The organism is Streptomyces sp. SID5464 (assembly GCF_009862985.1).
GTDB lineage: Bacteria > Actinomycetota > Actinomycetes > Streptomycetales > Streptomycetaceae > Streptomyces > Streptomyces chartreusis_D.
The window spans coordinates 57537-113978 of record NZ_WWIQ01000003.1 but is presented as its reverse complement, the minus strand read 5'-3'; the positions used below and the strand labels follow the sequence as shown (position 1 = coordinate 113978).

Annotated in this window: 50 protein-coding genes and 1 pseudogene (2 of these 51 running past the window's edge); 34 read left to right on the top strand and 17 right to left on the bottom strand. The window is 72.2% G+C overall.

The genetic code is table 11. The features are described 5' to 3' along the window. A protein-coding gene (locus GTY47_RS02720; RefSeq protein ID WP_010038181.1) for a helix-turn-helix transcriptional regulator crosses the window boundary here: on the bottom strand, positions 1 to 208 show its 5' portion. The gene continues 707 nt to the left of window position 1, outside the view; 208 of the gene's 915 nt are visible here — the first part of the coding sequence; its start codon is at positions 206 to 208; its stop codon lies off the left edge, out of view. 122 nt (positions 209 to 330) lie between these two features. Beyond that, a complete protein-coding gene (locus GTY47_RS02715) occupies positions 331 to 561 on the bottom strand; it encodes a DUF397 domain-containing protein (protein ID WP_029181057.1) in 231 nt (76 codons plus the stop codon). A gap of 313 nt (positions 562 to 874) precedes the next feature. Between GTY47_RS02715 and GTY47_RS02710 the strand changes: the two genes are divergently transcribed. The 6 genes from GTY47_RS02710 to GTY47_RS02685 all read left to right on the top strand — a co-directional run bounded on the left by GTY47_RS02710 (position 875) and on the right by GTY47_RS02685 (position 7990). Further along, complete coding sequence (locus GTY47_RS02710; RefSeq protein ID WP_237556394.1) at positions 875 to 1333, top strand: ATP-binding protein; 459 nt, start codon at positions 875 to 877, stop codon at positions 1331 to 1333. 28 nt (positions 1334 to 1361) lie between these two features. After that, positions 1362 to 1907 (top strand): hypothetical protein, encoded by a 546-nt coding sequence (locus GTY47_RS02705; RefSeq protein WP_010038169.1) that lies wholly within the window; start codon positions 1362 to 1364, stop codon positions 1905 to 1907. Between the two features lie 105 nt (positions 1908 to 2012). Continuing rightward, positions 2013 to 4751, top strand: a complete 2739-nt coding sequence (locus tag GTY47_RS02700; protein ID WP_102514934.1) for a SpoIIE family protein phosphatase/ATP-binding protein — start codon at positions 2013 to 2015, stop codon at positions 4749 to 4751. A 128-nt stretch (positions 4752 to 4879) separates the two neighbouring features. Further along, positions 4880 to 6244, top strand: coding sequence for an FAD-dependent oxidoreductase (locus tag GTY47_RS02695; RefSeq protein WP_010038166.1), 1365 nt, complete (start codon positions 4880 to 4882; stop codon positions 6242 to 6244). 142 nt (positions 6245 to 6386) lie between these two features. After that, complete coding sequence (locus GTY47_RS02690; protein WP_010038163.1) at positions 6387 to 6881, top strand: lamin tail domain-containing protein; 495 nt, start codon at positions 6387 to 6389, stop codon at positions 6879 to 6881. A 98-nt stretch (positions 6882 to 6979) separates the two neighbouring features. After that, positions 6980 to 7990 (top strand): alpha/beta hydrolase, encoded by a 1011-nt coding sequence (locus GTY47_RS02685; RefSeq protein ID WP_010038161.1) that lies wholly within the window; start codon positions 6980 to 6982, stop codon positions 7988 to 7990. A 36-nt stretch (positions 7991 to 8026) separates the two neighbouring features. On the opposite strand, the gene GTY47_RS02680 is transcribed toward GTY47_RS02685, so the two are convergent. The 4 genes from GTY47_RS02680 to GTY47_RS02665 form a co-directional block, all read right to left on the bottom strand. Next, positions 8027 to 8401: a hypothetical protein gene (locus tag GTY47_RS02680; protein ID WP_010038159.1), complete on the bottom strand. Its 375-nt coding sequence runs from the start codon at positions 8399 to 8401 to the stop codon at positions 8027 to 8029. Positions 8402 to 8471: 70 nt separating this feature from the next. Then, positions 8472 to 8993 carry a roadblock/LC7 domain-containing protein gene (locus tag GTY47_RS02675; RefSeq protein WP_010038158.1) on the bottom strand — a complete coding sequence of 174 codons (522 nt, stop codon included), beginning with the start codon at positions 8991 to 8993 and terminating at the stop codon, positions 8472 to 8474. A 38-nt stretch (positions 8994 to 9031) separates the two neighbouring features. Continuing rightward, entirely contained in the window at positions 9032 to 9853 is an 822-nt protein-coding gene (locus tag GTY47_RS02670; protein WP_010038155.1) for a hypothetical protein, read from the bottom strand. Further along, complete coding sequence (locus GTY47_RS02665; RefSeq protein WP_010038154.1) at positions 9850 to 10254, bottom strand: hypothetical protein; 405 nt, start codon at positions 10252 to 10254, stop codon at positions 9850 to 9852. Before GTY47_RS02665 ends, GTY47_RS02670 begins: the two co-directional genes overlap by 4 nt. Before the next feature lie 248 nt (positions 10255 to 10502). On the opposite strand from GTY47_RS02665, the pseudogene GTY47_RS41795 reads away from it, so the two are divergent. From GTY47_RS41795 to GTY47_RS02630, 7 genes and pseudogenes are all read left to right on the top strand, one after another. Next, a pseudogene (locus tag GTY47_RS41795) lies at positions 10503 to 10667 on the top strand (TetR/AcrR family transcriptional regulator); the annotation flags it as partial. Positions 10668 to 10735: 68 nt separating this feature from the next. Further along, positions 10736 to 10927 (top strand): helix-turn-helix transcriptional regulator, encoded by a 192-nt coding sequence (locus tag GTY47_RS02655; protein ID WP_010038151.1) that lies wholly within the window; start codon positions 10736 to 10738, stop codon positions 10925 to 10927. A gap of 82 nt (positions 10928 to 11009) precedes the next feature. Further along, positions 11010 to 12287 (top strand): aminotransferase class I/II-fold pyridoxal phosphate-dependent enzyme, encoded by a 1278-nt coding sequence (locus tag GTY47_RS02650; protein WP_010038149.1) that lies wholly within the window; start codon positions 11010 to 11012, stop codon positions 12285 to 12287. 489 nt (positions 12288 to 12776) lie between these two features. Continuing rightward, positions 12777 to 13934: a hypothetical protein gene (locus GTY47_RS02645; protein ID WP_102514933.1), complete on the top strand. Its 1158-nt coding sequence runs from the start codon at positions 12777 to 12779 to the stop codon at positions 13932 to 13934. A gap of 106 nt (positions 13935 to 14040) precedes the next feature. Beyond that, positions 14041 to 14571, top strand: a complete 531-nt coding sequence (locus GTY47_RS02640) for a 2Fe-2S iron-sulfur cluster-binding protein (protein ID WP_010038147.1) — start codon at positions 14041 to 14043, stop codon at positions 14569 to 14571. Beyond that, positions 14568 to 15572, top strand: a complete 1005-nt coding sequence (locus GTY47_RS02635; RefSeq protein WP_010038146.1) for a xanthine dehydrogenase family protein subunit M — start codon at positions 14568 to 14570, stop codon at positions 15570 to 15572. The genes GTY47_RS02640 and GTY47_RS02635 overlap by 4 nt, the downstream gene beginning before the upstream one ends. After that, positions 15569 to 17725: a xanthine dehydrogenase family protein molybdopterin-binding subunit gene (locus tag GTY47_RS02630; protein WP_010038144.1), complete on the top strand. Its 2157-nt coding sequence runs from the start codon at positions 15569 to 15571 to the stop codon at positions 17723 to 17725. The genes GTY47_RS02635 and GTY47_RS02630 overlap by 4 nt, the downstream gene beginning before the upstream one ends. Before the next feature lie 3 nt (positions 17726 to 17728). On the opposite strand, the gene GTY47_RS02625 is transcribed toward GTY47_RS02630, so the two are convergent. Next, on the bottom strand, positions 17729 to 19498 hold the full coding sequence (locus GTY47_RS02625) for a hypothetical protein (RefSeq protein WP_010038142.1): 1770 nt from the start codon (positions 19496 to 19498) through the stop codon (positions 17729 to 17731). Positions 19499 to 19756: 258 nt separating this feature from the next. On the opposite strand from GTY47_RS02625, the gene GTY47_RS02620 reads away from it, so the two are divergent. The 3 genes from GTY47_RS02620 (at position 19757) to tgmB (ending at position 21388) form a co-directional block, all read left to right on the top strand. Then, entirely contained in the window at positions 19757 to 20065 is a 309-nt protein-coding gene (locus GTY47_RS02620; protein ID WP_010038139.1) for a YkvA family protein, read from the top strand. Positions 20066 to 20196: 131 nt separating this feature from the next. Next, entirely contained in the window at positions 20197 to 20388 is a 192-nt protein-coding gene (gene tgmA, locus GTY47_RS02615; protein WP_010038137.1) for a putative ATP-grasp-modified RiPP, read from the top strand. 16 nt (positions 20389 to 20404) lie between these two features. Beyond that, positions 20405 to 21388: an ATP-grasp ribosomal peptide maturase gene (tgmB, locus tag GTY47_RS02610; RefSeq protein ID WP_010038135.1), complete on the top strand. Its 984-nt coding sequence runs from the start codon at positions 20405 to 20407 to the stop codon at positions 21386 to 21388. A 31-nt stretch (positions 21389 to 21419) separates the two neighbouring features. On the opposite strand, the gene GTY47_RS02605 is transcribed toward tgmB, so the two are convergent. Then, positions 21420 to 21623 (bottom strand): hypothetical protein, encoded by a 204-nt coding sequence (locus GTY47_RS02605; RefSeq protein WP_010038131.1) that lies wholly within the window; start codon positions 21621 to 21623, stop codon positions 21420 to 21422. An 868-nt stretch (positions 21624 to 22491) separates the two neighbouring features. On the opposite strand from GTY47_RS02605, the gene GTY47_RS02600 reads away from it, so the two are divergent. Further along, a complete protein-coding gene (locus tag GTY47_RS02600) occupies positions 22492 to 22686 on the top strand; it encodes a hypothetical protein (RefSeq protein WP_010038129.1) in 195 nt (64 codons plus the stop codon). 222 nt (positions 22687 to 22908) lie between these two features. On the opposite strand, the gene GTY47_RS02595 is transcribed toward GTY47_RS02600, so the two are convergent. Then, the gene (locus GTY47_RS02595) at positions 22909 to 23382 is read right to left on the bottom strand and encodes a membrane protein (RefSeq protein WP_010038126.1); all 474 of its coding nucleotides are present in this window, start codon (positions 23380 to 23382) and stop codon (positions 22909 to 22911) included. Positions 23383 to 23570: 188 nt separating this feature from the next. Here GTY47_RS02595 and GTY47_RS02590 point away from each other — a divergent pair, with 188 nt between their 5' ends. Then, positions 23571 to 24659: a helix-turn-helix domain-containing protein gene (locus tag GTY47_RS02590; protein WP_202457742.1), complete on the top strand. Its 1089-nt coding sequence runs from the start codon at positions 23571 to 23573 to the stop codon at positions 24657 to 24659. Here GTY47_RS02590 and GTY47_RS02585 read toward each other — a convergent pair. Both GTY47_RS02585 and GTY47_RS02580 read right to left on the bottom strand, forming a co-directional pair. Then, positions 24595 to 24846 (bottom strand): DUF5133 domain-containing protein, encoded by a 252-nt coding sequence (locus tag GTY47_RS02585; protein WP_010038122.1) that lies wholly within the window; start codon positions 24844 to 24846, stop codon positions 24595 to 24597. The two genes, GTY47_RS02590 and GTY47_RS02585, sit on opposite strands and share 65 nt — an antisense overlap. A gap of 234 nt (positions 24847 to 25080) precedes the next feature. Beyond that, positions 25081 to 25938: an aldo/keto reductase gene (locus GTY47_RS02580; RefSeq protein WP_010038121.1), complete on the bottom strand. Its 858-nt coding sequence runs from the start codon at positions 25936 to 25938 to the stop codon at positions 25081 to 25083. 324 nt (positions 25939 to 26262) lie between these two features. Between GTY47_RS02580 and GTY47_RS02575 the strand changes: the two genes are divergently transcribed. The 6 genes from GTY47_RS02575 (at position 26263) to GTY47_RS02550 (ending at position 36845) form a co-directional block, all read left to right on the top strand. After that, positions 26263 to 27792: an acyl-CoA carboxylase subunit beta gene (locus GTY47_RS02575; protein WP_010038119.1), complete on the top strand. Its 1530-nt coding sequence runs from the start codon at positions 26263 to 26265 to the stop codon at positions 27790 to 27792. 169 nt (positions 27793 to 27961) lie between these two features. Further along, positions 27962 to 29722 (top strand): fatty acyl-AMP ligase, encoded by a 1761-nt coding sequence (locus GTY47_RS02570; RefSeq protein WP_010038117.1) that lies wholly within the window; start codon positions 27962 to 27964, stop codon positions 29720 to 29722. Further along, on the top strand, positions 29719 to 33744 hold the full coding sequence (locus tag GTY47_RS02565; protein ID WP_010038115.1) for a type I polyketide synthase: 4026 nt from the start codon (positions 29719 to 29721) through the stop codon (positions 33742 to 33744). The genes GTY47_RS02570 and GTY47_RS02565 overlap by 4 nt, the downstream gene beginning before the upstream one ends. Before the next feature lie 21 nt (positions 33745 to 33765). Then, complete coding sequence (locus GTY47_RS02560) at positions 33766 to 34722, top strand: alpha/beta hydrolase family protein (protein WP_010038113.1); 957 nt, start codon at positions 33766 to 33768, stop codon at positions 34720 to 34722. A 122-nt stretch (positions 34723 to 34844) separates the two neighbouring features. Then, positions 34845 to 36065, top strand: coding sequence for a PucR family transcriptional regulator (locus GTY47_RS02555; protein WP_010038111.1), 1221 nt, complete (start codon positions 34845 to 34847; stop codon positions 36063 to 36065). Positions 36066 to 36203: 138 nt separating this feature from the next. Continuing rightward, a complete protein-coding gene (locus tag GTY47_RS02550; RefSeq protein ID WP_010038108.1) occupies positions 36204 to 36845 on the top strand; it encodes a cutinase family protein in 642 nt (213 codons plus the stop codon). A gap of 67 nt (positions 36846 to 36912) precedes the next feature. Here the strand turns inward: GTY47_RS02550 and GTY47_RS02545 are convergent, their stop codons facing one another. Beyond that, the gene (locus tag GTY47_RS02545; RefSeq protein WP_231911203.1) at positions 36913 to 38634 is read right to left on the bottom strand and encodes a hypothetical protein; all 1722 of its coding nucleotides are present in this window, start codon (positions 38632 to 38634) and stop codon (positions 36913 to 36915) included. A 201-nt stretch (positions 38635 to 38835) separates the two neighbouring features. Here GTY47_RS02545 and GTY47_RS02540 point away from each other — a divergent pair, with 201 nt between their 5' ends. Beyond that, entirely contained in the window at positions 38836 to 39066 is a 231-nt protein-coding gene (locus tag GTY47_RS02540; RefSeq protein ID WP_029181052.1) for a hypothetical protein, read from the top strand. 50 nt (positions 39067 to 39116) lie between these two features. Here GTY47_RS02540 and GTY47_RS02535 read toward each other — a convergent pair whose 3' ends face one another. Next, the gene (locus GTY47_RS02535; RefSeq protein ID WP_010038102.1) at positions 39117 to 39971 is read right to left on the bottom strand and encodes an aldo/keto reductase; all 855 of its coding nucleotides are present in this window, start codon (positions 39969 to 39971) and stop codon (positions 39117 to 39119) included. Between the two features lie 176 nt (positions 39972 to 40147). Here GTY47_RS02535 and GTY47_RS02530 point away from each other — a divergent pair, with 176 nt between their 5' ends. Together GTY47_RS02530 and GTY47_RS02525 are read left to right on the top strand one after the other, a co-directional pair. Further along, positions 40148 to 40561: a VOC family protein gene (locus GTY47_RS02530; RefSeq protein ID WP_010038101.1), complete on the top strand. Its 414-nt coding sequence runs from the start codon at positions 40148 to 40150 to the stop codon at positions 40559 to 40561. A 234-nt stretch (positions 40562 to 40795) separates the two neighbouring features. Next, positions 40796 to 41797, top strand: a complete 1002-nt coding sequence (locus GTY47_RS02525) for a substrate-binding domain-containing protein (protein WP_010038099.1) — start codon at positions 40796 to 40798, stop codon at positions 41795 to 41797. Positions 41798 to 41808: 11 nt separating this feature from the next. Here the strand turns inward: GTY47_RS02525 and GTY47_RS02520 are convergent, their stop codons facing one another. Further along, positions 41809 to 42810: a LacI family DNA-binding transcriptional regulator gene (locus GTY47_RS02520; protein WP_010038097.1), complete on the bottom strand. Its 1002-nt coding sequence runs from the start codon at positions 42808 to 42810 to the stop codon at positions 41809 to 41811. Positions 42811 to 43031: 221 nt separating this feature from the next. Here GTY47_RS02520 and GTY47_RS02515 point away from each other — a divergent pair, with 221 nt between their 5' ends. From GTY47_RS02515 to GTY47_RS02500, 4 genes are read left to right on the top strand one after another with little or no spacing between them, the layout of a single operon-like run. Next, positions 43032 to 43982, top strand: coding sequence for a TIM barrel protein (locus GTY47_RS02515; RefSeq protein ID WP_010038093.1), 951 nt, complete (start codon positions 43032 to 43034; stop codon positions 43980 to 43982). A 9-nt stretch (positions 43983 to 43991) separates the two neighbouring features. After that, a complete protein-coding gene (locus GTY47_RS02510; protein WP_010038091.1) occupies positions 43992 to 45434 on the top strand; it encodes a sugar porter family MFS transporter in 1443 nt (480 codons plus the stop codon). A gap of 28 nt (positions 45435 to 45462) precedes the next feature. Beyond that, positions 45463 to 46482: a Gfo/Idh/MocA family oxidoreductase gene (locus GTY47_RS02505; protein WP_010038085.1), complete on the top strand. Its 1020-nt coding sequence runs from the start codon at positions 45463 to 45465 to the stop codon at positions 46480 to 46482. Continuing rightward, entirely contained in the window at positions 46479 to 47348 is an 870-nt protein-coding gene (locus tag GTY47_RS02500) for a sugar phosphate isomerase/epimerase (protein WP_010038082.1), read from the top strand. The genes GTY47_RS02505 and GTY47_RS02500 overlap by 4 nt, the downstream gene beginning before the upstream one ends. 69 nt (positions 47349 to 47417) lie before the next feature. Here GTY47_RS02500 and helR read toward each other — a convergent pair whose 3' ends face one another. Both helR and GTY47_RS02490 read right to left on the bottom strand, forming a co-directional pair. Then, the gene (gene helR / locus GTY47_RS02495; RefSeq protein WP_010038080.1) at positions 47418 to 49577 is read right to left on the bottom strand and encodes an RNA polymerase recycling motor ATPase HelR; all 2160 of its coding nucleotides are present in this window, start codon (positions 49575 to 49577) and stop codon (positions 47418 to 47420) included. 186 nt (positions 49578 to 49763) lie between these two features. Further along, on the bottom strand, positions 49764 to 51224 hold the full coding sequence (locus GTY47_RS02490; RefSeq protein WP_010038079.1) for an aldehyde dehydrogenase family protein: 1461 nt from the start codon (positions 51222 to 51224) through the stop codon (positions 49764 to 49766). Positions 51225 to 51393: 169 nt separating this feature from the next. Here GTY47_RS02490 and GTY47_RS02485 point away from each other — a divergent pair, with 169 nt between their 5' ends. Then, a complete protein-coding gene (locus GTY47_RS02485; protein WP_010038078.1) occupies positions 51394 to 53811 on the top strand; it encodes a SpoIIE family protein phosphatase in 2418 nt (805 codons plus the stop codon). A gap of 115 nt (positions 53812 to 53926) precedes the next feature. Beyond that, the gene (locus GTY47_RS02480; protein WP_010038076.1) at positions 53927 to 54811 is read left to right on the top strand and encodes a Gfo/Idh/MocA family oxidoreductase; all 885 of its coding nucleotides are present in this window, start codon (positions 53927 to 53929) and stop codon (positions 54809 to 54811) included. A 20-nt stretch (positions 54812 to 54831) separates the two neighbouring features. Here the strand turns inward: GTY47_RS02480 and GTY47_RS02475 are convergent, their stop codons facing one another. Beyond that, positions 54832 to 55719 (bottom strand): GNAT family N-acetyltransferase, encoded by an 888-nt coding sequence (locus GTY47_RS02475; RefSeq protein ID WP_029181051.1) that lies wholly within the window; start codon positions 55717 to 55719, stop codon positions 54832 to 54834. A gap of 245 nt (positions 55720 to 55964) precedes the next feature. Between GTY47_RS02475 and GTY47_RS02470 the strand changes: the two genes are divergently transcribed. Next, positions 55965 to 56442, top strand: the beginning of a protein-coding gene (locus GTY47_RS02470) for a beta-1,3-glucanase family protein (RefSeq protein ID WP_010038072.1). It continues 698 nt past the right edge of the window; the window shows 478 of its 1176 coding nt (coding positions 1-478); it begins with the start codon at positions 55965 to 55967; its stop codon lies beyond the right edge, outside the window.

Sequence of the window (56442 nt, the reverse complement as noted above, 5' to 3'; positions counted from 1 at the left end):
GCGGGCGGCGGCCCTTGCCGGACTCGATGCGGGACAGCTTCGCGGCACTGAAGCCGACAGCGCGCGCCGCCTGGTCCTGGGCGAGCCCGGCGTCCTCACGGAAGCCTGCCAGCTGCACACCGACCAGCATCTTCAGCAGAGTCGGCGCCGGCTCGGGCCTGTCCAGGTAGGGTTCCAGACGGGAGATGCGATGCGACGCGGCGGACATCCTGACTCCCAGCAGACCGGCACAAGGGCGATTTACACTATCGCACTCTGCCGGGCGTGCTCGCATCCCTCGGAGCAGCCGCACAGAAGTGGCGAGTTGGGCTCCACTTCACCAGGCCGGCCTCACAGCAGGTGGTCGAACTCGCCGTCCTTCGCTCCGGCCAGGAAAGCCGCCACCTCCGCCGCGGTGTAGACGAGCGCGGGCCCATCGGGGTCACGGGAGTTGCGCATCGCGATCCCCCCGTCGACGAGAGCGGCGACCTCGACGCAGTTGCCCTCGGCGTTGCTGCGGCGGCTCTTGATCCAGCAGGCCTCCAACGAGCTTGCCTGCACTCCGTTCTGCACTGGTGGCACCGCGGTCTCCTTGCTGTTCTCGTTCACGTCCCGGCTTGCGTACCCAACACGGCTCGTTTTTCACGCAATTTCGCGTGCAATTGCACGCGGACGCCGTCAGCGTGGATAATAGCCGCGGCGTCAACCCCTTTGTCGGCGCCGCGTTCTGACCTCGCATCGGGGAGATGCCGTGTCATCAGCTGCGCACCACGTGCTCCGGCCGCCCAGCGGGGCTGCGGCACACGCAGGCGCACCCGCCACGAGCACCGGGTTCCCGCCCGGCCCGCGCACGGTGACGCCGTACGAGGCGGCGCCGTACGTGACCCCGCCCCCGATGCCGGAGACGATGCCGCAGCCCTCCGGTGCCCTGTCCGCCTCGGCCGCCCTGCGCGTCGAGTGCAGCAGGGAGGGGTTCGCGCGCGCCCGGTCCTTCACCCGCGACACCCTGCACCTCTGGTCGCTCGACCACCGCTGCGACGACACGACGCTGGTCATCACCGAGCTCGCCGCCAACGCCGCGACACACGCGGCGCCGGGGGCGGCGGGTACGACCGGTATGCCGGCCGCTGCGGAGATCCGGCTCGGATTCCTCCTGGACCCCACGCACCTGCTGGTCACCGTCTCCGACCCCGACGACCACCCGCCCGTGTACGCCCCCACCGGCTCCGCCCTGGAGGAGCACGGCAGGGGCCTGTGCATCGTCGACGCCCTGTCCGAGGAGTGGGGCTGGACCCCCTGCCCTCCGGCGGGCAAGACGGTCTGGGCCAGGTTGTCGACCTGTCCCCCCATCTGACACGACTGCCGCGGAAAGGCCCCTCGCCATGCGCAGCGCTTCGACGGAACACCCGAGCAGCGAGCGCCCACAGCGCCCCGACGCCCCGTCCGGGGTCGCCAGGACCACGCCGCTCACCGCCCTGGACGGCGTGCCCTGGGGTGACATCCAGGACTCCACCGGTTCGGCGGCGGCCATTCCCCTCCTGCTCAACGGCATCGCCTGGGGTGACGCCGAGACCGCCCGCTCCGCACTCGCCGACCTGCGCCGGCGGATCTGTCAGTTCGGCTTCGTCGTGGAACAGGCGACGGCCGCCACGGTTCCCTTCCTGTGGGAGCTGGCGAAGCTGCCGCAGGTGACCTGCCGCGCCCAGATCATCCAGCTGCTCAAGAGCATCGCCGACGCCCGGCAGTGGGAGAGCACCGCCGCCGTCTACCCGAAGCTGCTGAACCGCCGGGAGAACCCGGTGGTGTGGGAGCGTGCGGCGCGGCAGGCGGTGCGGGCCCGGCGCGGTGAGCTCGGCCGGCTGATGGCGGACGAGGACACGGAGATCGCCCGGGCCACGAGCGAGCTCGCCCGCTCCCTGAGCACCTGAGGCCGCGAGCCGTCCTGAGGCTGCGGGGTGACGAAACGGTGAGGCCCCCTGTCACCATGGGTGACGCCCCTCGCCTCGCGCGGCCGGGCAGTGTAGACATGGCACATGGTCCGACTCTTGGGTCGATCCGGGACTCGATCGCCCCTGCGGCCCGGCGCTGCGCCGTCTGCCCGACGGCAGCGGCGGGAGGCGGGCCCGTCGCGGTGGCAGCCGGTGGCGGGGCTGCGGTCGGTGCTGGGCGGACGCAGTGTCGCCGGACAGGTGTTCCTGCTCGTCGTGGTGATCGTGCTGCTGCTGGTGGTGGCGGCCGTGGTGGCGCTGGTCCTGCAAGTGCGGCACGACACGACCCAGGAGGCGCGCAACCGTTCGCTCGCCGTCGCGGAGACCTTCGCCAACGCGCCGGGCACGGTCGAGGCGCTGGAGAGCCCCGACCCCACGGCGGTGCTCCAGCCGCGTGCCGAGGCCGCCCGTGAGCAGTCGAAGGTCGACTTCATCGTCGTCATGAACACCGACGGGATCCGCTACACCCATCCCAAGCCGGACCGCATCGGGAAGAAGTTCGTGGGGACGATCGCGCCGGCGCTGGCCGGGGAGTCGTTCACCGAGGAGATCGAGGGCACCATCGGTCCGCTGGTCCAGGCCGTGGTGCCGGTGAAGAATCCGGACGGCCGGGTCGTGGGGCTGGTCTCGGCGGGCATCACGACGAAGAACGTCGGCGGTACCGCGGACCGTCAGCTGCCGCTCGTGCTGTCCGCCGCCGCGGCGGCGCTGGCCCTGGCGACGGCGGGTGCCGCGCTGGTGAGCCGGCGGCTGCTGCGCCAGACGCACGGGCTCGGGCCGCACGAGATGACCCGGATGTACGAGCACCACGACGCCGTGCTGCACGCCGTCCGCGAGGGCGTGCTCATCGTCGACGACGGGGGCACCCTGCTGCTCGCCAACGACGAGGCGCACCGGCTGCTCGGACTGCCCGCCGACGCCGAGGGACGGCACGTGCTCAGCCTGGGGCTCGACCCCGGCACCGCCGAGCTGCTGGCCTCCGGGCGCGTCGCCACGGACGAAGTGCATCTCGTCGGGGACCGGCTGCTCGCCGTGAACCAGCGCACCACGGACCGTGCGGGCGTCCCGCCCGGCAGCGTCGCCACGCTCCGCGACTCCACCGAGCTGCGTGCCCTGTCCGGCCGGGCCGAGGCCGCGCGGGAACGGCTCAACATGCTGTACGACGCCGGGGTGGGCATCGGGACGAGCCTGGACGTGACCCGTACGGCCGAGGAGCTTGCCGAGCTGGCGGTTCCCCGGTTCGCCGACTTCGCCACCGTGGACCTGTTCGACGCGGTGCTGGGCGGCGGGCAGCCGGACGCGGCGGCCGCGCTCAGCCGGGTGGCGCTCAGCGGGGTCCGCAAGGACGCCCCGCTCTACCCCGTCGGCGAGCGGATCAGGTTCGTCGAGTCCTCCCCGCAGGGCCGCAGCCTCGACACCGGCCGGCCCGTCCTGGAACCCCGGCTGAGCGAGGCCCCCGGCTGGCAGGCGCAGGACCTCGAGCGCTCCGCGCAGATCGTGGAGTACGGCATCCACTCCCTGATCACCGTGCCGCTGCGGGCCGGTTCCCTGGTGCTCGGCGTGGTCAGCTTCTGGCGCTTCGAGAAGCCGGAGCCCTTCGACACGGACGAGCTGGCCCTGGCGGAGGAGCTGGTCGCGCGGGCCGCCGTCTCCATCGACAACGCGCGCCGCTACACCCGCGAGCACAGCATGGCGGTGACGCTCCAGCGCAGCCTGCTCCCCCGGAACCTGCCCGAACAGGACGCCCTGGAGATCGCCTACCGTTATCTGCCCGCGCAGGCCGGGGTGGGCGGCGACTGGTTCGACGTGCTGCCGTTGTCGGGGGCCCGCGTCGCGCTCGTGGTCGGGGACGTCGTCGGCCACGGGCTGCACGCCGCGGCCACCATGGGACGGCTGCGCACCGCGGTGCACAACTTCTCCGCCCTCGACCTCCCGCCCGACGAACTCATCGCCCTGCTGGACGAGCTGGTCGGCCGCATCGACCAGGACGAGACGGAGGAGGAGGGCAGCGCCCCCGTCACCGGCGCGACCTGTCTGTACGCCGTGTACGACCCGGTCTCCCGGCGCTGTACCGTCGCACGGGCCGGGCATCCCCCGCCGGCGCTGATTCATCCCGACGGCAGTGTCGAGTTCCCCGACGTGCCCGCCGGCCCCCCGCTCGGGCTCGGCGGCCTGCCCTTCGAGACGGCGGAGCTGGAGCTGGCGGAGGGCAGTCGGCTCGTCCTCTACACCGACGGGCTGGTCGAGGACCGGGAGCGGGACATCGACGTCGGGCTGGACATGCTGCGCGAGGCGCTGGGCCGGTCCGGCCGGTCACCGGAGGACACCTGCCGGACCGTCCTGGACTCGCAGCTCACGGCTCGCTCCAGCGACGACATCGCGCTGATCGTCGCGCGCACCCGGGCCCTCGCCGCCGACCAGGTCGCCGAGTGGCCGGTGCCGGCCGATCCGGCGGCCGTGGGCGAGGTACGGGCGGCGGTCACCCGGCAGCTGGCCCGGTGGGGACTGGACGAGCTGACGTTCACCACGGAGCTGATCCTGAGCGAGCTGGTCACCAACGCGCTCCGGTACGGGGGCGGCCCCATCCACGTCCGGGTGCTGCGCGACCGCAACCTGATCTGCGAAGTGTCCGACAGCAGCAGCACGTCGCCGCGTCTGCGGTACGCGACGATGACGGACGAGGGCGGGCGAGGGCTGTTCCTGGTCGCGCAGCTCGCCGAGCGCTGGGGGACGCGCTATCTGCCCGCCGGGAAGGTGATCTGGGCGGAGCAGCCGCTGCCATAAGCAGCCACGAGGGGTGCTCATAAGGTCGCCTTATGAGCTCATAGACCGGACCCGCGTACCAACTTAGGCATGCCTCAGTTTAGGCTTCACGGCGAGATCGCTTGTCGCCGCTCGAAGGGAACCTGACCATGCCCCGCCCCCTGCGGGTAGCCATCGTCGGATCCGGCCCCGCCGGGATCTACGCCGCCGACGCCCTGCTCAAGTCCGAGGTGGCCGCCGAACCCGGCGTGTCCATCGACATCTTCGAGCGCATGCCGGCGCCGTTCGGACTGATCCGGTACGGCGTCGCCCCCGACCACCCGCGGATCAAGGGCATCATCACCGCCCTGCACCAGGTCCTCGACAAGCCGCAGATCCGGCTCTTCGGCAACGTGGACTACGGCACCGACATCAGCCTGGACGACCTGCGGGCGTTCTACGACGGCGTGATCTTCGCCACCGGCGCGATGGCCGACCGGGCGCTGTCCCTCCCGGGCATCGACCTCGACGGCTCGTACGGTGCAGCGGACTTCGTGTCCTGGTACGACGGCCACCCGGACGTGCCGCGCACCTGGCCGCTGGAGGCGGAGAAGGTCGCCGTGCTCGGCGTCGGCAACGTCGCGCTCGACATCGCACGCGTCCTGGCCAAGACGGCGGACGAGCTGCTCCCGACGGAGATCCCGCCGAACGTCTACGAGGGACTCAAGGGCAACCGGGCCAAGGAGATCCACGTGTTCGGCCGCCGCGGCCCGGCCCAGGCGAAGTTCAGCCCGATGGAGTTGCGGGAGCTGGACCACTCCCCCAACATCGAGGTCATCGTCGACCCCGAGGACATCGACTACGACGAGGGCTCGATCGCGACCCGGCGCGGCAACAAGCAGGCAGACATGGTCGCCAAGACCCTGGAGAACTGGGCCATCCGCGACGTCGGCGACCGGCCCCACAAGCTCTTCCTGCACTTCTTCGAGTCGCCGGTGGAGATCCTGGGCGAGGACGGCAAGGTCGTCGGGCTGCGCACCGAGCGCACGGAACTCGACGGCACCGGCAACGTCAAGGGCGTCGGCACGTTCAAGACCTGGGACGTCGGCGCGGTCTACCGCGCCGTCGGCTACCTGTCCGACAAACTCCCCAAGCTGCCCTGGGACCTCGACTCCGGCACCGTCCCCGACGAGGGCGGCCGGGTCATGCAGGAGACCGGCGAGCACCTTCAGTCCACGTACGTCACCGGCTGGATCCGGCGCGGCCCCGTCGGCCTCATCGGCCACACCAAGGGCGACGCGAACGAGACGGTGGCGAACCTGCTGGACGACTACGCGAACGGCCGGCTGCACACGCCCGCCTCCCCCGCCCTCGAGGCCGTGGACGCGTTCCTCGCCGAGCGGAACGTCCGCTTCACCACCTGGGACGGCTGGTACAAGCTGGACGCCGCGGAGAAGGCGCTGGGCGCGCCCGAGGGTCGCGAGCGCGTGAAGATCGTCGAGCGTGAGGACATGCTGCGGGCCAGCGGCGCCTGACGTCTCCACACCCCGTGGGCGGGTCCGGTGGCAATGCCACCGGACCCGCCCTTATGCGTGCTTGAACCGTGTACGATCCGGATGCTTCACCGAACCATCACATCGCCTTCACCAGAGGGCCATGCAAGGGGGACGAACGTCCATGCGTATACGCCTTGTCGCCACCACGGCTGTCGCCGCCGGGGCCCTGACCGCCCTGACGGCGGTTCCGGCCCAGGCCGCCGAGTACAACTCCGCGCTGAAGATCCGCGGGATCCAGTACGACGCTCCCGGGAGGGACTCCAACCGCTGCTCGGGCGGGAACACCGACGAGGAGTACCTGACCATCAAGAACTACTCGCGGTCGACGACGGTGAACCTCAAGGGGTACGTCGTGAAGGACGCCGCGGGGAACAGGTTCACCTTCACCGCGAGCCACACGCTTCAGCCGGGTGACTACGTGAAGCTGCGCGGCGGCAACGGGGCCGACTCCGACGCCAAGAACGTCGTGTACCGCGACAACTGCAACTTCATGTGGAACAACGACAAGGACACGATCTACGTGTACAAGCCGTCCGGCAGCCGCGCCGACGTGCACTCGTACACCAAGAGCGGCTCCGACAAGGACGGCAACGGGTACATCACGTTCCACGGCTGAGCCTTTTGCCGAACCGGCAACAGGCGTCGTGTGCGTCGCGGCGGGCGCTGCATGATCGATGGACCGAGCGCCCCTTTCTTCGGAACGCGGGAGGATCCATGCCGCAGACGTCCGCCGTCGACCCCACACATCGCCTGGTCCCTTCACCGGCCGGCCGCCTTCACCTCGTCGAGCAGGGTGACGGGCCGCTGGTCCTGCTCCTGCACGGATTCCCCGAGTCCTGGTACGCCTGGCGCCACCAGCTGCCCGCCCTGGCCGCCGCGGGCTACCGCGCGGTGGCCGTCGACGTGCGCGGCTACGGGCGCTCGTCCCGGCCCGCGGAGGTGGACGCGTACCGGATGCTCGAACTGGTGGCCGACAACGTCGCCGTCGTGGAGGCGCTGGGCGAGCGGTCCGCGGTGCTCGTCGGGCACGACTGGGGGGCGACCATCGCCGCGACGTCGGCGCTGGTCCGGCCGGACGTGTTCCGCGCGGTCGCGCTGCTGAGCGTCCCTTACACGCCGCCCGGCGGGCCCAGGCCCAGCGAGGTCTTCGCGCGGATGGGCGGCGAGGAGGAGTTCTACGTCTCGTACTTCCAGGAACCCGGCCGGGCCGAGGCGGAGATCGAGCCCGACGTGCGCGGCTGGCTCGCGGGCTTCTACGCGGCCCTGTCCGCGGACACGATGCCCGGATCCGACCCGCATTTCGTGGCGCGCGGAGGCCGGTTGCGCGACCGCTTCCCCGTGGACCGGCTGCCGCACTGGCTGAGCGAGGCCGATCTCGACGTCCTCGCCGGGGAGTTCGAACGCACGGGCATGACCGGCGCCCTGAACCGCTACCGGAACATGGACCGGGACTGGCAGGACCTGGCGGACTTCGCCGGCGCCCCCGTCACACAGCCGTCGCTGTTCATCGGCGGCGGCCTGGACGCGTCCACGACCTGGCTGGCCGACGCCATCGAGGCGTACCCGGCCACGCTGCCCGGACTGACGGCTTCCCACATCCTCGACGGCTGCGGCCACTTCCTCCAGCAGGAGCGTCCCGCCGAGATTAACCGGCTGCTGATCGAGTGGCTCCGGAACGTCTGCGGGCAGGTGTACCCCTCGAACGCGGGGCCCTCCGCGACGTGATCCGTGACGGAGGGCTCCCGTTCGGGGTTGCGGGGTTCAGACCTCCAGGTCCGTTTCTATCCGGCGGAGCTGGTGGCGGGCCATCGCCAGGTTCGCGCGGCTCGCGTCGAGCACGAGGTACAGGAACAGTCCGCTGCCGCCGCGCCCCTTGAGCAGGCGGATGAGGTGGTACTGGGAGTTCAAGGTGATCAGGATGTCCTCGATCTCCTCCTTCAGGCCCAGGAGTTCCATGGTGCGCAGCTTGGCCCGTACGACATCGGTGTTGCCGGCGGCGGCGACTTCCAGGTTGAAGTCCTTGCTGCCACCGAGGGTGCCGAGCGCCATGCCGCTGGTGTAGTCGACGAGTGCCACGGCCGTCGCCCCGTCGATGGAGCTCAGGCATTCCTTCAGTGCGGTCTCCGTGTTGGCCATGCGGGCGGTTCCTTTCGTTCGGTGTTGCTCAGTGGGTCGGATGGTTCGTGGTTCTGGTGGTTCGGGTGGCTCAGCTGCCGGTCTGCGGGCGCGGCTGATGGGTGGGCCGCTGCGGGGTGCGTACCGGGAGGGTGCCGATGGGGCGGGCCGTGGCGGGGGGTGCCGCCGCGAGGTGTTCGGCTGGCGCGGGCCGGTCGGCGTGGCGGCCGGTGCCCGGGCCGACGTGCGTGGCCACCAGGTCCGCGATCCGGGCGCCGCCACGCCGGCCCTCCAGGTGGAGGCGGCCGACGTTGACGCGGTCCTCGGCGAGGAGCGTGAGGACGGCGGTCGCACCGGCCGCGTAGGTGGCGACGTAGCCTCCGGAGCCGCGCACCAGTAGTTCACGGAAGTCGCCGCGGGCCGCGGCGTCGGTCATGCGGTGGGCGACGCCGAGGGCGGCGGCGGTGAGCGCCGCGAGTCCCTCCGGTTCGGCGTCCGGGACGTCGTGGGCGAGGACGAGTCCGTCGACGGTGGCCGCGAGCGAACCGGTCAGGCGGGGGACTCGGGTGCGGAGCCGACGCAGTTCGTCGAGGACGTCGGTCTCGACGGCCATGAGCAGTCTCCTTTCGGCACGCTGTCGTCGCGCGCGGATCACAGTGCCTCCAAGGCGTGCAGGAGCCGTCGCAGCAGTGCGGTGTCGGGCTCGTCCGGTGCCGTGGGACGAGGGGCGGGGCCCGGCTCGGCGGACACGGGGGCGGGGGCGGGGGCGGGGGCAGAAGCTGGAGCAGGGGCGGGGACTTTGGGAACGACCAGCCCGGCGGCGGCCAAGCGGCGGAGTTCGACGAGGGTGTGGAAGGTGCGGCAGGCGAGGGCGGTGGCGATCTGGGCGGCCGTGCGGACACCGTCGACCTGGGCGAGGGTGCGGCTGCGGCGGGCAGGCAGGTCCGCCGGGCCGGTGCCGGGCACGCGGGCGAGCGGGGCGAGGTCGATCGCGGGTTCGGGCCATATGCGGTGCAGCAGTTCGCGGCGGCGTCTCGACTCGCGCAGGACGGTGTCCACCGGCACGGCACGGACCGCGCCCAGCCAGTGCGCGGCTCCGGGGCGGAAGCGGAGTGCCGGTCCGTCGTGGGCGAGGACGAAGTACGCCGCGTCGAAGAGGGCGCCCAGGTGGCACAGTTCGAGCGCGCCGGCGGCCAGGTGGCCGCTGTCCACCAGCTGACGGCCGACGCGACAACGGCGGCCCGCCTGGTCGATGGCCTCCCACCAGCCGTCCGGGGCGAGCGCGCCGCTGTGTGTGAGCAGATCGCCGATGTCGGCGGTGAGGGCGGATTCGACATGGACGACGTGTCCCGCGGCCAGGTAGACGATCCCCGCCTCGGTGGACAGGGCGCCGCTCGCGCCCTGTACGGCGAGGGTGCCGAGCAGGGCCGAGACCGGCTCGTCCGTGCGGGAGGTCCGGGACGGCGTGATCATCCGAGCACCAGTCTGTCCGCCATCTCGGCCAGCCGGATGCGGGCCAGGGCGAGGTTGCCGTCGCCGCGGTCGAGCCATAAGTGCAGGAACACGGTGCTGTCGAAGGTCGTGGTGACGAACCTGAGCAGGTGGTACGAGTCGCTGTTCGTGATGATCAGGTCCTGTACGGGTGGTTCCTTGCCGGACGCTCCGCCCGCGTCACCGCCGGCCGGGGCGAGCACGCCGCTCTCCGTGGCGAGGCGGGCGAGTTCGGCGGTCTCGGCGGCCGCCGCCTCCAGGTCACCGCCCGGAGCGTCACCCACCGCGCCGAGGGCGAGACCGCTGATCCAGTCGACCACCGCCGCCCCTCGCGCGCCGGGCAGCCGCATGGCCTCCAGCAGACTCTCGTCGATTCCGGGCACGCCGAATCCCCCCTCCCCTGCACGGCCGTTCCCGCGAACGTGAGCACGACACTACGGAACGTGCTCGGCCCAGGTGAAGGCTTTGGCATTTTCCAAGTGAATGTGCAGCGGAGCAGACAAGGTTGCATACGGGACCGATCCGAAGCGAGCAGGACCTGTCCTACGTGCGGGATGCGCAACCCGAGCTCGCGCGCGGCCGCCAGGAGAAGAACCGCCAGGGCCGCCGGATCAAGGCGGCCATCGACTCCATGGCGAGAGAAGGGCGCGCGGCCGGAAGCACGCGTGGCATCGCCGCCGAGCTGGAAGTGGCCCAGGCCACGGTGCACCACACCTTCGGCACCCAGGGTCTGATCGCGCAGGTCGAGCGAGCCGCACCGGTCGGCGCGGGGTTCGAGGGGACCGCGATCGCCGTGAAGCTCCCACTGCCGCCCAGCGCGCTGATCAGGTGCTGCGCAGCTCCGAGGAAATCAAGACGGCGATCGTGAAACTGCTCTCCCAGGGCTACGACGACAAGGTCGTCGCCAAGCGTCTGGGCATCTCCCTGCGCACCTTCCAGCCCCACCTCGCCGACATCATGCGCCGTATCGGGGCACGTAACCGGCTCCACGCGGGTTACCTGCTACGCGATCTCGACATCTCCCACGAGAAGGCCGTCGAGCAGCAAGAACGGTGAGCCGACCGGTTGTCGCTTGTTAGCGTCGGGCCGGGCGGCGGCACCACGGCGCCGCCCGACACCGCGTTGACCCAAGGACACCATGACAACCATTGCTCACCGTGACGCCGACGCCCTCGCCTTAGGCCTGGACGAGGCGCGTCGTGACTACGCCGACCTCAAGGACCGCGGTCTGCGGCTGGATCTGACGCGGGGCAAGCCCTCGCCCGAGCAGCTCGACCTGTCCGCTGAACTGCTCACGTTGCCCGACGGGCGCTACACGGCACTGGACGGCACCGACTGCCGCAACTACGGCGCCCCGAGCGACGGGCTGCGGGAGCTGCGGGACATCTTCGCGCCCGTCCTCCAAGTCCCCGTCGACCAGCTGCTGGCAGTCGGCAACTCGAGCCTCGAGCTCATGCACGACTGCATCGTGCACGCCCTCCTCGGCGACGTACCCGGGGCCGAAGGCCGCTGGGCCGACCAGCGGGTGGCGTTTCTGTGCCCGGTGCCCGGCTACGACCGGCACTTCGCCCTGTGCGCACGCTTCGGCATCGACATGATCCCCGTCCCGATGACCGACGGCGGACCGGACATGGCCGTCGTCGAGGACCTCGTGCGCTCCGACGCGCGGATCAAGGGCATCTGGTGCGTGCCCAAGTACAGCAACCCCGACGGCACCTGCTACAGCGACGAGACCGTGCGCCGGCTGTCCGCCATGGAGACGGCCGCACCGGACTTCAGGATCTTCTGGGACAACGCGTACGCGGTGCACCACCTCGACGGCGAAACGGAGGTCGGTGACATCCTCGCCGCGTGCCGCGAGGCCGGCCACCCGGACCGGGCGTTCGTGTTCGGCTCCACCTCGAAGATCACGATGGCCGGGGCGGGGGTCGCGTTCTTCGGCTCTTCACCCGCGAACGTCGCCTGGTGGCGTGCCAACTCGGGGAAGCGGACGATCGGCCCGGACAAGGTCAACCAACTCCGTCACGCGCTCTTCCTCAAGGACAACGACGGGCTGCGTGCTCATATGCGCCGTCACCGCGCGATCCTGGCGCCGAAGTTCGCGACCGTCGAGCGCGTCTTCAGCGAGCAGCTCGGCGACACCGGGCTCGCCACCTGGACGCGGCCGAAGGGCGGCTACTTCGTCGCGCTCAGGGTTCTCGACGGCTGTGCCCGTGAGGTGGTCCGCCTGGCCGCCGAGGCCGGCATCGCCGTCACCCCGGCCGGGGCCACACACCCCCACGGCGACGATCCGGACGACCGTGTGATCCGCATCGGCCCCACCTACCCGGCTCTCGAGGAGCTGGAGCAGATCGCCTACGGCATCACCGTGTGCGTGCGGCTCGCCGGCTACGAGAGGCTGACCGCCCAGCACTGATCATCGATCGGCATTCGACACCGAGCACGACAAGGCCGGGGCTGCCCCCGGCCTTGTTGCATTTGCGTTAACGGCGGTAACCCATCCGTCTCCATTGCCCGTTTCGCTGCATGGCGGGGTTGCGTCAGGCGCACCTGCGAAGATCGGCGGCCGCGACAAAGCGTCTTTCCGTTGGATGGACAGGATCGTGACGCCCCGGAGAAGCCTGACGGCAGGCGAACAGGACCCGCCCCGATGCGGATGGTGGGCGGGCCCTGCTCGTGCGGACCATTGTCGGGACCGGACACCGGTGGGGCCATGAGTGTGATCCGCCGGTTCGCGCGCGGCGCGCACACCCCGTGCGCGCCACGTGCCTCCGCGCACCCGGCGCTGCCCCCTGGCGCCGCCGGGCGCCGCCGGGCGCCGCCCCGTCTGTGACCCCGGGTTATGCCCGTCGGCCTGCGGCGACGATACTGGCAGGCGCACCTGCCCCCGTTCACAATTGGACCCATGCCGACCTCCCCCACCGTCCGCCCCATGACTCCCGCCACGGTGTGGCTGGCTCGCGGCCGCCATGCCGGAGGCGCCGCGGAAGACGTGCTCCGGCGCTCGCTCGAGCTGCGCAAGCGAAGTCGGGCCATCGACGACTTTCTCGAGTTGCCCCAGGCCGAAACCGAGGCCGGAACCGAAGCCGGGACCGGTGCCGGGACCGAGGCCGCCCCGGCCGAGCGAGCCTTCGAGGCCCGCTGGCGGGTGGAGGAGACGGTGACCGTGCGGGCCCGGATCGGCGTGACGCCCGGGCCGGACGGCGGGCAGGAGTGGATTCTGGTCGCCGAGGCCGAGCGGCCGTGGAACAACGACTGGCCGTCGCCGGCCGCGCTGTTCTGGCCGGAGGAGCCGGACGTCGCCTGGGACCGGGACGGCGCCGTGGAGCTGTCCCTGGGGAAGATCAACCCACTTCCCCAGGACGACAAGGACACGCGGCGCCTGTTCAGGAACGCGGTGCCCGGCGGGTGGCACATCCATGTGGTCGTCCACGAGGCGATGACCACGGACGAGCGGGGCCGGCTGCCGGTGGCACGGTGGCTGCCGGCGGGGCTGCGGCACCGTGTGGTGGAGCACCGGGCTGCCCCGCAGCAGCTGCGGGGGGTCAACTGGGCCCTGCGGGATGCGGGTGTGCAGGTGCCGCGCGGTGGTGCCGTGGTGCTGCCCGGCACCCCGGCGCCGGAGGGCTACGACGCCGAGGACTTCTCCGTCCGCGCGGTCTTCCTCGACGGCTCGGAGCCGGCCGGCCTCGTCGACGCGGTGACCAGGTACGCCGCGCTGCCGAGACCGCTGCCCGAGGGCGCCGAGGACGCCCTCACCGCGCTCCGGGAGGACTGGCACCTGCTGACCCTCCAGGAGGAGCTGGAGCGCCAGCGCGGTCTCGTGGCCATGTACGCCGAGGCACTCGAGGCCATGACGAAGTCACGTGACCTGTACCGGGAGGCGGCCGAACGCGCCCACGAGGCTCTGGCCGCCTACCAGGAGTCCGCCGCGGCCGCTCCGGTGCGTCAGCAGCCCTCCGACGCCTCCACGGCGTCTCCGCTGCACCAGCTCACGCGCACGTTCGAACGCCTCAAGAGCAGGTCCCAGCGTCCCGTGGCCCCGTCCCGGGACGAGCGCTAGCGGACATCCCCTGGGCTCTTCCGCACGGGGTGCACGTGTCAGTCGTGGTCTGGTGGATACGCGGTGCGTACGGCAGTACGGACCGTCCGGGAAGGTCCTCGACGACATGGGCAACGACCAGCACCACTCGGAGACGACGCTCCGCGTCAACGGCAAACCCCACACCCTCACCGTCGACCACCGGCGGGTCCTGCTGGACCTGCTGCGGGAGGATCTGGACCTCACGGGCGCCAAGAAGGGCTGCGACCACGGCCAGTGCGGCGCCTGCACGGTCCTGGTGGACGGGCGGCGCGTCAACAGCTGTCTGCTGTTCGCGGTCGCCCTGGACGGCTGTGAGATCACCACGATCGAGGGGCTGTCCGGCGACGGCGAGGAACCCCACCCCCTGCAACGGGCCTTCCTGGAGCGCGACGCCTTCCAGTGCGGCTACTGCACCCCGGGCCAGATCTGCTCCGCGGCCGGCATGCTCGCCGAGGCGGCGGCCGGCCATCCCTCGCACGTCACCGGCCCGCAGACGCCCTCGGGCGAGCCGGTGCCGCTGGACCGGGAGGAGATCAGGGAGCGGCTGAGCGGCAACCTGTGCCGGTGCGGTGCGTATCCGCGGATCGCCGAGGCCGTGGAGGACGTGATCCCGTGAAGGAGTTCGCCTACGTCCGCGCCCGGAGCGTCGAGGAGGCGACCTCCGCCTACGCCTCCCACGCCGGCGCCCGTTATCTCGGCGGCGGCACCAATCTCGTCGATCTGATGAAGCTCGGCGTCGAGCGGCCCGCCGCCCTCGTCGACGTCACCCGGCTGCCGCTGGACGCGGTGGAGGAGCTGCCGGACGGTGCACTGCGGATCGGGGCGCTGGTCCGCAACAGCGACCTCGCGGCCCACCCCCTCGTGCGCGACCGGTACCCGGCGCTGTCGCAGGCGGTGCTCGCGGGGGCGTCGGGGCAGCTGCGCAACGCGGCGACGACCGGCGGCAATCTGCTCCAGCGCACCCGGTGCCCGTACTTCCAGGACCTGTCGAAGCCGTGCAACAAGCGCGAGCCGGGCAGCGGCTGCGGCGCGCGGGAGGGCGTCCACCGTGATCACGCCGTGCTGGGCCACTCCGAGCACTGCATCGCCACGCATCCGTCGGACATGGCGGTGGCGCTGGCCGCTCTGGACGGGCGTGTCGAGCTGTACGGCCCCGAGGGCGCCCGGAGTGTCGCGGCGGCGGACTTCCACCGGCTGCCCGGGGACCGGCCGGAGCAGGACACCGAGATCCGGCCCGGCGAACTCGTCACCGGCGTGGTGCTGCCGGCCGCCACCGCAGGGCTGCCGTCGGCGTACCGCAAGGCCCGCGACCGGGCTTCGTACGCCTTCGCGCTCGCGTCCGTCGCGGCCGTGCTGCGGGTGTCGGACGGTGTGGTCGGCGACGTGGGGCTCGCGTTCGGGGCGCTGGCGCACCGGCCGTGGCGGGCCCGGCGGGCGGAGGAGGCGCTGCTGGGTGCGGCTCCGACCGCCGCCGCGTTCGAGCACGCCGTCGACCTGGAACTGTCCGCCGCGCAGCCGCTGCGCGACAACGCCTACAAGGTGCCGCTGGCCCGGGGGATCGCCCTGGACGTGCTGTCCCGGCTCGCGGACGCGGCGCTGACGAGGAGGGCTTCATGACCGGCAGCGTGGGAGCCCCTGCCGAGCGCCGGGAGGGCCTGGAGAAGGTCAGCGGCACCGCCCGCTACGCCGCCGAGTACCACTCCCCGGGCCGGGCCCAGGCGTGGCCCGTGCCGGCGGCTGTCGCCCGGGGCCGGGTGACCGGCGTCGACACGGCTGCCGCCCTGGCCGTGCCCGGTGTGCTCGCCGTCCTCACCCACGAGAACGCGCCGCGGCTCGTCGAGCCGGACGATCCCACGCTCGCCGTGTTCCAGGACCCCGGGGTTCCGCACCGCGGCTGGTTCGTGGCGCTGGTGGTGGCCGAGACCCTGGAGGCGGCGCGGGCCGGTGCCGCCGCGGTCCGCGTCGACTACGCCGTCGAGGATCACGATGTGACCCTCACCGCCTCGCACCCGGGTGTGTACGTCCCCGAGGAGGCCAACGCCGGTTATCCGGCCGTCCGCGAACAGGGCGATCCCGACGGGGCGTTCGGTTCGTCGGCCGCTCGGGTCGATGTCGCCTACTCTGTGCCGCCGTTGCACAACCACCCGATGGAGCCGCACGCCAGCACCGCCCGCTGGGACGACGACCGGCTCACCGTGCACACCTCCAGCCAGGGCTCCGGTGCCGTACGGGGCGTGCTCGCCGGGCTGTTCGGCATTCCCGAGGAGCGGATCGTCGTCACCGCCGAGCACGTCGGCGGCGGCTTCGGCTCCAAGGGCACACCACGGCCCGACGTGGTTCTCGCCGTGATGGCGGCACGGCAGACCGGGCGGGCGGTCACCGTGGCGCTGCCCCGCCGGTACCTGCCCGCCGTCGTGGGGCATCGTGCTCCCACCCTGCACCGGCTGCGGCTCGGCGCCGACGCGGACGGGCGCCTCACCTCCCTCGTGCACGAGGTCACGACGCACACCTCCCGGATCAAGGAGTTCGTGGAGCAGGCGGCGGTGCCGGCGCGGGTGATGTACGCGGCCCCCCACAGTCGTACGGAGCACCGGGTCGCGGCGCTGGACGTGCCCTCGCCGTCATGGATGCGGGCACCGGGCGAGGCTCCGGGCATGTACGCACTGGAGTCCGCGATGGACGAGCTGGCCGCCGAGCTGGGCATGGACCCGGTCGAACTGCGTGTCCGCAACGAGCCGGACGTCGAACCCGACAGCGGCAAGCCATTCAGCAGCAGGCACCTGGTGGAGTGTCTGCGCGAGGGCGCCCGCCGCTTCGGGTGGGCCGGGCGCGATCCCCGGCCGGCCGCCCGCCGGGAAGGGCCCCTGCTCCTGGGGACGGGGGTGGCGGCGGCGACGTATCCCGTCATGGTGTGGCCCGCCACGGCGACGGCCCGCGCGCTGCCCGACGGGACGTTCCTGGTGCGGGTCAACGCCACGGACATCGGTACGGGGGCCCGGACCGTGCTCGCGCAGATCGGCGCCGACGCCCTCGGCGTGCCGCTGGAGCGGGTGCGGATCGAGGTCGGCAGCACCGAACTCCCGTCGGCGCCGCTGGCCGGCGGCTCGTCCGGCACCGCCTCCTGCGGCTGGGCGGTCCACGAGGCCTGTGCCCGGCTGGTACGGCGGCTGGCCGAGCACCCGGGGCCGCTGCCCGAGCAGGGCCTCGACGCACGAGCCGACACCCGGGGGTCGGCGGACGCCGAGAGCGAGTGGGCGCGGCACGCCTTCGGGGCGCATTTCGCCGAGGTCGCCGTGGACACGGTCACCGGGGAGGTCAGGGTCGGCCGGCTGCTGGGGGTGTACGCCGCGGGGCGCATCCTCAACCCCCGTACCGCACGCTCCCAGTTCGTCGGCGGCATGACGATGGGCCTGGGCATGGCACTGACCGAGGGCAGCACGATGGACGCCGCGTTCGGTGACTTCACGGAGTCGGACCTGGCGTCGTACCACGTGCCGGTGCACGCCGACGTCGCCGAGATCGAGGCGCACTGGCTGGACGAGGAGGATCCCCATCTGAACCCCATGGGCAGCAAGGGGATCGGGGAGATCGGCATCGTCGGGACGGCCGCGGCGATCGGCAACGCGGTCCACCACGCCACCGGCGTGCGCTTCCGAGAACTCCCGCTGACACCCGACCGGGTACTGGCCGGGCTGCTCGGCCGCCGGGCGGCGAACGACGCCCGGACCGGCTCCGCGGTGGGCGGATCCGGTCCGGTGCGGGGTGTGTAGGCGTCACTCCGCCATCTGGCGTGCCTCGGGCGCCGACGCGGGCGCCCACTGTCTGCCCGCGAGAGGCGCCACCATACGGAAGGCCAGCGCGACGAGGGCCAGCAGTGCCGCGCACACGGCGGCCGCGGCGGCGAGCCACGGCGGGGCGAGTGCGAGGTCCACGGCCCGGGGCAGGGACGCCGAGGGGAAGGGACTCCGGTAGGCCTGGGCCGCAGCCAGCACCGTCGGCACAACCACCGCCCCGGCCAGCACCACCGCGACGGGGCGCAGCGCCAGCAGCACGGCGAGAACCGTGCACAGCACCGACAGGCCGAGGGCGAGCGCGTGCAGGTGCAGGGACGCTCCGCCGCGTTGCAGCGGGAAGTGGGCCACCGCGCACAGGGCCAGCGCCAGGGCGGCGAGCCAGCCCGACCACGACACGGTCCGGTCGAGCCGGTCCGTCGCGCGGGCGCGGTCCGCAGGCGGGGCGTCGCGCGTCGGGCGGGTCTCACGGGCCGAAGCGGGGCGTGCCACACGGCGCTTGCCCGGCCGGCCGGACTTCTCGGGCTCCCCGGTCACGTCGCCGGTACGTGAAGTCCCGGCCGGCAGGCGGCCGTTGCGGTCCAGACGCTCCAGGCCCAGGCGGTCGATCAGCTCGACCAGCTCCCCGACGGACCGGCGGGTGGCGGCTGCCCGGAGTGCCTCCTCGCGGACGTGGGGCATCTGCGGCTCCTTGTGCAGGAGGGTCACCAGCCGGGTCACCTCCTCCACCGGGCGGTTCGCGGCGGCGGCCCGGATGGCCTCGTCCGCGCAGTCGGCGTCGCGCGGGGGCTTCGTCAGCAGGGCGATCAGCCGGGAGACGTCCTCCACGGGCCGGGCCACTGCGGCCGTGCGCAGCGCGTCGACCCTCGCCTCCGCGTGGTCGGGCGACTCCTCCAGCGAGGTGATGAGGGCGACGACCTCCTCCAGGGGCCGGTCCGCCACGGCGGCGTGCACCAGGTCGCTGACGGCGTCGCCGTACGGTACGGCGGCGCCCTGCGCGGTGCCGGGCCGGAGCTCCACCGGGTTGTCGTCGAGGGAGCGGATGACGAACGGCCGTGTGCTCGGCTGGTCCGTCTCGTCCCGTGTGCTCGGCTGGTCCGTCTCGTCCTGGCCGGGCGCGGCGGGCTGAGGGGGGTCGCCCGGTTCGGGCCCGGGAGACTGCACGGCCTCGTCCCGTCCGGAGGTGGCGGGCCGTGCGGGCACCGCCGGTGCCTGGTCCGTCCGGTCCGGGGCGGGAGCGACAGGCCGTGCCTCACCGGGATCCGGCCAATCCTGTGCGGGCGGGGCCGGGCGCGACTCCGCGGGGTCCATCCAGTCCTGGCCCGGCGCGGTGGACGGCTCGACCACCGGGTTCGAACCGGAGGGAGCGGACAGGGTGCTCGCGTCGTCCGGGGCGGGGGTGGCGAACCAGTCGGTCGCCGTCCGCGAGCCGGGGGCGGCGGGCCGGGGCGCCGGGTCCGCCTGGTCCGAGCCGGGGGCGGCACCGCGCACGGGCGCCTCGCCCGACTGGCCCGGGCCAGGGGCGGCAGCCGGCGCGGGTGCCTGGTCCGACTGGTCCGGTCCGGGCGCGGCGGGCCGGGCGAGACTCATGTCCGCCTCGTCCAGGACCGGCGCGGCGGGCTGTGTGCTCGTCTGCTCCACCTGGTACGTGCCGGTGGCGACGGTGGTCTCGGCGGACGGCTGGGCGACCCCGTTCGGCTCTTCGGGTATGGCAGGTTCGTTCGAGCGGGGTGATGAAGAGCAGGTGGTCATAGTCGCCTCCATGGGGAAGAGTGCGGCCGCTCCTGCGCCCCCCGTCGTGTGACGAGCGACGTTACGCTGCCATTACTAGGCGCCCCCGTCACACCGTGCCACTCAGGTGAGCCACCGGGATGACCACCCGCACCCGCGGCGGCATGGAAAATGCGCCGACACGCCGACATGTCGGGTCCCGGCCGCAATACAGCCGCCGGAAACGGGAATCCAGGAAGAGACACCCCGTGTCGCGGCACGCCAGGAGGAGGGCAGCCCGTGGATGCCACAACGGTGATCACCCTGGCCGCGGTTCTCGCGGCCATCGTCCTCGTCTTCGCCGTCGGCATCCTCGTGCGACTGGTCAGGACCCGGCGCGAACTGCGCCGCGCGGGACTGCCCACAGGTCCGCGCTGGGTCTTCTGGGGCGCGGTTCTCTATTTCGTACTGCCCGCCGACGTGCTGCCCGATCCGGTGTACCTGGACGACATCGGCGTACTGCTGCTCGCTCTGCGCACCGTCCGCGGCTCCCTCGGCGAACGGGAGCGCACGTCGGCACCCCGGCCGGACCGCCAACCGGCCCGATGACTACGGAAAGTAAGGAAACCAACCACCCGTTCGATTCGTATAAGTCTCTGGGAGCCGAAACGAGTCGGCGGACCGGGTGGCCGCGCCCCTGGATCCGGCTCGATCGGCGCAACACCGACGAGGGAGAGACGATGCAACCGTTCGCGCTCAACTACGCGCGCCCGGCAGTGGAGTTGGAAGCTGCCATTCCGTACGTGTACGACGCCGGACTCCAGTTGAACGTGCTCCACGACGGCCGGGTGGCCGCCTCCGACTTCGCCCTGTTGAGGGAGGTCGGCACCACGACGTCCACCGCCGGCTCCAAGACCCATTTCGACGACTGACCGCGGGCCGCCGAAGATGACGGTACTGATCCTCACCTGTGAGGAGGACGTGACCGCGGACATGGTGGTCGTGCACCTGAACGCGGCCGGGACTCCGGTGGTCCGCGTCGACCCCGCCGATCTGACCGGCGGTGTCGCGCTGTCCGGGGAGTACGTCCACGGCAGTTTCCGCGGCCACCTGTCCGCCGGGGGGCGGCTGGTGAGCATCGGCGGACTGCGGTCGGTCTGGGTGCGTCGGCCGGGCACTCCGGCCGGGCGGGCGACCCAGCCGTCCGCGTGGCTGACCGAGGAGGCCGCCCAGGCGCTCTACGGCATGCTGCGGGGCTCGGACGCGCGCTGGATGAACCACCCCGACGCGGCCCGCCGGGCCCGGCACAAGCCCTGGCAGCTGCGTCTGGCCCAGCGGTGCGGCCTGCCCGTGCCGGCGACGCTGATCACGACGTTCCCGCGTGCCGCCCGCGAGTTCTCGGAGCGCTACCCGGACCTGGTGGTCAAACCGGTGTCGGGCGCGCATCCGCAGGACCCGCCCCGCGCCGTGCCGACCAGCCGGGTCGCGCCGGACACGGACTTCTCCGCCGTCGCGTTCGGGCCGACGCTGTTTCAGCGGCGGATCGCCAAACGGGCCGACATCCGTCTCACCGTGGTGGGCGACCGGATGCTGGCGGCCCGCAAGGTGGCCGCCGCGGACGCGGACCCCGACGAGGTCGACGTGCGGTTCGCCGCGCCCGGCGAACCGTGGCGGCCCACCGACGTGCCGTCCCGCATCGCGCCGGGCGTCCGGGCCTATCTGCGCGAGGCCGAACTGGCGTACGGTGCCTTCGACTTCGTCGAGGACGCCGACGGGACCTGGTGGTTCCTGGAGTGCAATCAGTCGGGGCAGTTCGGGTTCGTCGAGGTGGAGACGGGCCAGCCGATCGCCCGCAGCATCGCCGAGTGGCTGGCCCGCCCGGTCCCCGAGGAGCCGTCGCACGTCAACGGCGCGAAACGGACGGCCTGTTGAGCGCCAGGGCCGGCCGTCCACCGGTCCTGTTTCACTGCGTCCGCGGCCCGGGCAGCATGGCCGTACGCTGCCACCCGGTGCCCGGTGAGTGCGGGCGGTCGTAGCCGTGGGACTGCGCGGGCCGCATGACCAGCTCCAGTTCCCTGCTCACGCGTTCGGCCTCACGGCGAACCTGTGCGGGGACATCGCCGCACTCCGCGATGAGTCGGTCGTAGATGGGGGAATCCTGGAACACCCGTCAACGCGCCTTTCTGCTCGTCGGCCCCGTGCGGGGGCGAGAGAGCCGAGTGTAGGCGGACAGGTGTCCCGGAGTGTGAATTCCCCGGGTGGACTTGACGCAGACCGGACATCCGTGACATGCGGGCAGCCGGGGCTCAGGCTCCTGTCGTGGAGCTCCCGGACAGCGCCGACGGGTCATCCGGCTGCACGCCAAAGCCTCGAAGCGCTCTGGGAGGCGCCATTGCTGGACGCGGACGCGAATGACGCAGACGCCGTGACCGCCCGGAGCCTGCGGCTCACCCGCCGGACAGGCCGACAGAGCCCTGGCATGTGCGTGCGGCCCTGGTGTATCGGCCGATCGCTTGATGAGGTCGAAACTCAACTCCGCATCCAGATGAGCAGAGCTGCAGTGGTTGGGGTGCTGAAGAAGACGTAGCCGCGCTTGTCGGAGCAAGTGGGTGGGCCCGCACGATGGGCCGGTGAGAGCTGGGCCGGACACCTCGCAGCCCGAGGCCGAATAGCGGGCTACTCGTGCGACTGCTCCGGAGCACTTCAGCGGAACGGGTAGCGGCCAGGCGTCCGCTGACCATGCGCTGGGGCATCGCGGTGACTCACCCGCCTGCGCACCTGGTTGCCGGCCGCCGCCTGCACCAACGCGGACTTCTGGACGCGGCGTACCGCCCTGATCACCGACCAGGCTCTGGCCGCGCTCTCCAGCGGCGCGTGATGGCACTCGTCGAGCATCGGAAGGGTGACCGACATGCTGCCGGCGTTGCATGCAGGGGGAGTTGACGGCGCGCGTAAGGTGGAGAGGCAACGCATCAACGCCTACCCCGGGCTGTGATCCGGGCGGGCCGGACGGGGGGAAGAAAGGTGCGTGCCCGATGACGATCGGGCTCCTCTCCACGATTGCCGCCGCGTTTTACGGTGGCACGGTCTCGATCCTCGCTCTTACTGCGACCTTTGCTCGGCGCCGCACGCTGCGGCACGAAGCGCGCAGAACCCTTGTTGTTCTGGTGCCGAGCAGGGCTGTGGAGTCGCAGCAGGTGGACGGCACGGCAGCGGGCCCAAGCAGCTAATCAGTACCGTGCCCACAAGGCGTCGGGGTGAGCAGACTGCGGCTGAGAGGGGGCGTCCGCCCAGCGGATGCCCCCTTTCGCTGCGGATACAGGCGCGTTTCTCGCATTGAGGACCCCTACGAGTCCGGCTATGTGCTGGCCGCGCGGCATCAGCTGACCGGCCAGGTGCGCTTGGCCGCCCAGGTGCCGAAGCGTTGCCAGCCCATCTCCGGAAGCCGGGGCTCAGGCTCCTGTCGTGGAGCCCGGCCGGACGATCATCAGGACGGTGACCGTCGCCCACAGGAGGTTGAAGATGCCCGTGAACATGGCGAGTTGAACGGTGTTCCGGTGCTCGACGGCCTGTTCGCCGTTCAGTTGGCCGAGGACCTCCTCCTGGCGGGGCAGGACGAAGGCGACCAGGATGCCCGCGGCGGCGGCGGTCAGCGCGATGGACGTGACGAGCCATCCGCTGCCCAGGACGCCCATCGCGGCACCGGTGGCGAACCCGAAGAGCGGGACGGTCAGTCCGATGCCGGCGTAGACGCGGCAGATGCGGTGCAGCAGCGCGAGCGTGCTCACCGCCGACGGGTCGGGGGCGTCGCCGCCCGCGGGGACGGCGCGGCGCGCCGCGGGCGGGAACATGCTGGCCGCGACGGTCACGGGACCGATGGCGACGATGGCGGCCAGCACGTGCAGGGACAGAAGGATCTTGGTCACCGGGACTCTTTCCATGATGCGATCGACCGTGCCGGGCCCACGTTAGGGAGCCCGGACGTGATCGCCCATGGGCTGAAACGACAGCTTCCGACGGATTCCCGCCAACTCCTGTGACCTGCCCTCTTGTGCCGCGGGCCGGCACACCGGCGGTTCACGCGTCTGGCGGGAATGCGCCTAGGGTGGCGGTCATGCACTCCGTGGCGATCCTGGTTCTCGACCGAGTGGTGCCGTTCGACATGGCGGCGCCCCAGCAGACGTTCGCCTGGACCCGGATGCCGGACGGGCGGCCGGCCTACCGGGTCCGGTTGTGTGCCGAGACGCCGGAGGTGCGGGCGGACGGCGGTTTCACCCTGCGCGTCGACCGGGGTCTGGAGGCGCTGGCGGAGGCCGACACCATCATCGTGCCGGGCTGTTCCCCCGACGCCCCGCCACCTTCCGCCCGGGTGCTGGCGGCGCTGCGGCAGGCCGCCGGGGCCGGCACCCGGATCGCGTCCGTGTGCGTGGGTGCCTTCGTGCTGGCGGAGGCAGGGCTGCTGGACGGGCTGCGCGCGACCACGCACTGGGTGGCCGCGGGTGAGCTGGCCCGCCGTTTCCCGCGGGTCGAGGTGGAACCGGACGTGCTGTACGTCGACAACGGGCAGATCCTCACCTCGGCCGGAGCGGCAGCCGCGCTGGACCTGTGCCTGCACATGATCCGGCGGGATCTGGGGTCGGCCGTCGCGGCGAACATCGCCAGGATGTCGGTCATGCCGCTGGAACGGGAGGGCGGACAGGCCCAGTTCATCGTGCACGAGCACCCTCCGGTGCCCCGGGGGTCGGCGCTGGAGCCGTTGCTGGAGTGGATCGAGGACAACCTCGCGCACGAGGTGACGCTGAGCGCGCTGGCGGAGCGGGCCGGGATGAGCGAGCGGACCTTCAGCCGCCGCTTCCGCGAGCAGACCGGCACGACGCCGTTGCAGTGGCTGCTGCGGGCGCGGGTGCGGCGCGCCCAGTACCTGCTGGAGAACACCGACCACTCCGTGGAACGGATCGCGCGGCAGGCGGGGTTCGGCTCCCCGACGGCGTTCCGGGAGCGGTTCCGCAAGGTGGTGGGCACGACCCCGTACGCGTATCGCACGGCGTTCCACGGGAAGGCGAACGCCCCGGCGGCCCGTTCACAGGCCGCCGGGGCGGTACCCGGTGGTTCCGGGACTGACCAGATGTCAGGAGATGTCAGCCGACCAGCGTCAGACCGCTCTCTCCGTCCGCGTCCGCTTCCTCGGACCGCTCCTTGGTGAGCAGCAGGGTGTCGGCCTTGGCGATGGCGTCGGTGATGTCGGACGTTCCCATCATCACGCACAGCGTGTAGCTGACGTCCTCAAGCCGGCGTGCCGCCGTCGGCACGTGCCTCTCCGCCTGAGCGATCCTCAGCGACGCGTACTGCGTCAGCAACTCCCTGACGACCTTCCGGTCCGGTACGAGCACGTAGCGCCCCTCTCTCTGTTTTCGCTGCGTATGCCCGAACCACGCGGAAACATTCACACGTTTTTCTCACCAGGGACGGATTTGACGAAAAACTGATCGTCTCTGACGGGCCGTCAGGCAAGCTGACCGCTGTGCAGGGCCGTGTACACCAGGGGTGGGCGTGGTGACCTCACCGGTGTCCGCAGCACGAGACCCGGGAGCCGCCCGTGGCCGCTCCCGGGTCTCGTTGTCCGCTCAGGCGGCGTCCAGCTCCGCCAGTTCCTCCGGCATCAGGGTGAGGTCGGTGGCGGCGAGCGAGTCGCGGATGGTCTCGGGGCGGCTGGCGCCCGGGATGGGGACGACCACGGGCGACTTGGCGAGCATCCACGCCAGGCACACCCGCTGCGGGCTCACGCCGCGTGCCTCCGCGATACGGGCGAACGCGGCGTGACCCGAGCCGAGTTCGCCGGCCCTCGCGATGCCGCCGAGGGGGCTCCAGGGCAGGAAGGCGATGCCGAGATCATCGCACAGGTCCAGCTCCGGCTCGCTGGAGCGGAAGGCCGGGGAGAACTGGTTCTGCACGGAGACCAGACGGCCGCCGAGGATCTCGCCGGCCAGCCGGATCTGCTCGGGGTTCGCGTTGGAGATGCCGGCCATGCGGATCTTGCCCTCGTCCAGCAGGTCCCGGATCGCGCCGACGGACTCGGCATAGGGGACGCGCGGATCGGGGCGGTGGAACTGGTAGAGCCCGATGGCCTCGACGCCGAGCCGGCGCAGGGACGCCTCGCAGGCCTCCTTGAGGTGGCGGGGGCTGCCGTCCAGCGTCCAGCTGCCGTCACCGGGGCGCAGATGACCTCCCTTGGTGGCGACCAGGACGTCGCCGCCGCGGTCGTGGGAGGCGAGGGCCTTGGCTATCAGGGTCTCGTTGTGACCGACCTCGTCGGCGTCCCGGTGGTAGGCGTCCGCGGTGTCGATCAGGGTCACCCCGGCGTCGAGCGCGGCGTGGATGGTGGCGAGGGAGCGTTCCTCGTCGGGTCGTCCCTCGATGGACATGGGCATCGCGCCCAGGCCGATCGCGCTGACGTCGACATCACCGATGCGGCGGGTGTGCATGTGCTCGTGACCTCTTCCGGCTGTCGTCCCGGCTGTCGGGCGATGGTGCACTCCAGCGTGGACGCCGGTCGGCCCGAGGTCCAATAGAAGAAGGAGAACGCATTCAGCACTCGGGCAGCTGAATCGCGCCGGCCCCCTCGGCGGCCGGACCGGCGGTGCTTGTCACGCGGGGATGAAAGCCCGCGTCGATGGACTCATCTCCCCCACACAGAACGGCGATCCGCCCGGCGCTCCCCCACCTCGCTGCCATATTCGAGAACCGCTTCGGAGGTGGTTGTGAGCACAGACGTGACAGCATCCGGTCCGGGGGAGACGGCGGCGCACGTGCCCGGGAGTACCGCGGAGCGCGTCGCCGGCCTGGAACGCCGCCGGGGCCAGGCGGTGGCCCCGGGCGGGCCGCGCGGACGCGGGGAGTTCTCGGCCCGCGAGCGGATCGAACGGCTCGTGGACAAGGACTCCTTCACGGAGACCGGCCTGTTCGTCCGGGCCCGGCCCGCCGCGGAGGTCGGCACCCGCCGTCCCTACGGCGACGGGGTGATCACCGGGTACGGCACGGTCGACGGCCGCCCGGTGTGCGTGTTCGCCCAGGACTCCACGGTGTTCGGCGGCAGCATGGGCGAGGCCTTCGGCGAGAAGACCGTCGCGCTGATGGATCTCGCCCTGAAGACCGGCTGCCCGGTGATCGGACTCAACGACTCCGGCGGTGCCCGCATCCAGGAGGGTGTCGCCTCGCTCGCCCTCTACGCCGAGCTGGTGCGCCGCAACGTCAAGGCGTCCGGGGTGATCCCGCAGATCTCGGTCGTCCTGGGGCCGTGCGCGGGCGGCGCAGCCTACTCGCCGGCGATCACCGACTTCACGGTGATGGTGGACGGCGCCTCGCACATGTTCGTCACCGGCCCGGACGTCATCGAGACGGTCACCGGCGAGCGCACCACGGCCGAGGAACTGGGCGGCGCCCGCACCAGCAACACCGTCAACGGCAACGCCCACTTCCTGGCCGCCGACGAGGAGGACGCCCTCGACACCGTGCGCGACCTGCTGTCGTACCTGCCGGCCAACAACCTGGAACGGCCCCCGGAGTACGCCCCCGGGCACGCCCCGCCGGGGGCGACGCTCGACGAGGTCGTCCCGGACCGGCTGGGCGAGGCGTACGACATGCGGGTGATCCTGCACGCCGTCGTCGACGACGGTGAACTGCTCCAGGTGCAGGAGCTGTTCGCACCGAACATCATCTGCGCCCTCGCCCGGATCGAGGGCCGCTCGGTGGGTGTCGTCGCCAACCAGCCGCTGCACGCCGCCGGGGTCCTCGACATCGACGCCTCCGAGAAGGCGGCGCGGTTCGTGCGGTTCTGCGACGCGTTCGGCATCCCGCTGCTGACCTTCGCCGACGTGCCCGGCTATCTGTCCGGGGTACGGCAGGAGCGGGCCGGCATCATCCGGCGCGGAGCGAAGCTGCTGTACGCCTATGCCGAGGCGACCGTCCCCAAGGTCACGGTCGTGGTGCGCAAGGCGTACGGCGGCGGATACGCGGTGATGGGCTCCAAGCATCTGGGCGCCGACGTGAACCTCGCCTGGCCCACCGCCCGTATCGCCGTCATGGGCGCCGAGGGGGCCGTGGGCGTTCTGCACCGGCGGGAACTCGCCGCGGCCGACGACCCCGAGGCGTTGCGCGCCCGCTTGCTCACCGCATACGAGCGCACCCACGGCACGCCCTATCTCGCCGCCGAACGCGGCTATGTCGACGCCGTCATCGCGCCGCGCGAGACGCGGGAGCAGGTCTGCCGCGCGCTGCGGGCCCTGCGTGGCAAACGCGCGCCGATGCCGGAACGCCGACACGGCAACATCCCGCTCTGACCTCCCCGTTCGCGCCCCGCGACCGATCCGCACCGCAATCCGATCCGCACCGCAATCCGATCCGCACCGCAATCCGATCCGCACCGCAATCCGATCCGCACCGAGAGCCGATGCGCGCCGTACGCGCGATGCGCCGTACGCCGATCCGCGCCGTGAGGAGCCCCGCCTGATGGACAGCCGCCGCCCCCCGCTCGCGCCCGTGTGCCCCACGTTGCCGGAGTACGTCCGGCACTGGGCCGAAAGCACCCCGGACCGCCGGGCGTTCACCTTCGTCGAGCACCCGGCACCGCACTCGCGCGGCGTTCACCGCACGCTGACCTGGCGCCGCCTGGACGTGCGCGTGCGGGCGCTGGCCGCGCGGCTCGCCGGTCAGGCCGGTCCGGGAGACCGGGTCGCGCTGCTGTGTCCGCAGGGCACGGAGTACGTGACCGCCTTCCTCGCGGCCCTGGCCGCCGGGACGGTCGCCGTGCCGCTGTATCCGCCGGGGTTGCCCGGGCACGCGGACCGGCTCGCGGGTGTCCTGGCCGACGCGCGTCCCTCGACCGTCGTGACCACGAGCCGCTGTCTGGACGAGGTGCGTGACGTCCTCGGGCCCGACGGACCGCGGATCGTCGTGGCGGACCAGGTGCCCGACGACGCCTCCCGGGACTGGCGGCCCGTCCCGCCGGACGCCGAGGCGACCGCCTATCTGCAGTACACCTCCGGTTCGACCCGCGCCCCGGCGGGGGTGGAGATCAGCCACGGCAACGTCGTCGCCAACGCCCGCCAGGCACTCACCGCCTACGGTGCCGACGCCCGCCCGGTGACCTGCGTGGGCTGGCTGCCGCTCTACCACGACATGGGACTGGTGCTCAGCGTCGCGGCCCCGGTGGCACGAGGGCTGCTGTCGGTGCTGATGGACCCGGCGGCCTTCCTGCACGAGCCGGTGCGCTGGCTGCGGCTGCTCTCCGCGCACCCGGACGCGGTGAGCGCCGCGCCCAACTTCGCCTACGACTACTGCGCCGCGAGCGTCTCCGCCGACCAGAAGGAGGGGCTGCGGCTGGACCGGGTGACGGCTCTGATCAACGGCAGTGAGCCGGTCCGCCCGGGCACGGCCGACCGTTTCCACGCCGCGTTCGCCGGTCAGGGCCTGGCACCGGAGACCCACTGCCCGTCGTACGGGCTGGCCGAGGCGACCGTGTTCGTCTGCGCGGCCCGGCCGGGTGAGCCGCTCAGCCGGTTCGCGCTCGACCGTGACGCCCTGGCCGCCGGCAAGGCCCTGCCGGCGCGGCCGGACGATCCACGGGCGGTGCTGCTGGCGGGCTGCGGCACTCCGGCGGGCCAACGGGTCCGGGTCGCCGACCCGGTGACCCGGGCCCTGCTGTCGGAGGGCGAGGTCGGCGAGATCTGGGTGCAGGGGCCGAATGTCGGCCGGGGCTACTGGAACCGGGGACCGGGGGACGTCTTCGGCGCCGAGTTCGCGGACACCGCGGCCGCTCCGGGCGGCTGGCTGCGCACGGGTGATCTCGGGACGGTTCTGGAGGGGCAGCTGGTCGTCACGGGGCGGTTGAAGGACCTGATCATCGTCGACGGCCGGAACCACTATCCGCAGGACGTCGAGGCGACGGCCCAGGACGCGGACCCGGCGGTGCGCCGGGACCGGCTCGCGGCGTTCGCCGTGCCGGGCAACGGGGTCGAGCGGGTGGTGATCGTGGCGGAGCACGCGCGGACCGCGCGCCTCGCCGAGCTCGACGTGCCGGCCGTGGTGCGTGCCGTGCGCGGTGCCGTCTCCGCCCGGCACGGGCTGCGGCTCGCCGACGTCGTCGTCGTGCCGCCGGGCACGGTGCCGCGTACCTCCAGCGGGAAGGTGTCGCGGGCTCTGACCCGGGCCCGGTACCTGGAGGGCGCGTACGGCGGGCAGGCCGGCACGGCGACGGGTGCCGCGGGATGAGGCCGCTCGACGAGGGCGCGCTGCGCCGGCTGATCGCCGAACGGGTGGCCCTCTGGTACGGCGCCTCGCCCGAGAACGTTCCGATGGACCGGCCGCTCGCCGACCTCGGCATGTCCTCGCGGGACGCCGTCGCCCTGGCCGGTGAACTGTCGAGGGCCACGGGCCGCGAGCTGCCGACGACGCTGCTGTGGGAGACGCCCACCGGTGAGGCGCTGGTGGCGCGGCTGTGCCGCACCGAAGGCTCGGGGGCCCCGGAGGCCTCGAAAGCCCTGCATGTCCCAGGAGCCTCGGCTGCCTCGGGAACCGGGGCAGCGCCCGGGCCGCGGGCCGGGCTGGCGGGCGGGACGGCCGAGCCGGTCGCCGTGGTCGGGGTCGGCTGCCGGCTGCCCGGCGGGGTGCACGGCCCGGACGGCTACTGGCGGCTGCTGAGCGAGGGCGGCGACGCGATCCGGCGCGTCCCGGAGGACCGCTGGCGTGACTTCACCGCCTTTCCGCCCGCCGACGCCCATCCGTACGGCGGCTATCTCGACGACGTCGCCGGGTTCGACGCGGACTTCTTCCGCATCACCCCGCGCGAGGCGGCGGTGATGGACCCCCAGCAGCGGATCCTGCTGGAGGTCGTCCACGAGGCGCTCGACCACGCCGCCGTGCCGGCCGGGTCCCTGGCGGGCACCGCGACGGGGGTGTTCGTCGGGGTGTCGGCCGCCGAGTACGGGCAGCTCACGGGCGCCGATCCGGCCGCCGTCGATCCCTGGGCGCCGGCCGGGGGCGCGCTGAGCGTGACCGCCGGACGGCTCGCCTACGTCCTGGACACGCGGGGGCCGAGCCTGGCCGTCGACACGGCCTGCTCCTCCTCGCTGGTCGCCGTGCACCACGCCTGCGTCAGCCTGCGCACGGGCGAGAGCGACATCGCGATCGCCGCCGGGGTCAACCTGCTGCTGTCGCCGGCCGTCACCGTCGCCTTCCGCAGAGCGGGCGCGCTCGCACCGGACGGGCGGTGCAAGCCGTTCTCGGCGGCGGCCGACGGCATCGGGCGCGGCGAGGGCTGCGCCGCCGTGATCCTGAAGCGGCTGTCCGACGCGGAGCGGGACGGCGACCGTGTCCTGGCCGTCGTCCGCGCCACCGCCGTCAACTCCGACGGCCGCTCGAACGGCCTGATGGCGCCCAACCCCTCAGCCCAGCGGGCGCTGCTGGAGAGCGCGTACGCGCGGGCGGGGCTCGCGGCGGCCCGTGTCGACTACGTGGAGGCGCACGGCACCGGCACCCCGCTGGGCGACCCGATCGAGGCGGGCGCGCTGGGCGCGGTGCTCGGCGCGGACCGCGACCCGGACCAGCCCCTGCTGCTGGGTTCCGTCAAGGGCAACCTGGGGCATCTGGAGTCCGCCGCCGGCATCGCGGGCCTGGTGAAGACCGTGCTGGCCCTGCACCACGACAGCATCCCGCCGTCCCTGCACTGCGCGGAGGACACGTCCCTCGCCGACGAGCGGCTGAGGGTGGTGACCGAGCCGGAGCCCTGGCCCCGCTACAGCGGCACCGCCCTCGCGGGGGTCTCCGGGTTCGGCTTCGGCGGCACCAACGCGCATGTGGTGCTGGAGGAGGGGCCGCCCGGCCTTGTCCCCGTGCGGCCGGCCGAAGAGGCCGTGGCGTGCGTGCACGTGCTGTCCGACCTCGACGCGGGGCGCGTCCGCGACACGGCGGGGCGGCTCGCCGACTGGCTGCGCCAGCACACCGCGTACCCCGCCGACGTGGCCCGGACCCTGGCCGGGCGCTCCGGCCGAGGTCCCGTACGCGCCGCCGTGGTCGCCCGGGACCGCGCCGAACTCTCCGCGGCACTGGTCGCGTTGGCGGCGGGCCGCCCGGACGCGCGGGTGGTGACCGGTGACCGCGACCGGGTGGGGCGCGGCACGGTGTGGGTCTTCTCCGGCTACGGCAGCCAGTGGCCCGGCATGGGGCGCAGGCTGCTGGCCGAGGAACCCGCGTTCGCCGCCGCCGTGGAGAAACTCGACCCGCAGCTCGCCCCGGAGTGCGGCCTGTCCCTGTACGACCACCTGTCCTCCGGGGCCGGCCTCGACCGCCTGGACGTCGCCCAGCCCGTGCTGTTCGGCCTTCAACTGGCACTCGCCGAGCTGTGGCGTTCGTACGGGGTCGAGCCCGCCGCGGTGGTCGGCCATTCCATGGGCGAGGTCGCGGCGGCGGTGTGCGCGGGCGCGCTGGACGTGGCGGACGGGGCGCGTGTCATCGCCGTACGGGCCCGGCTGCTGAGCGGACTGAGCGGCGGCGCGATGGCCGTGGTGGACCTGGACGACGCCGAACTGGAGTCCCTGGAGCGGGACTTCCCGGATGTGCACGTCGCCGTGCACTCCTCCCCCCGGCAGAAGGTCGTCACGGGCGGGGAGGCCTCGGTGGCCGGGCTCGTGCGCCGGCTGGAGGGACAGGGCCGGGCAGCCCGGGCCATGCGGGTCGTCGGCGCCGGGCACTCGCCCCAGGTCGACGCGCTGCTGCCGGATCTCGCCGAGGCGCTGTCCGGCGTCCGGGGCCGGCGGCCGCGTGTCCCGGTGTACTCCACCGTCCTCGACGATCCGCGCGGCGACTGCGTGTTCGACGCGGCCCACTGGGCGGCCAACCTCAGGCGGCCCGTCCGTCTGGACCGGGCGCTCGCGGCGGCCGCGGCCGACGGCCACACGGCGTTCGTCGAGATCTCACCCCACCCGGTGCTGACCGGGGCCGTCGCCGACACCGTGCCCGGCGCGCTCGCCCTGGCCACCCTGCGCCGGGACGCCGACGGGGCGGAGGCGTTCGCCGGGCAGCTGGGCGCCCTGTACGTGGCGGGCCACCGGCTGCCCGTGCCGCCCGGCCGGGTCGTCGACCTGCCGCTGCCCCGGTGGCGGCACGTACGCCACTGGTGGACGGACGGACGAGCCCGCACCGAGCCGGCCCCGCAACCGGCGGAATCTCCCGCCGAGGCGGCGGATCCCTCGTCGGTCCTGGCCCGGCTGACCCACCACATCGCCTCCGTCACCGGCCATCCGCCCACCCGGGTCGCCCCGGACACCGCCCTGGCCGATCTGGGCCTGGACTCGCTGATGGCCGTCCGGGTCCGCACGGCCGTGGAGCGGGAGTTCGGCATCGAACTGTCCCTGCGCGACCTGTTCGCCGCCGCCACGGTCGAGGACGCCGCCGCCCGGATCCGGCACGCCCTCCCCGGTGAGGACACCCCGCTGCGCCCGCTGCGCGCCACCGGTTCGAGGCCACCGCTGTTCCTCGTCCACGCGGCCGGCGGCCCGGTCACCGTCTACCGGGCGCTCGCCGAACGGCTCGGGCAGGACCGGCCGGTGTACGGGCTGGAGCGGATCGAGGAGGCCGGGACCGTGCCGGAGAAGGCGCGGCGCTACGCCGAGGCGATCGACGCCGCCCACCCGGACGGGCCCTGCCTGCTGGGCGGTTGGTCCTTCGGCGGCTTCGTCGCCCAGGAGATCGCGCGGCAGCTGACCGCCGCCGGACGGGACGTGCCGCTGGTCGTGCTCCTCGACTCCGTACGCCCCCTCCTCCGGCCCGGCGTGACGCGCGCCGAGCGGATCCGGGCGCATTTCGAGGGCTTCGCCGGCCACGTCGCCGACGCCTACGGGGTGCGGCTGGAGTTGCCGTACGACGATCTCGTGGCCATGGACGACGACCGGGACCGCATCGACACCGTGCTGCGGGCGCTGCGCCAGGCCGCCGACGTGCCGCCCGCGGCGCTGGAGCACCAGCGCGCCTCCTACCTGGACATGGGCATCGGGGAGTCGCACCGGCCCGGGGGGTACGACGGGCCGGTCGTGCTCTACCGGGCCACCGAACCCGCGTCCCACACCGTGCGCGACCCGGCGTACGAACGGGACGACGAGGCGCTGGGCTGGGACGAGGTGTGCCCGCGCCTGGAGGTCGTGCCGGTGGCCGGTCACCATCTGTCGCTGCTCGATCCGCCGCACGTCGACGAGATCGCCGCCCATCTCAACCGGGTGCTCGCCGAGCGGGCCCCCTGAAAACCGACCCGAGGAGCCGTCATGCCCGACCTGCCGCCGAAGCCCGCTGCCGGAGTCTCCCGGCGCACTGTCGCCAGAGCGACGGCCGCCGCCGGCCTCGCCGTCCTGTTCGGGGCCGCGGGCGGCACGGGCCGTGCCGGGGCCGCCGCCCGGCTCGGGCCGCGCACGCTGGACGTGTCCGTGCCCTCCGCCGCGCTCGGCCGCAGCGCCCCGGTCCGGCTGATCCTGCCGTCGGACTTCGGTGCGCGGCCGGAGCGGACGTATCCCGTGCTGTATCTGCTGCACGGCGCCCACGACGACTACAGGTCCTGGACCCGGGAGACCGACATCGAGGCCTTCACCGAAGGCCGCGACCTGATCGTGGCGATGCCGGACGCGGGCCCGACCGGCATCCCCAGCGTCTGGCGTGACGGCCCCGACTACGAGACGTTCCAGGTGAAGGAGGTGCCGGCGCTGCTCGCCCGGGACTACCGGGCCTCCGGTGTACGGGCGGTCGCCGGTGTCTCCACCGGCGGTTACGGCGCGATGGCCCACGCGGCCCGCCACCCCGGGGCGTTCACGGCCGCGGCCTCCTACAGCGGCATCCTCGACACCACCGCCCCGGGCGTTCCCGCCATCATGGACGCCATCGTGGCCCGTGAGAACCTGCCCGCCGCGTCGCTGTGGGGCCATCCGCTGCTGAACCTCCTGACCTGGCGGGACTTCAATCCGAGGGCCCGCGCCGCGGGGCTGCGCGGCACCGCCCTGTACGTGTCGCAGGGCAGTGGAGTGGGCGGCGGCAGCGGCGACCCGCTGCCCGGGGTGCTGGAGAGCGCCCTGTGGCCCTCGGCGCAGGGCTTCGCCGGCGCGCTCACCCGCCTGGGCATCCGCGCCACCACGCACTTGTACTCGGGAGGAGGACACGACTGGGCTTACTGGAAGCGGGAGTTCACCGCCTCGTGGCCGATGCTCGCCCGTGCTCTGGGTGTGCCGGAGTGACGGGGGTGCCGTCGGGGCACGGAACGGAGCGCAGGGGTCGTCCGTCCAACACAGGACTTGCCCCTCGTCCCAGCGGCAACAGTCCGCGGGTGAGCCGCTTCCGGCCGAAAGGAGTGCCCGTGATGGCTGTGCCCACCCCGCACGGGGTGCCGGACCGCCCCCGTACGCCACCGGTGCCGCCCGAGCTGGCGGAGCTGCTGCGCGCCCAGCTGGCGGCAGTCGCCGACCAGGTGGAGGAGGAGGTCCGCCGTCAGGTCCCCGAGTACGCGCGGCCCGCCGACGGGCCGTACGGCAGGAACCTGCGGGCCGGGGTGGTGCAGGCGCTGACCCTGTTCGTCGATCACATCGCCGACCCGCGCGACGACGGGGGCGCGATCGCGACGACGTACTACGAACTGGGGCGCGGCGAGGCCCTGGAGGGCCGCAGCCTGGACGCGTTGCAGTCCGCGCTGCGGGTCGGGGGGCTGCACGCCTGGCGGCTGATGGGTCACACGGCGGAGGAGCTCGGCCTCGACTCCACGGTCGTGGCGGCTCTGGGCGAGCTGGCGTTCCGGACCGTGCACGAGGTCGCCCAGGCGGCCGCGGCCGGCTACGCGGAGGCCCAGCTGCGCAGCTCGGACGAGTTGGAGCGGCGCCGCAGGCGGCTGCTGGACCTGCTGCTGCAGGACGGGCCGGTGGTGCTGGAGGCCGTGCAGGACCTGGCGCACGGCGCGCGCTGGCCGGTGCCCCGCACGGTCGCCGTCGTGGCGCTCGCGGCGGCGCCGGACCGGCGGGAGGAGGACCGGCCGCTGGCCGCGGCGGGCGCGCTGGTCGACATGGAGTCCCGGCCGCCGCGCATGCTGGTGCCCGATCCGGACGGCTCCGGCCGCTTCGGCGGCCGGGCGTTCACGCTCGCGCTGCGCGGCCGGCCCGCCGCGATCGGCCCGACGGTCGCGGTCACCGACGCCGCGCAGTCGCTGCGCCTCGCCACCCGGGCGCTCGGGCTGATGGGCCGCGGGGTCCTCCCCCGCCAGGGCGTGGTGCGGTGCGCCGACCATCTGTCGACGCTGTTGCTGTACGGCGACGAGCCGCTGCTCGAACGGCTCCAGGCGCGGGTCCTCGCGCCGCTCGACACGGTCTCGGCCGGGCAGCGCGACCGGCTCGCCGAGACGCTGCTGGCGTGGCTGCTCAGCGGCAGCAACGTGCCGGACGTCGCCACACGGCTGCACATCCACCCGCAGACGGTCCGCTACCGCCTGCGCCAGCTGGAGAAGCTCTTCGGCGACGCCCTGCACGACCCGGAAACCCGCCTCGATCTGATTCTCGCGTTGCGCGCGGAGTCACTGCGCACACCACAGAACTGAATCCCGGTACTCAATTCTCAATAAAAAACCGCGGCGATTCCATAATCCCGTCCATAACACTCCGGGAGACACAGCGAATACGTTCGGGCCGTCCTTTTTCGCAGGCGCTCCACGCGCCTCACCCGCGGAGGATCCCCCATGCGTATCCGTTTGTGTCTCGCCGCGCTCTCACTGGTCGGCGGGGCCGGTCTGGCCACCCTCTCGGCTCCCTCGGCCACGGCCGCGGCCTGCTCTGACGTGGAAGTCGTCGCAGCGCGCGGCACCTTCGAGCCGGGCACGCTCGGCTTCATCGTCGGCGACCCCGTGTATTCCGCACTCCAGAAGAAAGCGGCGGGCAAAAGCATGTCCAGCTACAAGGTGAACTATCCGGCGGACCTTTCCCCGACGTCTGCCGCGCAGGGCAACGCGGACCTGGTGAACCATGTGAGGAGCCAGGCCGCCGCCTGTCCGAATCAGCGGTTCGTTCTCGTCGGCTATTCGCAGGGCGCGAACGTCGTCGACAACTCGATCGGCATCAGCAGCGCGGGCGCGGTGGTCGGCAGCCCGATCGTGGCGACGCTGCCCGCGGCGGTCGAGCCGAAGGTCGCCGCGGTGCTGCTGTTCGGCAACCCGATCCGGGCCCTCGGCAAGAGCGTCACCGGCACGTACCAGAGCCGCACCCTGGACATCTGCGCCAAGGGAGACCCCGTCTGCGAGAGCGGCGGCGGCGATGTCGGGGCGCACCTCGGCTACCGTGACGACGCCGACCGGGCGGCCACGTTCGCCGCGGGCAGGCTCTGATCTCCGGCAGGCAACCGAAGGGCCCGGGAGGCTTTCCTCCCGGGCCCTTTCGCGCGTGCGCGGAAGGTCAGCGCGGCGAGCGCGCGAAGGCGGCGAGGCTGGTGGAGACGGTCTCGGGCCGGCCGTTGTTCTGGGTGGGCGCGGCGGTCAGGACGTCGAGGTGCTGGTAGCCCTGGGCGACCACGGGGTGGAGCTCGGCCGGGACCCGGCCGGCCAGGAGTCCCTCACCGGCGAGGACGGTGAGCACCGGGTTGGCGGTGAGGCCGCCGGGATGGACGACGAGCTTCTTGACCTGAGGCGAGGTGGACAGCTGGATGTCCGTCACCAGCTTGGTCGGGAAGTACTGCTCGGTGAAGTCCAGCGGCTGCTCGGCCAGGCTGCGGGCCAGTTGCCGCACGTCGGTGACCTCCTCGCCGGCGCCGGTGAACGGCGTGCCGTCGGCCGACCGGTGGCCGGGGTCGTCGGGGTCGCCGACGCGGTCGTAGTTGCGCCAGGTGTAGAGCGGCCCCTGCGGCCGGTCCGGGATGGCCTTGTACGCGGTGCCGTACAGGCCGGGCTGCTGCGCGCCGCCGTTGGCCACGGGGAAGCTCTTGTCGGCGATCGGCCCGCCGTCGAAGAAGCCGACGCTGGTCTGGAGGAACGCCAGCGGTACGGAGTTGTCGTCCAGCAGTGCCCCGAGCACCGCCCCGTTGGTGAGGCGGAAGTCCTTCACGGCGGGCTTGCCGGTGAGGAAGGCGGCGGTGTCCTTGGAGAACAGGAAGCGGTGGGTCGCCTCGATGTTGAGGTTGGAGGGCAGGTACCGGGGCAGGTCGGCCTCGGCTTCCGGGTCCTTGAGGGCGCCCATCCCGGCGATGCCGAGCAGGGTCATGGTCTCGGGGTTGAGCAGCACCGGCGCGGACAGCGTGCGCGGCAGCACCCCGCTGTCGAGCCCGGCTTGGATCACGCCGTAACCGAGGCCGATGTCGGGCAGGTTGGTGTCGTCCGGCAGGCTGCCGCTGAGGTCGGCGAGCGAGGTGGAGACGGTGGTGTCGAGGGCGAAGTAGCCGGCGCACTGGTTGTGGCCCGCGTCCGCCGTGGTGGCCCGGTCGCCGTCGAAGTCGGCGGCGGCGAAGTACCCGGTGATCACACCGCCCAGCGAGTGCCCGCCGCACAGCACCTTCCGCTTGCGCTGCGTGGGGTCGGGCAACTCGGCGGTGAGCAGGTCGTACTGGTCGCGTACGGTCTGCTCGATCCCGAGCTTCGCCATCCACCCCAGTTCCGCGTTGCCGGCGTAGCCGCCGAAGGTCCGGCCGTCGACCTGCTTGCCGCGGTAGTAGTAGTCGACGGCGGTGTGCTGGTCGCCCGAGGCGATGCCGGTGCGGTCCTCCAGGCAGTTGGAGCGCCGGTCCAGCGCCCAGAACTCGATGTGCAGGCCCTGCTCGGCGGCCCGCGCCACGGTGTTGCGGGCCACGCTGTCGAACGCCCCGGCTCCTTCCAGGATGCCGGGCTGGGCGACGAGGATCCGGTCCGCGTCGGCCGAGGCGGCCGGACCGTCGGCGGAGCGGTAGCGCAGGTACGACAGCCAGTCGCAGGCGGCCGGACGCGGCCCGGCCGACTCCGGCAGCGGCGTCCTCACCCGCACCAGCGACTCCGTCACCCCGGTCACCGGCGACGTCGACGCGACCGGCGTCTCGGTCCGCGCGCCCTCGGCCCGGGCTCCCGGGGCGGCGGCCGTGAGCGTCCCGGCGGTCAGCAGCACCGCCAGTGCGGCACCGCGCCACTTCCCTCTTGTCCTTTGGTTCATGTCCATGCCACGGACGCTAGGACCGCGGAGGGAGGGCGCTCAGGGGGTGCTGATGAGAACTCAGTTTCCGGATCGGGCCTTGTCACCGGCGCACAGGCCCTCGACGCCGGAGGCTCGTCCGGCGGGCCGGGCCGGATCGCATCGGCCAGGCCCCCTTATGGGCCCGGCCGAGCTGCGAACCGGCGGTTTCGGGAGCATGGTGGGGTCATGGACGGTCAACCCCCTGTGGTCGTGCAGCCGCCCGCGTCGGACGGCGGACGGCTGGTGACCATCCACGGCGAACGCATGGGCGTCGCCTACAGCCTCTTCGACGTGCTGGACCTGCTGCACCGCGAGGGCCTGCCCACCACCGACACGGCCGTCGACGACACGGAGCTGATCGAGTGGCGTGGCGGGGGCCCGTACGACTGGAACAACGGGTCGTCCGACGAGGCCTGAACCCTCGTGGAGCCCGCTTTCATACCCCCCTTGCCCGCGGGGCCCCTGTCTCAGTCCGCTGCTGAGGCGGCCCCCGCTCCCTCGGCCAGCCGGTCGAGGCGGTCGCGATGGGCGGGTGTCAGGTCGATGTCCGCCGCGGCGAGGTTCTCCTCCAGGTGCTCGATGCGGGCCGTGCCGGGAATCGGCAGGACGACCGGCGAGCGGTGGAGGAGCCAGGCGAGCGCCACCTGTGTGGGCGTGGCACCGAGGTCCGCCGCCACGGCCGCGATCTCCGCCTCGGCACCCGCCTTCCCCCAGGCGACGGGCCGCCACGGCAGGAAGGCGATCCCGGCCGCCGCGCAGGCGTCGAGCACCGGCTCGTGCTCGCGGTCGAGCAGGTTGTAGCGGTTCTGCACACTCTCGATGTCGGCGATCTCCCGGGCCCGGGCCAGTTCGTCGACGGTGACCTCCGACAGCCCGATCCGGCCGATCAGGCCCTCGGTCCGCAGGTCCCGCAGCGTACCGAGCTGGTCGGCGAGCGGTGTCGCGGGGTCGATGCGGTGCAGCTGGAGCAGCTCGATCCGCTCGACGCGCAGCCGGCGCAGGGCCTGCTCGACCTGGTCGCGCAGGGTGGCGGGCCGCCCGTCGAGCCTCCACTCGCCCTCGATGCGCGCGACACCGACCTTGGTGGTGATCAGCAGCCCCTCCGGGTAAGGGTGCAGGGCCTCGGCGAGGAGCTCCTCGTTCGCTCCCCCGCCGTACAGGTGCGCCGTGTCGATCAGCGTGACGCCCAGCTCCACGGCCCGCCGGGCGACCGCGAGGGCGTTCTCCCGGCCGGGGCCGGGCTCGGTCGGCAGATGCATGGCTCCGAAACCGAGCCGGCGCACTTCCAGGTCCCCGCCGAAGCGGAAGGTGGTCGATGTCATGAGCGCTGTCCTTCCCCTGAGCCCAAGGAGCCACACCGGCAGCGCAGTTGGGGCCGACGCCCCTCGCGGGTGCCGACGCCGTTCCGCCCCCGGCACGGCGCCGCTCGACGAGCCGTTGTCACAGCCCGGCGTTACGCTGCGCGCACATGGCCCTCGGCCCCTTCAGGGAGGTTCTCATGGTCTCGCGTCTCAACCCGTACCTGTCCTTCAACGGCGACGCCCGGCAGGCGCTGGAGTTCTACCAGGAGGTCTTCGGCGGCACCCTGACCCTCAACACATACGGCGACTTCGGCCAGGCGGAGGCCCCGAACGCCGACAAGATCATGCACGGCATGCTGGAGACCGCCGGCGGCTTCACCCTGATGGGCGCCGACAACCCACCGGGCATGGAGTCCGCGCCGGGCCAGCCTTTCTCGGTGAGCCTGAGCGGCGACGACGCCGCCGAGCTGACCGGCTACTGGGAGAAGCTGTCCGAGGGCGGCTCGGTGTCGGTACCGCTGGAGAAGCAGATGTGGGGCGACGTGTTCGGCATGTGCACGGACCGCTTCGGCGTCCCCTGGATGGTCAACATCAGCACCGCGGAGAGCTGAGCAGGACCGACCGGGGCGGTTTGGACCGTCCGCCCGCGGGGCCGCCCGCACACGCCGAGCGCTGCCGGTGTGTGCGGGCGGCCCCGTTTTGTTGGAACGTCCTGACAAAGCTGTTGACATCACCTGAAGGCGCCCGCATAGTACCTGCCACTAGAGCGCGCTAGTGGCGCGCTCCAGCTGCCTCCCCGGACCGGGCACGGCCCGCCCTCCCCAGCACACCGAGGTGCACCCGACATGCGCAGACACCACAGATCCGCCGCCCTGACCACCGCCGTCCTCGTGGGCGCCCTGCTGGCCGCCGGCTGCTCCAGCGGCTCCGGCGGGAAGCAGGCCGAGACCGGCGGCACCGACGCCGCCGGCAAGGCCACCACCCCGCGGATGACCGTCGCCATGGTCACTCACGCGGCACCCGGCGACACCTTCTGGGACCTGATCCGCAAGGGCGCCCAGGCGGCTGCGGCGAAGGACAACATCAAGCTCGTCTACTCCAGCGACCCCGTAGCCGGAAACCAGGCCAACCTGGTACAGAACGCCATCGACCAGAAGGTCGACGGCATCGCGCTCACCGCCGCCAAGCCCGACGCCATGAAGGCGGTCGTGGCCAAGGCGAAGGCGGCCGGCATCCCCGTCGTCGGCTTCAACTCGGGCCTGGACAACTGGCGGGAGCTCGGCATGCTCGAGTACTTCGGCCAGGACGAGAACATCGCCGGCCAAGCCTTCGGCGAGCGCCTCGACCAACAGGGCGCCAAGCACGCCGTCTGCGTGATCCAGGAGCAGGGCCAGGTCGCGCTGGAGGCACGCTGCGCCGGCCTGAAGAAGGGCTTCAAGGGCACGACGGAGAACCTCTACGTCAACGGCACCGACATGCCCTCCGTGAAGTCGACGCTGACGGCCAAGCTCCAGAAGGACTCCAGCATCGACCAGGTGGTCACGCTGGGCGCCCCGATCGCCATGACTGCCGTGCAGTCGGTCAAGGACGCGGGCAGCAAGGCCGAGGTCGCCACCTTCGACCTCAACAAGGACCTCGTCGGCGCCATCCAGGGCGGAGACATCCAGTTCGCCGTCGACCAGCAGCCCTACCTCCAGGGCTACCTCGCCGTGGACGCGCTGTGGCTCTACAAGACGAACGGCAACATCAGCGGCGGCGGCACCGCCCCCGTGCTCACCGGGCCGGCCTTCGTCACCAAGGACAACGTCGACAGCGTCGCCGAGTTCGCGAAGAAGGGCACGCGCTAGGCGGACACCCCCTAGGGACGCTCCGCCGGGGCAGGCCCGCTCGTTCCCCGCACCACCAGCTTCGGATCCAGCACCGCCTCCCTCGGCGGAAGTTCCCCCTTCTCCAGCCGTTCGACGGCGAAGCGGACCGCGTGCTCGGCCATGAGGGTCGCGTCCTGGCGGACGGTGGTCAGGCCGATCGGCATCAGGTGGGAGAGGTGGCTGTCGTCGTAGCCGACGACGGACAGGTCGCGGGGGACCTCGATGCCCGCCCGGGTCAGGGTCATCAGCAGCCCCATCGCACAGCGGTCGTTGCCGGCGAGGACCGCCGTCGGCAGCGGCCGCCCGCCGTCACGTTCGGCGAGCAGCAGCCGGCCGGTCTCGATACCGGACTCCTCGGTGTGCTCGCCGGGGATCACCCGCGCCAGCGCCTCCAGGCCGTGGCGGCGCATCGCGGCGCGGTAGGCACGCCGCCGCTCCGCCGAACCGGGACCGCGTCCGCCGTCGATGTGCACGATCCGCCGGTGCCCCAGCTCCACCAGGTGGTCCATGGCCTGCCGGACGCCCTTGCCCTCGGCGGAGTGCACGAAGTCGACATGGGCCTGGGGCACCCGGCGGCTGATCGAGACGGTGACCGTGCGCCGTCCGAGCTCGGCGAGGTAGCCGGGATCGGCATCCGGGCCGAGCAGGATCACCGCCTCGCAGCGGTGGCTGAGCAGCGCCTCGACCGCCTTGGCCTCGCTGCGGCCGTGGGTGGCGCCGGAGAGCAGGACGTCGTAACCGAGCCGCTCGGCCTCCGGGTAGATGCCGGTGATGAGGTCCGTGTGGAAGGTCTGGTGCACGGTGAACATCACGCCGAGCGTGCGGCTGCGGCCGCGGGCCAGCAGCCGGGCCGCGCTGTCGGGCCGGTAACCGATCTCGTCGGCGACGCGCAGGACCCGTTCCCGTGTCTCCCGACTGGCCCCCGCCTGGTTGCGGAAGACGATCGAGACGAGCGCGCGGGACACACCCGCCTTCTCGGCGACATCCGCCATCGTGGGCCGCTGCCTGCCCGATGCATCCACGTGTGAACCCACCCTCCGACGCCGACCACCCTACGGGTGTCCCGCACGGGGCCCGTACAGGGAGCCGGCAATCTCCCGGCAACAACCTATTGACATGACATTTGGACAGGGGTCATCGTACCGAACTAGAGCGCGCTAGTAGAGCGCATCAGTTCCACGCCCGCCCTTGCTCTCCCCGAAGGACTCCCACCATGGCAACGGTGCCAGCCCCGCTGCGTACGACCGTCGGCAACCTGTGCCTCGGCTCCGCCCCCGACTCCTGGGGTGTCTGGTTCCCCGACGACGAGCACCAGGTGTCGCACACCCGTTTCCTCGACGAGCTCGTCCAGGCCGGGTACGAATGGCTGGAGCTCGGCCCGTACGGCTATCTCCCCACCGACCCGCAGCGGCTGACGGCCGAACTGGACGCCCGTGGGCTGAAGGTCTCCGGCGGTACCGCGTTCGGCGCGCTGCACCGGCCCGAGGCATGGGACGAGATGCTCGCCCACGTCCGGCAGGTCGCCGCGCTGACCGCCGCCGCCGGGGCGCACCATCTCGTTTTCATCCCGCCGATGTACCGGGACGAGAAGACGGGTGCGTTCACCGAGTCGCCCGAGCTGACCGCCGAGCAGTGGGCCGGGTTCGGCCGGGCCGCCGACCGGCTGGGCAGGCTGCTGCTGGAGGAGTACGACGTACGGCTGGTCGTCCATCCGCACGCGGACAGCCACATCCAGACGCAGCCGGAGATCGAGCGGCTGCTGAACGAGTCGGACAGCCGCTACACCAACCTGTGCCTGGACACCGGGCATGTGGCGTACGGCGGCGGGGACAACCTCGACCTGATCCGCCGCTTCGGTGAGCGGGTCGGCTACGTGCACATCAAGCAGATGGACCCGGAGGTCCTGGCGCAGGTCGCGGCCGAGGACCTGTCCTTCGGCGAGGCCGTGAAGCGCGGGGTGTGCGTGTCACCCCCGGCCGGAGTGCCGAAGCCGGCCGAGGTCGTGGCCGAACTCGCGCGGCTCGACGCCGAGTTGTTCGTGATCGTCGAGCAGGACCTGTACCCGTGTGCCCCCGAGGTGCCGCTGCCGATCGCGGTGAGCACCCGTGAACACCTGGCCGGCTGCGGCCTGTCGGGTACCCGGCGCCCGAACACCGACAGGTAAGGAGCGGCCATGGACGTCACGGACGACACGACACCGGCCCCCATTCCACCACCCCCCGCCACCGCCGTCGCGGACGACGCCCCTCCGGCGGTCAGGCGGCGGCTGAGGCTGATCACGATCATCGCCACGTTCGGTGGTCTGCTCTTCGGTTACGACACCGGCGTCATCAACGGCGCCCTGCCCTACATGACCGAGGACCTCGGACTGACCCCGGTCACCGAGGGCATGGTCACCAGCTCGCTGCTGCTGGGTGCCGCGCTGGGCGCAGTGACCGGGGGCCGGTTGTCGGACGCGCGCGGCAGGCGGCGCAACATCCTGCTGCTGGCGGTGCTGTTCTTCGTCGGCGCGCTCGGCTGCACCCTCGCCCCCACGACCGAGGTGATGATCGTGGCGCGGTTCGTGCTCGGCCTCGCGGTCGGCGGCGCGTCGGTGACCGTTCCGGTGTACCTCGCGGAGGTGTCGCCCGCCGAGCGGCGCGGCGCCCTCGTCACCCGCAACGAGCTGATGATCGTCAGCGGTCAGCTGCTGGCCTTCACGTCCAACGCGATCATCGCCCAGGTCGGCGGCGAGTCCGGTGGCGTGTGGCGCTGGATGCTGGTCATCGCGACGCTGCCGGCCGTCGTGCTCTGGTTCGGCATGCTGGTGATGCCGGAGAGCCCGCGTTGGCTGGCCTCCCGGAGCCGTTTCGGGGAGGCCCTCGAAGTCCTCAAGCAGGTGCGGTCCGGGGCCCGGGCCGAGGCCGAGCTGAAGGAGGTGTCCGCGCTCGCCGTCAAGGACGAGCAGGCAAAGCTCGGCGGCTGGCAGGACATGAAGAGCACGCCGTGGGTGCGGAAGCTGATGTTCGTCGGGTTCGGCATCGCGATCGTGCAGCAGATCACCGGCGTCAACACGATCATGTACTACGGCACGCAGATCCTCACCGATGCCGGCTTCGCCGCCGACAGCGCGCTGACGGCGAACATCGCCAACGGTGTGATCTCGGTGCTGGCCACCTTCGTCGGCATCTGGCTGCTGGGCCGGGTACCGCGCCGCCCGATGCTGATGACCGGCCAGGCCGGCACGACCGCCGCCCTGTTGCTGATCGGCGTCTTCTCCCTGGTCCTGCCCTCGGGTGACACGCGGGCGTTCGCGGTGCTCGCCATGACGGTCACGTTCCTCGCCTTCCAGCAGGGCGCGATCTCCCCGGTGACCTGGCTGATGCTGTCGGAGATCTTCCCGATGCGGATGCGCGGCTTCGGCATGGGGATCGCGGCCGTGGTGCTGTGGCTGACCAACTTCGTGATCGGGCTGGTCTTCCCGTCCCTCGTCTCGGGGATCGGGATCTCCAACACGTTCTTCCTGTTCGTGGCCGCGGGCGTGCTGTCCCTCACCTTCGTGAAGCTGTACGTCCCCGAGACCAAGGGCCGCACCCTCGAAACCCTGGAAGCCGAGCTCCGGACGCGTTTCTCCTGACCTTCTGATCTTCTGCAAGGAGTTCACCATGACCGTACGCGTAGGCGTCATCGGCGCCGGAATGATCGGCCAGGACCACACCCGGCGGCTCACCGAAGTCGTCACCGGGGCCGCCGTCACGGCCGTGACCGACATCGACACCTTGCGCGCCGCCGAGGTGGCGGCCCGGGTGGGTGCCACCGCGCTGCCCACCGGCGCGGATCTCATCGCCTCCCCCGACGTGGACGCCGTCCTCGTCACCTCCTGGGGGCCCACCCACGCCGAGCACGTCCTGAACGCGATCGCGGCCGGCAAGCCGGTGTTCTGCGAGAAACCGCTGGCCACGACCGCCGAGGACTGTCTGCGGATCGTCGAGGCCGAGCGGGCGCAGGGCCGCCGCCTGGTGCAGGTCGGCTTCATGCGCCGCTTCGACGCCGGCTACCGCCAGATGAAGGAGGTCCTGTCGACCGGCTCCCTCGGGGCCCCGCTGATCGTGCACTGCGCCCACCGCAACCCGACCGTGCCGGAGTCGTACCACTCCGCCATGGCCGCCCAGGACACGGCGGTCCATGAGATCGACGTGCTGCGCTGGCTGCTCGACGACGAGATCGTCTCCGCCCAGGTGGTCACGCCGCGTGCCACGAGCAAGCGGTTCCCGCATCTCAAGGACCCGCAGATCATGATCTTCGAGACGTCCGAGGGCGTCCGGATCGACCTGGAGGTCTTCGTCAACTGCCAGTACGGCTACGACATCCAGTGCGAGGTCGTCGGCGAGGACGGCCTCGTCCGGCTGCCCGACCCGGCGGCCGTCGGGGTCCGCACGGCGGCCCGGCACGGCACGAACGTGCTGCAGGACTGGAAGGACCGGTTCGCGGAGGCCTTCGACACCGAGTTCCGCGAGTGGGTGGCGTCGGTGGCGGCCGGCACCGAGCCCACCGGCCCGTCCTCCTGGGACGGTTACGCCGCCACGGTCATCACCGACGCCGCCGTCCGGTCCCTGGAGTCCGGCGGCGAGCTCGTCACCACCGACATGAAGCCCCGCCCCGCGTTCTACGGAGGCACCGCGTGAAGATCGCCCTCGACCCCTACATGTTCCGCGCCCTGCCCATCGACGAGATGGTGCGCACGGTCGCCGAACTCGGTTACGAGTACATCGAGTTGTCGCCGCGCGAGGACTTCATGCCGTTCTTCCTGCACCCGCGGGCGGACGACGCGCGGGTGGCGGAGCTGAAGAACGCGCTGCGCACCCATGGTGTCCAGCTCTCCTCGGTTCTGCCGCTGTACAAGTGGTCCTCGCCGGACGAGACCGAGCGGCAGGCCGCCGTCCGCTACTGGAAGCGGATGATCGAGATCACCGTCGAGCTCGAATGCCCGCTGATGAACTCGGAGTTCAACGGCCGCCCCGAGCGCGCCGCCGAGAGCGAGGCCGCCTTCTGGCGCTCGCTGGAGGAGCTGCTCCCAGTGTTCGAGCGCGAAGGCATCGCTCTGAACCTGGAGGCGCATCCGGACGACTTCTGCGAGGAGAACACGCCCGCCGTCGATCTCGTCCGCGCGATCAACAAGCCGTGGGTGAACTACCTGTACTGCGCCCCGCACTCCTTCCACCTCTCCGGGGCCTCGGAGGTCGGCGCCGACATCCCGGCGATGATGCGCTACGCCGGTGACAAGCTCCAGCACGTGCACATCGCGGACTCCTTCAACCACAAGGGTTCGTCCGGCCTGCGCTACATCCTCAACCCGCCGGGCACCCCCGCCCGTGTCCACCAGCACCTCGACATCGGCCAGGGCGAGGTCGACTGGGACGCCTTCTTCGGCACGCTGCGCGAGCTGGGCTTCGACGGTGTCGCCACGTCCTGCGTCTTCGCCTGGGAGGAGCGGGCCCGGGAGTCGTCGGCCTTCATGCTGGACCGCATCCGCAAGGAGCTGGCCGCGTAGAGATGCGGACACCCCCTTGAACCTCCGGCCGGGGCCCCCACTGCGGGAGGGCCCCGGCCGGAGCCCGTGTCAGGAACTCGTGAGGACGACGAGCTGCTGGGTCGCCCGGGTCATCGCGACATAGTGGTCGACCGCTCCCTCGACGCCCGTGCCGAAGTCCTGCGGGTCGACGAGGACGACCAGGTCGAACTCCAGCCCCTTCGACAGCTCCGGGGTCAGCGACCGGACGCGGGACGACGCCGGCCGGAACGTGGGGTCGCCGATGACACAGGCGATCCCGTCGGCATGCGCGGCCAGCCAGGTGTCGAGGACCGAGGTCAGCTCCGCGGCCGGCCCGTGCACCACGGGAACGCCGCCGCTGCGGATCGACACCGGCACGTTGGCGTCCGGCAGCACGGCCCGGATGACCGGCTCGGCCTCCGCCATGATCTCCTCCGGGGTCCGGTAGTTGATGCTCAGCGAGGCCAGGTCGACCCGGTCGAACCCGACCCGCTCCAGCCGTTCCCGCCACGACTCCGTGAACCCGTGCCGGGCCTGGGCGCGGTCCCCGGCGATGGTGAAGCTGCGGGACGGGCAGCGCAGCAGCAGCATCTGCCACTCCGCGTCGGTCAGTTCCTGGGCCTCGTCCACGACGATGTGCACGAACGGTCCGGCGAGCCGGTCGGGGTCGGCCGTGGGCAGGGCGCTCTCGTCGACCAGGGAGTTGCGCATGTCCTGCCCGTGCAGCATGACCAGCACGCCTTCGCCGTCGTCGTAGCTGTGGGCCTCCAGCAGGTCGTCGATGACGTCGGCCATGCGCTCGCGCTGGGCGGCGACGGCGGCCTCCCGCCGGCGTTGGCGCCGGGACGCCTCCGGGTCGCCGAGCCGCTGCCGGGCGGCGTCCAGCAGGGGCAGGTCTGACACGGTCCAGGCCTGGGGCTGCGCGCGTTGCAGTGTGCGCACCTCGTCGCGGCTGAGCCAGGGAGCGCACATCCGCAGATAGGCCGGTACCGACCAGAGGTCCCCGACGAGGTCGGTCGCCTCCAGGACCGGCCAGGCCCGGTTGAAGGCCGTGACCAACTCCCGGTCCTGTGACAGCGACTTGCGCAGCAGGGCCTCGGAGACCTCGCCCTCGTGCTTGTCCACGAGGAGCGTGAGCAGTTCCTCCCAGACCTGGTCGCGGGCCTCGTTGTGCGGCGTGCCGGGTTCCGCCGCCTCGAACGCCACGGCCCAGTCGGCGGCGCTCAGACGGATGTCGGACCAGTGCGTCGTGACCGTCATGCTCTCGGTGGGCGGTTCCTCGTAGAACCGGACGGCCTTCTCGATCGCCCGCACCATGTCCGCGGACGACTTCAGGCGGGCCGCCTCCGGGTCGGCCTCCTCCCCGGCCGCCGCCCCCTCGTCGACGAGGTCCCGCAGGATGCAGGTCTGCACTCCCTCCTCGCCGAGGCTGGGCAGGACGTCGGCGACGTAGGACAGGTACGGCCGGTGCGGGCCGACGAACAGCACGCCGCCCCGGCGGTGCTGTCCGAGGCGCGGGTCGGAGTAGAGGAGGTAGGCGGAGCGGTGCAGGGCGACGACGGTCTTTCCGGTGCCCGGGCCGCCGTCGACGACGAGGGCGCCGCGCGAACCGGCGCGGATGATGGCGTCCTGGTCGGCCTGGATGGTGCCGAGGACGTCCCGCATCCGGGGCGAGCGGTTGGTGCCCAGGCTGGCGATGAAGGCGGACTGGTCGTCGAGCGCGGCGTGCCCGTCGAAGGCGTCGGCGGTGAACACCTCGTCCCAGTAGTCGCTGACCCGGCCGCCGCTCCAGCGGTACCGGCGACGGCCGGCGAGCCCCATCGGGTTGGCATGGGTGGCGCCGAAGAACGGCTCGGCCGCGGGGGATCGCCAGTCCACCAGCAGCCGGCGGCCCTCGCGGTCCGTGAGGCCGAGCCGCCCCACGTACACCGGCTCGGAGTCGTCGGTGCCGACCATGTGCCCGAGGCACAGGTCGAGTCCGAAGCGGCGCAGTGCGCGCAGGCGAGCGGTCAGCCGGTGGATCTCGGCGTCCCGGTCCATCGCCTGCCGTCCCTTGCCGCCGGGCGCCTTGCGCTCGGCTTCGAGACGCTCGGACAGTTCGGCGATCGACTGCTCCAGGCAGTCGGCGACGGCGGCGAAGTGCCGCTCGTCCCCGGCGATCAGCGCCGGATCGGCTTTGCGCGAGAGGCGGTCGGGAAGGTCGAACGCGCTCATGGTCAGGGGGGTCACGTCATGCTCCCGTTTCCGCAGGTCCTGGGCCTAGGCGGGACAGTGTGCGGGAGACGGGGGGCCTTGCCGCAAGACCCCCTGTGTGTTATAGCTTGAGAGTGGCAAGGAGAGGACTCCTTGCCATTTTTGGTTCGGGGCCTTTTGGGGTTCGGGGCCTTTCTGGTTCGGGCCGCTGTCCGTGCGTTGTCACACCGGTCCGGGTGCCGTCAGCCAGCGCCACTGGGTGAACTCCTCCAGACTGGCTGAGCCGCCGATGCGGGAGCCGTTGCCGGAGAGGCCCATGCCTCCGAAGGGGGCGTTCGCGGCGTCCTTGGCCGAGACGTCGTTGATGTGGACCATGCCGGTGCGCAGTTGCTCGGCGACAGCGGTCGCCCTCTGTACGGAGCCGGAGTGCACGGCGGCCGTCAGGCCGTACGCGGTGTCGTTGGCGATCTCGATGGCCTCCGCCTCGCGGTGAAAGGGAATGACAGGCGCGACGGGACCGAAGATCTCCTCGGTGAACGCGGGCATGGCCCGGTCGACGCGGTCCAGGACGGTGGGTGGGTAGAAGAGTCCGTCGCGTCGGCCGCCCGTGAGCACCCGTGCCCCGCCGGCCACGCTCTCGTCGACGATGCGCTCGATCCTGGTGGCCAGCCGCTCGCTGATGATCGGGCCGATGCTGACGCCCTCCACGCGGGGGTCACCGACGCGCAGGGTCCGCGCGTGTCCGACCAGCGCGTCGGTGTACGCCTCGACCAGATCGGCATGGACCAGGTGGCGGCCGGCGGCGACGCACGCCTGTCCCTGGTATCCGAAGGTGCTCACGGCTCCGGCCAAGGCGGCCGCGTCCACATCGGCGTCCTCGAGCACGACGAGCGAGTTCTTGCCGCCCAGCTCCAGGGCGACCCGCTTCAGCCCCTCACCCGCCACACCGGCCACGACGCGTCCGACCTCGGCGGAACCGGTGAACGCAACCATGGCGACATGGGGGTCTGCCGCGACCGCCTGCCCGGTCTCCGCGCCGCCCGGCAAGACCTGCAGCACTCCGTCGGGCAGTCCGGCGTCCTCGAAGAGCCGCGCAACGAGGACACCCCCGGACACCGGAGTGAGTGGGTCCGGCTTGAGCAGCACGGTGTTGCCCAGCGCCAGTGCGGGCGCCAGCGCGCGCACCGCGAAGAGCAGCGGTGCGTTCCACGGGTTGATGACGCCGACGACACCGAGGGGCACCCGCCACGCCAGACTCGTTCCACCGGGGGTCTGCGGGGTCAGGACCTCACCTGGGGGGCGGGACGCCAGTCCCACGGCGTGCGTCAGTTGGGCGAGGGCAGCGGTGATCTCGTAGTCACCCTTGGCGGGGACACCGGCTGACTCACGGACGATCCAGTCGCGGAAGGTAGCGCTGTGTTCACGCAGGGCGGAGGATGCGCGCAGCAGGACATCGATGCGGTCGGAAGGAGCCGCCGCGGCCCAGTCTCCGGCGGCCTGGGCGGCCCGTGCACCGGCCCGAGCGACGTCCACGGAGGAGGCGACGCCGACTTCGGCCAGCGCATGTCCCGTGGCCGGTTCGATCACCTGGAGTGTGCCGCCCTCGGATTCGCGCCAGCCCGCGCTGTAGATCTTCCCGGTCCACTCGACCGGGTCCGGCCATGTCTTGCCGTTGCCCGTCATGGGGCCGCCCTCCGTCCGGGGTCGGTGCCGCCGTCCTGGCATGAGGACCCATACACGTCTGTCTGTCACTCTTGTTGTCTAGTGTCGTAATGGTGAAGATGCGGTGCACCTCGGGTTCAGGGCGGTCCTGGACAGCAGGCCCATGGCGGGAGCGAGGGCAGATGACGTGATGACCGGATCCGCGTCCGCCTGGGACGACGGCGCGAGCGCTTGGTCGCAAGAACGTGTCGACGGTGCGGCGACGGCCAGGGTCGTCGTCGACGATCTCGGTGTCGTGACCGCCTGGAACGAAGGGGCGCGGCGGCTGCTCGGTTACCGGGCCCCCGAGGTGGTCGGCCGGAAGGCCGCCGCGCTTCTCGCGGACGCCGCTCCGACCGATGCGTTGAACTCGCTGACCGGCCTGCGGAGGTGGAGCGGGACCGCGACACTGCTGCACCGGGACGGGCATCGCCTCACCATCGGCCTGCTGGCCCATCATCGGGAGATCGACGGGGACGACTGGCTGCTGGTGTCACCGGTGGTCAGACCGGCACCGACGCCTGAGGACGATGCGTTCGTGCGGCGCAGTTTCGCCCAGGCTCCCTACACGATGGCTCTGTACGACACCGGACTGCGGTTGCGGTGGGCGAACGCCGACATGGAACGTGTGATGGGCCTGTCCGAACAGGAGATGCGCGGCCTGCGGGTGACGGAGATCGTCCTCGACCCGGAGAGCGAACGGGCCGAGCAGGGCATGCGAACCGCCCTGGAGACGGGTTGCCTCCAGGAGCTCGGAGCCGCGCTGCACCTTGCCGGCCATGAGCGGGAAAGCCTGTGGTCTGTGTCCCTCGTCCCTGTCCGGGGCTCCGACGGGCGACTCGAGGGTGTCCTGCTGTCGGCACACGACGTGACGGAGCAGAACCTCGCACGGCAGCGCCTGGTCCTGGTCAACGACGCCAGCCTGCGGATCGGCAGCACTCTCGACCTGCCCCGTACCGCTCAGGAACTCGCCGACGTGGCCGTCCCACGGTTCGCCGACTTCGTCACGGTCGATCTCCTGCCGTCGATCGAGGGGGGTGAGGATCCGCCGCAGGGTTCTCCGCGCGGTCCGGTGATGCTGCGCCGGGTCGCCTGTCAGTCGGTGCTGGAGGGCTGCCCCGAAGCCGTGGTGGCGCTCGGGACGGTAGCGGCCTATCCCGAGGGCTCCACCGCGGCGGAGTGCCTGGCCGCGGAGCGGCCACTCATCGAGCACGTCACGCCCGCCGCCCTGGAGGATCTGGGCCGGACGGCGCCGGAGCGGGCCGAACGCATGCGGCGGTTCGGGTTCCACTCGGTGCTGGCGGTACCCATGCGTGCGCGTGGCCTCACCCTGGGCGTGGCCACGTTCTCCCGCCATCGCCGGCCCAAGCGCTTCGAGCAGGACGACCTGCTGCTGGGCCAGGAGATCACCGCTCGCGCCGCCGTGTGCATCGACAACGCCCGGCGGTACACCCGCGAGCGCGACACCTCCCTCACGTTGCAGAGCAGCCTGCTGCCGCAACGTATCCCCCAGCAGGCGGCTCTCGATGTCGCCTTCCGTTATCTGCCCGCCAGCGCCCGGGCCGGTGTCGGCGGTGACTGGTTCGACGTCATTCCGCTCTCCGGTGCCCGGGTCGCCCTGGTCGTCGGTGACGTCGTGGGTCACGGCGTTCAGGCGTCGGCGACCATGGGGCGGCTGCGCACCGCCGTACGCACACTGGCCGATGTCGACCTTCCGCCCGACGAGTTGCTGACCCACCTCGATGACCTGGTCAACCATGCTGCCGGCGGCGACGCCATGACCCCGCTCGACAGCGACATCGGGGCCACCTGTCTGTACGCCGTCTACGACCCCGTTTCGCGCCACTGCACGATCGCCCGCGCGGGCCACCCCGGGCCGGCCCTTGTGACACCTGACGGCACGGTCGAGTTCCTCGAGGTTCCGGCAGGCCCTCCCCTCGGCCTGGGCGGCCTGCCCTTCGAGTCGACCGAGCTGGAGTTGGCTGAGGGCAGCCTTCTCGTCCTCTTCACCGACGGGCTCGTCGAGGTCCGCGGCCGTGACATCGACGTAGGGATCGCCGCGATGCGCGAGGCGCTGCGGCAACCGGCTCCGGATCTGGAGGCCAGGTGCGATGCCCTGCTGCGCACCTTGCTCGCGGATCGCCCCTCCGATGATGTGGCGCTCCTCGTGGCCCGCACCCGAGCCCTCGACGCCTCGCACGTGGCGACCTGGCAGGTGCCGCCGGATCCCGCCGCAGTCGCCGAGGTGCGCAAGGCCGCTTGCCGACAGCTGTCCGAGTGGGGGTTGGACGATGCCGTGTTCGTCACCGAGTTGGTCGTCAGCGAACTGGTCACCAACGCCATCCGGTACGGTCGGCCTCCCATCGAGCTCAGACTGATCTACGACCGCACCCTCATCTGTGAGGTTTCGGACGGCAGCAGTACCGCGCCCCACCTGCGCCGGGCCCATGGCTTCGACGAAGGTGGACGCGGGTTGCTTCTTGTCGCTCAGCTCACCCAGGGCTGGGGGTCCCGCCAGGTGACCAACGGCAAGACCATTTGGGCTGAGCAGTCTCTTCCCGGCGACTGAGCCGCGAAGGGAGCCTGGACTCCCCTGCGGCCGGTTCCGTATGACACGCTCTTCGGCGAGCGGGCGGCCGGGGAAGGGCCGTCGGCTGTCCAGGGCACCGTGGAGAGGCGGCGGCATGCGCATAGGACTGCTCGGCACCGGCCCATGGGCGCAGATGGCCCACGCACCCGCCCTGAGCGGGCACGGCGAACTCGACTTCGCCGGGGTGTGGGGACGCCGCCCCGAAGCGGCGAAGGAGCTGGCGGAGCGGCACGGTGTCCGGGCGTACGACGACGTGGACGCGCTGTTCGCCGACGTGGACGCGGTCGCCGTGGCGCTGCCTCCCGAGGTGCAGGCCGGGCTCGCCGCGCGGGCGGCACGGGCCGGGTGTCATCTGCTGCTCGACAAGCCCCTGGCGGCGACGGTGGAGCAGGGGCGGGCGGTGGTCGGGGCCGTCGAGGAGGCCGGAGTCGCCTCGGTCGTGTTCTTCACGGCGCGCTTCCAGAGCGAGCCGGACGCCTGGATCACCGAGCAGGCGGCTGTGCCGGGTTGGTTCACGGGTCGGGCGCAGTGGCTCGGCGCGGTGTTCAGCAGCGAGAGCTCCTTCGCCACGCCGTGGCGGCGGGAGAAGGGCGCCCTGTGGGACGTCGGGCCGCACGCCCTGTCCGTCCTGCTGCCGGTGCTCGGCGACGTGCGGCGCGTGACGGCGGCGGCGTACGGCCCCGGGGACACCGCCCATGTCGTCCTGGACCACACCGGCGGCGCGTCGAGCACCCTCACCCTGAGCCTGACGGCACCGCCCGCCGCGTCCGGTGCCGCCGTGGAACTCTTCGGGGAGGCCGGGGTAGCGGTCCTGCCGGAGAGCTCCGAGGGAGCGGTCCCCGCGCTGGTGCGAGCCGTGGACGCCCTGCTGGCCGCCGCCCGGACCGGCCGCCCGCACGCGTGCGACGCTGCGTTCGGCCTGCGGGTCACGGAGATCCTGTCGGCGGCCGACGCCCTGCTGAACGTCGGCGGGCGTTAGTCCTTCAACACGGCCGGCTCCTACGCCGGTTCGAAGTTGAGGCGTTCCCTGACCACCGGGAAACCGGCCTTGGCGAAGTTCGCGGCCATGGGGAAGTTGCCCTGGTCCGTGGCGGCCGCGACGAACTCGGCACCCCGCTCGGCCAGGAAGTGGGTGCACTCGGCCAGCAGGTCGTAGGCGTAGCCGCGGCCCCGCTGTTCGGGCAGGACTCCGATGAAGCCTATGCACGGGCCCGACGGGTTGTGGGCCGGGATGTGGATGCCGACCGGTTCGCCCTGCGGTGTGGCGGCGACCTGCCACCACTCGCGGGGCGACGGGCACCAGCGGAAGAAGTCGAGTTCCTCCTGGGCTGCCCGGTCGACTCCGCCCTGCTCGACGGCTCTCAGCGCGTGGGCGTCCAGCGTGACGGAGTGGATGCGCCGCAGCGCGTCGAAGAACACGGCGTCGTCCGGTTCGGCACGGAACACCAGGCGCCCGGGCCGCTCGGGCAGACCGCGGTCGGGCGTCCACCGGTACAACAGGCGTTCCACCAGGAGGTCGTAGCCGGCCTTCCGTGCGGCGGTGATACGGGTCTCGGCCGCGGCGCGCAGGGCCGGGTCGTCACGCCAGTTCGCGGGCGCATTCAGTTCCAGTTCCACCTGCCAGGGGGCCGAGCGCAGGAGTGCGGCGCCCGCCTCCTCCTCACCTTCCGCCACGTCGAACCAGTTGAGGTTGACGGGCTCGGTGTCGTCGGGGCCGCCCCACCAGGCGCCGCGGGCCACGACCTTGCCGTCGCGCAGGGCCACCCGCTTCCAGTCGGGGCGATGCCGGGTCAGCCGGTGGCCCTCACGGGCGCCCAGAGGATCGGGCAGGGTGTCGAAGAGATCGGCGTCGCTCGCGTCGAGCGCGCGGATGACCACATCGGTCAAGGAATTCCTCCGGGATGCGTGCTGCGGAGAGCCATCGCTTTCCGACGCGCCTTAAGTGGCCCATAAGAGCCGGTTAAGCGATCAACGGTGTCCCCAAGTGGCGGCTTCCGCAAGGGATTTCTGCATGGCGGACGGGTTGGCGAGGGCACGGCCCCTCCGTAGCATCCGTCACACGGATCCGCGTGAGAGCGCTCTCAAACCAACCGACGACCCGCACCCCCCCGTACGACAAGGAGACCCCCCACATGACTCCTCATCACCGACACCCGCTCGCCCGCCGCACGCTCCTCGCCGGTCTCGGCGGCGCGGTGGTCGCCGCGATGGCCCCCCGGGCGGTCGGGAACACGGCCGCACCGAAGGCGGCGGCCGCTCTCCCCCTGACGCTCGTCAACAACAGCGGATCCTTCGGCAACGCGAGCGTCCACGTCTACGTCGTGGGCAACGCGGACGGCCGGCAGGTACGTCTCACGCCCGAGGGCACGCCGGCCCCGGTGGCCCTGTCGGACAACGGGCCCGACGGCTTCACCGACTACGCGATCCCCCTGGCCGGCAGCGGTGAGACACGGCTGTCCCTGCCGTACATGTCGGGCCGGATCTACGTGTCGCTGGGCGCGAAGCTCAAGTTCAAGGTCGTCGTGGACGGGGCGGGCCGGCCGGCGCTCCAGTACCCCGCCGGCTGGGTGCCGTCCGACCCCGGCTACGGGGTGCTGCACGACTGCGCCG

What these genes read in the sequence shown, in the direction of transcription:
- GTY47_RS02710 (WP_237556394.1), top strand. Translation starts at nt 875, where the DNA reads ATGCCGGAGACGATGCCGCAGCCCTCCGGTGCCCTGTCCGCCTCGGCC.
- GTY47_RS02705 (WP_010038169.1), top strand. Translation starts at nt 1,362, where the DNA reads ATGCGCAGCGCTTCGACGGAACACCCGAGCAGCGAGCGCCCACAGCGC.
- GTY47_RS02700 (WP_102514934.1), top strand. Translation starts at nt 2,013, where the DNA reads ATGGTCCGACTCTTGGGTCGATCCGGGACTCGATCGCCCCTGCGGCCC.
- GTY47_RS02695 (WP_010038166.1), top strand. Translation starts at nt 4,880, where the DNA reads ATGCCCCGCCCCCTGCGGGTAGCCATCGTCGGATCCGGCCCCGCCGGG.
- GTY47_RS02690 (WP_010038163.1), top strand. Translation starts at nt 6,387, where the DNA reads ATGCGTATACGCCTTGTCGCCACCACGGCTGTCGCCGCCGGGGCCCTG.
- GTY47_RS02685 (WP_010038161.1), top strand. Translation starts at nt 6,980, where the DNA reads ATGCCGCAGACGTCCGCCGTCGACCCCACACATCGCCTGGTCCCTTCA.
- GTY47_RS02680 (WP_010038159.1), bottom strand. Translation starts at nt 8,401, where the DNA reads ATGGCCAACACGGAGACCGCACTGAAGGAATGCCTGAGCTCCATCGAC.
- GTY47_RS02675 (WP_010038158.1), bottom strand. Translation starts at nt 8,993, where the DNA reads ATGGCCGTCGAGACCGACGTCCTCGACGAACTGCGTCGGCTCCGCACC.
- GTY47_RS02670 (WP_010038155.1), bottom strand. Translation starts at nt 9,853, where the DNA reads ATGATCACGCCGTCCCGGACCTCCCGCACGGACGAGCCGGTCTCGGCC.
- GTY47_RS02650 (WP_010038149.1), top strand. Translation starts at nt 11,010, where the DNA reads ATGACAACCATTGCTCACCGTGACGCCGACGCCCTCGCCTTAGGCCTG.
- GTY47_RS02645 (WP_102514933.1), top strand. Translation starts at nt 12,777, where the DNA reads ATGCCGACCTCCCCCACCGTCCGCCCCATGACTCCCGCCACGGTGTGG.
- GTY47_RS02640 (WP_010038147.1), top strand. Translation starts at nt 14,041, where the DNA reads ATGGGCAACGACCAGCACCACTCGGAGACGACGCTCCGCGTCAACGGC.
- GTY47_RS02630 (WP_010038144.1), top strand. Translation starts at nt 15,569, where the DNA reads ATGACCGGCAGCGTGGGAGCCCCTGCCGAGCGCCGGGAGGGCCTGGAG.
- GTY47_RS02625 (WP_010038142.1), bottom strand. Translation starts at nt 19,498, where the DNA reads ATGACCACCTGCTCTTCATCACCCCGCTCGAACGAACCTGCCATACCC.
- tgmA (WP_010038137.1), top strand. Translation starts at nt 20,197, where the DNA reads ATGCAACCGTTCGCGCTCAACTACGCGCGCCCGGCAGTGGAGTTGGAA.
- tgmB (WP_010038135.1), top strand. Translation starts at nt 20,405, where the DNA reads ATGACGGTACTGATCCTCACCTGTGAGGAGGACGTGACCGCGGACATG.
- GTY47_RS02600 (WP_010038129.1), top strand. Translation starts at nt 22,492, where the DNA reads ATGACGATCGGGCTCCTCTCCACGATTGCCGCCGCGTTTTACGGTGGC.
- GTY47_RS02590 (WP_202457742.1), top strand. Translation starts at nt 23,571, where the DNA reads ATGCACTCCGTGGCGATCCTGGTTCTCGACCGAGTGGTGCCGTTCGAC.
- GTY47_RS02580 (WP_010038121.1), bottom strand. Translation starts at nt 25,938, where the DNA reads ATGCACACCCGCCGCATCGGTGATGTCGACGTCAGCGCGATCGGCCTG.
- GTY47_RS02570 (WP_010038117.1), top strand. Translation starts at nt 27,962, where the DNA reads ATGGACAGCCGCCGCCCCCCGCTCGCGCCCGTGTGCCCCACGTTGCCG.
- GTY47_RS02565 (WP_010038115.1), top strand. Translation starts at nt 29,719, where the DNA reads ATGAGGCCGCTCGACGAGGGCGCGCTGCGCCGGCTGATCGCCGAACGG.
- GTY47_RS02560 (WP_010038113.1), top strand. Translation starts at nt 33,766, where the DNA reads ATGCCCGACCTGCCGCCGAAGCCCGCTGCCGGAGTCTCCCGGCGCACT.
- GTY47_RS02555 (WP_010038111.1), top strand. Translation starts at nt 34,845, where the DNA reads ATGGCTGTGCCCACCCCGCACGGGGTGCCGGACCGCCCCCGTACGCCA.
- GTY47_RS02550 (WP_010038108.1), top strand. Translation starts at nt 36,204, where the DNA reads ATGCGTATCCGTTTGTGTCTCGCCGCGCTCTCACTGGTCGGCGGGGCC.
- GTY47_RS02545 (WP_231911203.1), bottom strand. Translation starts at nt 38,634, where the DNA reads ATGGACATGAACCAAAGGACAAGAGGGAAGTGGCGCGGTGCCGCACTG.
- GTY47_RS02540 (WP_029181052.1), top strand. Translation starts at nt 38,836, where the DNA reads ATGGACGGTCAACCCCCTGTGGTCGTGCAGCCGCCCGCGTCGGACGGC.
- GTY47_RS02535 (WP_010038102.1), bottom strand. Translation starts at nt 39,971, where the DNA reads ATGACATCGACCACCTTCCGCTTCGGCGGGGACCTGGAAGTGCGCCGG.
- GTY47_RS02530 (WP_010038101.1), top strand. Translation starts at nt 40,148, where the DNA reads ATGGTCTCGCGTCTCAACCCGTACCTGTCCTTCAACGGCGACGCCCGG.
- GTY47_RS02525 (WP_010038099.1), top strand. Translation starts at nt 40,796, where the DNA reads ATGCGCAGACACCACAGATCCGCCGCCCTGACCACCGCCGTCCTCGTG.
- GTY47_RS02520 (WP_010038097.1), bottom strand. Translation starts at nt 42,810, where the DNA reads ATGGCGGATGTCGCCGAGAAGGCGGGTGTGTCCCGCGCGCTCGTCTCG.
- GTY47_RS02515 (WP_010038093.1), top strand. Translation starts at nt 43,032, where the DNA reads ATGGCAACGGTGCCAGCCCCGCTGCGTACGACCGTCGGCAACCTGTGC.
- GTY47_RS02510 (WP_010038091.1), top strand. Translation starts at nt 43,992, where the DNA reads ATGGACGTCACGGACGACACGACACCGGCCCCCATTCCACCACCCCCC.
- GTY47_RS02505 (WP_010038085.1), top strand. Translation starts at nt 45,463, where the DNA reads ATGACCGTACGCGTAGGCGTCATCGGCGCCGGAATGATCGGCCAGGAC.
- GTY47_RS02490 (WP_010038079.1), bottom strand. Translation starts at nt 51,224, where the DNA reads ATGACGGGCAACGGCAAGACATGGCCGGACCCGGTCGAGTGGACCGGG.
- GTY47_RS02485 (WP_010038078.1), top strand. Translation starts at nt 51,394, where the DNA reads ATGACCGGATCCGCGTCCGCCTGGGACGACGGCGCGAGCGCTTGGTCG.
- GTY47_RS02480 (WP_010038076.1), top strand. Translation starts at nt 53,927, where the DNA reads ATGCGCATAGGACTGCTCGGCACCGGCCCATGGGCGCAGATGGCCCAC.